The 43,882-nt window shown below is 68.0% G+C and carries 34 protein-coding genes and 3 tRNA genes (1 of these 37 cut by a window edge); 21 read left to right on the top strand and 16 right to left on the bottom strand.

From position 1 onward, the window contains the following. Nucleotides 1-87: 87 nt before the first annotated feature. Both AU185_RS02650 and AU185_RS02645 read right to left on the bottom strand, forming a co-directional pair. Nucleotides 88-160, bottom strand: a tRNA-Arg gene (locus AU185_RS02650). Nucleotides 161-201: 41 nt separating this feature from the next. Continuing rightward, nucleotides 202-290, bottom strand: a tRNA-Ser gene (locus AU185_RS02645). A gap of 84 nt (nucleotides 291-374) precedes the next feature. On the opposite strand from AU185_RS02645, the gene hisC reads away from it, so the two are divergent. Together hisC and AU185_RS02635 are read left to right on the top strand one after the other, a co-directional pair. Further along, complete coding sequence (gene hisC, locus AU185_RS02640; RefSeq protein WP_059100740.1) at nucleotides 375-1,430, top strand: histidinol-phosphate transaminase; 1,056 nt, start codon at nucleotides 375-377, stop codon at nucleotides 1,428-1,430. Next, a complete protein-coding gene (locus AU185_RS02635) occupies nucleotides 1,427-1,897 on the top strand; it encodes a DUF4334 domain-containing protein (RefSeq protein WP_059100739.1) in 471 nt (156 codons plus the stop codon). The genes hisC and AU185_RS02635 overlap by 4 nt, the downstream gene beginning before the upstream one ends. A 74-nt stretch (nucleotides 1,898-1,971) precedes the next feature. Here the strand turns inward: AU185_RS02635 and AU185_RS02630 are convergent, their stop codons facing one another. Continuing rightward, on the bottom strand, nucleotides 1,972-2,550 hold the full coding sequence (locus AU185_RS02630; RefSeq protein ID WP_059100738.1) for a TIGR03086 family metal-binding protein: 579 nt from the start codon (nucleotides 2,548-2,550) through the stop codon (nucleotides 1,972-1,974). A gap of 40 nt (nucleotides 2,551-2,590) precedes the next feature. On the opposite strand from AU185_RS02630, the gene AU185_RS02625 reads away from it, so the two are divergent. Together AU185_RS02625 and AU185_RS02620 are read left to right on the top strand one after the other, a co-directional pair. Further along, the gene (locus AU185_RS02625; RefSeq protein WP_059100737.1) at nucleotides 2,591-3,025 is read left to right on the top strand and encodes a hypothetical protein; all 435 of its coding nucleotides are present in this window, start codon (nucleotides 2,591-2,593) and stop codon (nucleotides 3,023-3,025) included. Between the two features lie 50 nt (nucleotides 3,026-3,075). After that, entirely contained in the window at nucleotides 3,076-3,909 is an 834-nt protein-coding gene (locus AU185_RS02620) for a crotonase/enoyl-CoA hydratase family protein (protein WP_059100736.1), read from the top strand. Here AU185_RS02620 and AU185_RS02615 read toward each other — a convergent pair whose 3' ends face one another. Together AU185_RS02615 and AU185_RS02610 are read right to left on the bottom strand one after the other, a co-directional pair. Continuing rightward, on the bottom strand, nucleotides 3,910-4,821 hold the full coding sequence (locus AU185_RS02615; protein ID WP_059100735.1) for an NAD-dependent epimerase/dehydratase family protein: 912 nt from the start codon (nucleotides 4,819-4,821) through the stop codon (nucleotides 3,910-3,912). Continuing rightward, nucleotides 4,821-5,192: a hypothetical protein gene (locus AU185_RS02610; protein ID WP_231740373.1), complete on the bottom strand. Its 372-nt coding sequence runs from the start codon at nucleotides 5,190-5,192 to the stop codon at nucleotides 4,821-4,823. Before AU185_RS02610 ends, AU185_RS02615 begins: the two co-directional genes overlap by 1 nt. Before the next feature lie 88 nt (nucleotides 5,193-5,280). Between AU185_RS02610 and pdxR (AU185_RS02605) the strand changes: the two genes are divergently transcribed. Next, nucleotides 5,281-6,687, top strand: coding sequence for a MocR-like pyridoxine biosynthesis transcription factor PdxR (pdxR, locus tag AU185_RS02605; protein WP_059100802.1), 1,407 nt, complete (start codon nucleotides 5,281-5,283; stop codon nucleotides 6,685-6,687). Here the strand turns inward: pdxR (AU185_RS02605) and AU185_RS02600 are convergent. Together AU185_RS02600 and AU185_RS02595 are read right to left on the bottom strand one after the other, a co-directional pair. Continuing rightward, a tRNA-Ser gene (locus AU185_RS02600) sits at nucleotides 6,669-6,755 on the bottom strand. The two genes, pdxR (AU185_RS02605) and AU185_RS02600, sit on opposite strands and share 19 nt — an antisense overlap. 48 nt (nucleotides 6,756-6,803) lie before the next feature. After that, nucleotides 6,804-7,316, bottom strand: coding sequence for a MarR family winged helix-turn-helix transcriptional regulator (locus AU185_RS02595; protein ID WP_059100733.1), 513 nt, complete (start codon nucleotides 7,314-7,316; stop codon nucleotides 6,804-6,806). A 77-nt stretch (nucleotides 7,317-7,393) separates the two neighbouring features. Between AU185_RS02595 and AU185_RS02590 the strand changes: the two genes are divergently transcribed. Beyond that, complete coding sequence (locus tag AU185_RS02590) at nucleotides 7,394-8,368, top strand: NAD(P)H-quinone oxidoreductase (protein WP_059100732.1); 975 nt, start codon at nucleotides 7,394-7,396, stop codon at nucleotides 8,366-8,368. A 7-nt stretch (nucleotides 8,369-8,375) separates the two neighbouring features. On the opposite strand, the gene AU185_RS02585 is transcribed toward AU185_RS02590, so the two are convergent. Next, nucleotides 8,376-9,572 (bottom strand): cysteine desulfurase-like protein, encoded by a 1,197-nt coding sequence (locus AU185_RS02585; RefSeq protein ID WP_059100731.1) that lies wholly within the window; start codon nucleotides 9,570-9,572, stop codon nucleotides 8,376-8,378. Nucleotides 9,573-9,865: 293 nt separating this feature from the next. Here AU185_RS02585 and AU185_RS02580 point away from each other — a divergent pair, with 293 nt between their 5' ends. The 5 genes from AU185_RS02580 to AU185_RS02560 are packed head-to-tail and all read left to right on the top strand — an operon-like array spanning nucleotide 9,866 to nucleotide 13,443. Continuing rightward, on the top strand, nucleotides 9,866-10,396 hold the full coding sequence (locus AU185_RS02580; RefSeq protein ID WP_172800121.1) for a bacterial proteasome activator family protein: 531 nt from the start codon (nucleotides 9,866-9,868) through the stop codon (nucleotides 10,394-10,396). 18 nt (nucleotides 10,397-10,414) lie between these two features. After that, nucleotides 10,415-11,209 (top strand): galactan export ABC transporter ATP-binding subunit Wzt/RfbE, encoded by a 795-nt coding sequence (gene wzt / locus AU185_RS02575; RefSeq protein WP_059100729.1) that lies wholly within the window; start codon nucleotides 10,415-10,417, stop codon nucleotides 11,207-11,209. Then, a complete protein-coding gene (glfT1, locus tag AU185_RS02570; protein WP_082683699.1) occupies nucleotides 11,206-12,240 on the top strand; it encodes a galactofuranosyltransferase GlfT1 in 1,035 nt (344 codons plus the stop codon). Before wzt ends, glfT1 begins: the two co-directional genes overlap by 4 nt. Continuing rightward, on the top strand, nucleotides 12,237-13,067 hold the full coding sequence (gene wzm / locus AU185_RS02565; protein ID WP_059100728.1) for a galactan export ABC transporter permease subunit Wzm/RfbD: 831 nt from the start codon (nucleotides 12,237-12,239) through the stop codon (nucleotides 13,065-13,067). Before glfT1 ends, wzm begins: the two co-directional genes overlap by 4 nt. A gap of 58 nt (nucleotides 13,068-13,125) precedes the next feature. After that, on the top strand, nucleotides 13,126-13,443 hold the full coding sequence (locus AU185_RS02560) for a TFIIB-type zinc ribbon-containing protein (RefSeq protein WP_059100727.1): 318 nt from the start codon (nucleotides 13,126-13,128) through the stop codon (nucleotides 13,441-13,443). 5 nt (nucleotides 13,444-13,448) lie between these two features. Here the strand turns inward: AU185_RS02560 and AU185_RS02555 are convergent, their stop codons facing one another. Both AU185_RS02555 and AU185_RS02550 read right to left on the bottom strand, forming a co-directional pair. Beyond that, on the bottom strand, nucleotides 13,449-14,207 hold the full coding sequence (locus AU185_RS02555) for a phosphotransferase family protein (protein ID WP_059100726.1): 759 nt from the start codon (nucleotides 14,205-14,207) through the stop codon (nucleotides 13,449-13,451). 27 nt (nucleotides 14,208-14,234) lie between these two features. Further along, nucleotides 14,235-14,717: a carboxymuconolactone decarboxylase family protein gene (locus AU185_RS02550; protein WP_059100725.1), complete on the bottom strand. Its 483-nt coding sequence runs from the start codon at nucleotides 14,715-14,717 to the stop codon at nucleotides 14,235-14,237. Between the two features lie 49 nt (nucleotides 14,718-14,766). Between AU185_RS02550 and pdxR (AU185_RS02545) the strand changes: the two genes are divergently transcribed. Together pdxR (AU185_RS02545) and AU185_RS02540 are read left to right on the top strand one after the other, a co-directional pair. Next, the gene (gene pdxR / locus AU185_RS02545; protein WP_059100724.1) at nucleotides 14,767-16,188 is read left to right on the top strand and encodes a MocR-like pyridoxine biosynthesis transcription factor PdxR; all 1,422 of its coding nucleotides are present in this window, start codon (nucleotides 14,767-14,769) and stop codon (nucleotides 16,186-16,188) included. Nucleotides 16,189-16,238: 50 nt separating this feature from the next. After that, entirely contained in the window at nucleotides 16,239-16,637 is a 399-nt protein-coding gene (locus tag AU185_RS02540; protein ID WP_059100800.1) for a GtrA family protein, read from the top strand. A gap of 9 nt (nucleotides 16,638-16,646) precedes the next feature. Here AU185_RS02540 and AU185_RS02535 read toward each other — a convergent pair whose 3' ends face one another. From AU185_RS02535 to AU185_RS02525, 3 genes are read right to left on the bottom strand one after another with little or no spacing between them, the layout of a single operon-like run. Continuing rightward, nucleotides 16,647-16,958, bottom strand: a complete 312-nt coding sequence (locus AU185_RS02535; RefSeq protein ID WP_059100723.1) for an ESX-1 secretion-associated protein — start codon at nucleotides 16,956-16,958, stop codon at nucleotides 16,647-16,649. Then, nucleotides 16,955-17,524 carry an LppA family lipoprotein gene (locus AU185_RS02530; protein ID WP_059100722.1) on the bottom strand — a complete coding sequence of 190 codons (570 nt, stop codon included), beginning with the start codon at nucleotides 17,522-17,524 and terminating at the stop codon, nucleotides 16,955-16,957. The genes AU185_RS02535 and AU185_RS02530 overlap by 4 nt, the downstream gene beginning before the upstream one ends. Beyond that, nucleotides 17,521-19,350 (bottom strand): alpha/beta hydrolase, encoded by a 1,830-nt coding sequence (locus AU185_RS02525; RefSeq protein ID WP_059100721.1) that lies wholly within the window; start codon nucleotides 19,348-19,350, stop codon nucleotides 17,521-17,523. The genes AU185_RS02530 and AU185_RS02525 overlap by 4 nt, the downstream gene beginning before the upstream one ends. A gap of 112 nt (nucleotides 19,351-19,462) precedes the next feature. Here AU185_RS02525 and dprE1 point away from each other — a divergent pair, with 112 nt between their 5' ends. From dprE1 to AU185_RS02485, 8 genes are all read left to right on the top strand, one after another. Further along, nucleotides 19,463-20,863 (top strand): decaprenylphosphoryl-beta-D-ribose oxidase, encoded by a 1,401-nt coding sequence (gene dprE1 / locus AU185_RS02520; protein WP_059100720.1) that lies wholly within the window; start codon nucleotides 19,463-19,465, stop codon nucleotides 20,861-20,863. Beyond that, nucleotides 20,863-21,645, top strand: coding sequence for a decaprenylphospho-beta-D-erythro-pentofuranosid-2-ulose 2-reductase (gene dprE2, locus AU185_RS02515; protein ID WP_059100719.1), 783 nt, complete (start codon nucleotides 20,863-20,865; stop codon nucleotides 21,643-21,645). The genes dprE1 and dprE2 overlap by 1 nt, the downstream gene beginning before the upstream one ends. Further along, nucleotides 21,645-23,555 (top strand): galactan 5-O-arabinofuranosyltransferase, encoded by a 1,911-nt coding sequence (locus tag AU185_RS02510; RefSeq protein WP_059100718.1) that lies wholly within the window; start codon nucleotides 21,645-21,647, stop codon nucleotides 23,553-23,555. The genes dprE2 and AU185_RS02510 overlap by 1 nt, the downstream gene beginning before the upstream one ends. 11 nt (nucleotides 23,556-23,566) lie before the next feature. After that, nucleotides 23,567-26,791, top strand: a complete 3,225-nt coding sequence (locus AU185_RS02505; protein WP_059100717.1) for an arabinosyltransferase domain-containing protein — start codon at nucleotides 23,567-23,569, stop codon at nucleotides 26,789-26,791. Nucleotides 26,792-26,939: 148 nt separating this feature from the next. Further along, nucleotides 26,940-30,245, top strand: coding sequence for an arabinosyltransferase domain-containing protein (locus AU185_RS02500; protein ID WP_059100716.1), 3,306 nt, complete (start codon nucleotides 26,940-26,942; stop codon nucleotides 30,243-30,245). An 86-nt stretch (nucleotides 30,246-30,331) separates the two neighbouring features. Then, nucleotides 30,332-33,526 carry an arabinosyltransferase domain-containing protein gene (locus AU185_RS02495; protein WP_059100799.1) on the top strand — a complete coding sequence of 1,065 codons (3,195 nt, stop codon included), beginning with the start codon at nucleotides 30,332-30,334 and terminating at the stop codon, nucleotides 33,524-33,526. Nucleotides 33,527-33,633: 107 nt separating this feature from the next. Beyond that, nucleotides 33,634-34,542, top strand: a complete 909-nt coding sequence (locus AU185_RS02490; protein WP_059100715.1) for an MBL fold metallo-hydrolase — start codon at nucleotides 33,634-33,636, stop codon at nucleotides 34,540-34,542. Nucleotides 34,543-34,759: 217 nt separating this feature from the next. Continuing rightward, complete coding sequence (locus AU185_RS02485) at nucleotides 34,760-35,785, top strand: transporter substrate-binding domain-containing protein (RefSeq protein ID WP_231740371.1); 1,026 nt, start codon at nucleotides 34,760-34,762, stop codon at nucleotides 35,783-35,785. Nucleotides 35,786-35,878: 93 nt separating this feature from the next. On the opposite strand, the gene AU185_RS02480 is transcribed toward AU185_RS02485, so the two are convergent. The 3 genes from AU185_RS02480 to fadD32 form a co-directional block, all read right to left on the bottom strand. Further along, nucleotides 35,879-37,429, bottom strand: a complete 1,551-nt coding sequence (locus AU185_RS02480; RefSeq protein ID WP_059100713.1) for an acyl-CoA carboxylase subunit beta — start codon at nucleotides 37,427-37,429, stop codon at nucleotides 35,879-35,881. Continuing rightward, the gene (gene pks13, locus AU185_RS02475; protein WP_231740383.1) at nucleotides 37,426-42,765 is read right to left on the bottom strand and encodes a polyketide synthase Pks13; all 5,340 of its coding nucleotides are present in this window, start codon (nucleotides 42,763-42,765) and stop codon (nucleotides 37,426-37,428) included. Before pks13 ends, AU185_RS02480 begins: the two co-directional genes overlap by 4 nt. Nucleotides 42,766-42,899: 134 nt before the next feature. After that, nucleotides 42,900-43,882: the 3' portion of a long-chain-fatty-acid--AMP ligase FadD32 gene (fadD32, locus tag AU185_RS02470; protein ID WP_059100711.1), read on the bottom strand. 907 nt of this gene lie beyond the right edge of the window; the window shows 983 of its 1,890 coding nt (coding positions 908-1,890); its start codon lies off the right edge, out of view — the gene reads right to left on this strand; the stop codon is at nucleotides 42,900-42,902.

Genomic DNA, 43,882 nt, shown 5'->3' with positions numbered 1-43,882 from the left:
TAACTGTCAACCATCAGCCGAAACACTGTCGCCCATCAACCGAAGACGAAATGTCAAGCCTCAACCGCACTAATACACAAGAAAAAGCGCGCCCGAAGGGATTCGAACCCCTAACCTTCTGATCCGTAGTCAGATGCTCTATCCGTTGAGCTACGGGCGCCTGGTCAATCTTGAGTTGTGTGGCTGACGGGTCAGCCGCGGCGGAGGCGAGAGGATTTGAACCTCCGGTCGCCTTTGAGGGCGACAACTCATTAGCAGTGAGCCCCATTCGGCCGCTCTGGCACGCCTCCTCGACGATTACCGCCGATCCGACAGCGTACACATCGGCCACCGCGCGAGGCAAAGCGCATTCGCCCGACCCATAAACTGGTGCGGTGACCGTCCGGCTGCGCCCCGAACTGGCTGATCTGCCTGCGTACACCCCCGGCAGAACCGTTCCCGGCGCGATCAAGATCGCCAGCAACGAGACGGTGCATCCGCCGCTGCCGAGCGTGCGGGCTGCGATCGAGAAGGCCGCCGGCAACATCAACCGCTATCCCGACAACGGTTACGTCGAACTCAAGGAGCGGCTCGCCAAACACGTCAACTTCGCTCCCGAGCACATCGCGGTCGGCTGCGGATCGGTCAGCTTGTGCCAGCAGCTGATCCAGATCACCTCGACCGTCGGCGACGAGGTGTTGTTCGGCTGGCGCAGCTTCGAGATCTATCCGCTGCAGGTGCGCACGGCAGGGGCGACCGCCGTGCCGGTGCCGCTGACCGACCACACGCACGACCTCGACGCGATGCTCGCCGCGATCACCGACCGCACCCGGTTGATCTTCGTGTGCAATCCGAACAACCCGACCTCCACCGTCGTCGAGCCGGCCGCGCTCGCCAGTTTCGTCGCGGCGGTGCCGCCGCACATCCTGATCGCGCTCGACGAGGCCTACGTCGAATACATCCGCGCGCCCATGCTGCCGGACAGCTTCGGCCTGGTCCGCGCACACCCGAACCTTGTTGTCTTACGGACGTTTTCGAAAGCATATGGGCTGGCCGGGCTGCGCATCGGCTACGCGGTCGGCGACCCGGACGTCATCACCGCGCTCGGCAAGGTGTACGTCCCGTTCACCGCGACCAGCATCTCCCAGGCCGCCGCGATCGCGTCCCTGGATGCCGCCGACGAATTGCTCGAGCGCACCGATGCGGTCGTCGCCGAACGGGTCCGCGTCACGGCGGCACTGCGTGAGGCCGGCTACACGGTGCCGGACTCGCAGGCCAACTTCGTGTGGCTGCCGATGCCAGGGCGCGCTCAAGAGTTCGCTGAGGCGTCGGCGGACCACCGCATCATCGTGCGGCCCTACGGCGACGACGGGGTGCGTGTCACCGTCGCCGCGACGCACGAGAACGACGCGTTCATCGAGTTCGCCCGCCAGTGGAAAGGAAACACATGACTTCGACGCGCACTGCCCGCGAGACGTTCACCGACCTCACGAAGCGCAGCGGCCAGATCTCGGACGCCGAACTCGACGAGTTCTGGGCCACGCTGCAGCCGGCCACCATCGACTTCATGATCGGCGAGTGGAAAGGCGGCGAGTTTCACACCGGCCACAAGGCCAACGGCTTCATGGAGCGACTCAACTGGTTCGGCAAGACGTTCGTGTCGGCCACCGACGCCAAGCCGCTGGTGTGCCTCGACGACGACGGCAACAAGTTCTCCAACACCGAAGCCATGAAGGGCGAGGCGAGCTTGTGGATGGAGGAGTTTCGCGGCGAGGTGGTCGCGTCGATGGTCTACGACGGCGCTCCGGTGCATGACCACTTCAAGGTCGTCGACGAGAACGCCGTCGTCGGAATCATGAACGGCAAGGGCGCCCTCGATGAGGGCAGGCACCTGTACTTCTACCTCGAGCGGGTGTAATCGTCGCGATGCTAGGGACGAGATTGCGCTGAGGGCTGTTGGTTGTGACCACAGCCCTGCTTGCAATCTCGACGCTAGGCGCGGCGGCCGGTGTACGCGAGCAAGCGCGTCAGCGCATCGGCCTCGTCGGCGACTTCGAGCGGGTCGTCGAAGCCGACGTTGACGCGACCCTCCGGCGTGATGATCTTGCGCGCCAACCCCAGCACGTAGTCGGACAACGACTCCGGAGCGTCGACCTCACGCCCGACCGCCTCGGCGTAATCCCAAGCGTGCACGAGGAACTCGAGCGACAGCACACCGACCATCACCTTGGCGGGAGCCTCGTTTCCGCCGAACTCAACCGTGCCGTCCAGGCCGCGGCGCTGCCAGGCGTCGAGCGCGGGCCGCGCCGCCAACACCACCTGCTGCTCGACGGACGCGTCGCGGTCGCGCTCACCGAATTCGGCGCCGGCCATCCCGCCGATGATGGTGATCGAGTTGAGCAGGTGGTCGGTCAGCGCGGCGACGTCGAACTCCCGGCACGGCGTCTGCTTGTGCAGATCGTCGGCGGCGATGCCGTGCAGGACGTGCTGCAACACGGCGAACGACTTCTCCGCGCTGCGCAGTTCGTCGGTTGGTGGCGAATCGGGTCCTGGGCGCAAGTCCTCGGGCATGCCGCCACGCTACGTCGCCGTTGGGCATATCGTTGCCGGGATGAGGACGCGCGTGCGAGTTGCGGCGGCGATGCTGGTGTTCGTCGGCGTCACGACGGCATGCCAGCGCACGACGGAGGGTTCCGTCGCGATGACCACCGAACCGGGGCCGCCGTTGACCTCTCCGGCGCCGACGGCGATGCCGTCGATTCCCGGTCTGCCCGACTTCGAGATTCCCGGCCTACCGCTGCCGACCCGTGACACCGACGTCCCGGTCGTCCCGCCTCCCCCGAACGCCGTGTCGATGACGTGCGAGGAGTTCAACGGGCTCGACGAGGCGACCCGGCTTGCCGTGATCCGCGCGATCCTCGAGCAGGAGAACAACCCGTTGGGGCCCAACGGGGAGGGCATCGGCCAGATGCTCGCCGAGGCCGCCTGCCAGTTCCTGCCCAGCGCCACGGTGAGCGAGATCCTGCTGGGCAAGCCGCCGCCGTAGACCGGGTCTTCGCGCAAGCGCCCATTCGTGACGAACTAGCGTGTTGCCCCATGGGTCTTGAAACCGGTGCTTACGAATCGCTCACCGTCGACATCTCCGATCACGTCGCGCGGGTGACGTTGACCGGTCCCGGCAAGGGCAATGCCATGGGGCCCGCGTTCTGGGCCGAGATGCCCGAGGTGTTCGCCGAACTCGACGCCGACCGCGAGGTGCGCGCGATCGTACTGACCGGCTCGGGCAAGCACTTCAGCTACGGGCTCGACCTGCCCGCGATGGGCGGAACGCTCTCAGGCGTGCTGTCCGGGGGTGCGAGCGCCCGGCCGCGCGCCGAATTCCACGCGACGGTCCTACGCATGCAGGGCGCGATCAGCGCGGTCGCCGACTGCCGAACGCCGACGATCGCCTCGGTGCACGGCTGGTGCATCGGCGGCGGGGTCGATCTGATCTCGGCGGTCGACATCAGATACGCCAGCGCCGACGCCAAGTTCTCAGTGCGCGAGATCAAGCTCGCGATGGTGGCCGACGTCGGCAGCCTGGCCAGGTTGCCGCTGATCCTCAACGACGGGCACTTGCGCGAACTCGCGTTGACGGGCAAGGACATCGACGCGGCGCGTGCGGAGAAGATCGGGTTGGTCAACGACGTATACGACGATGCCGAGGCGTCCCTGGCCGCCGCGCACCGGACCGCCGCCGAGATCGCCGCCAACCCTCCGCTGACCGTCGCCGGCGTGAAGGACGTGCTCGACCAGCAGCGCATCGCCCGCGTTTCGGAGAGCCTGCGTTACGTCGCCGCGTGGAACTCCGCGTTCCTCCCGTCGCAGGACCTGACCGAGGGGATCAGCGCGACGTTCGAGAAGCGGCCGCCGAACTTCACCGGGGATTAGTCAGACCCGGGGAATGGGCGTCCAACCCAGTTCGTCCTTGGCCTTGGCGTTCGACAGCGGCAACCACGTATCGCCGAATGCGGTCACCCCGTACGGTGCGACGAGCTTGACCACACTGCGCGGAATGCGCAGTTGCCGAGGCCGCCCCAACTTGGCGGCCAGTTCCCGGGTGTAGTCGTTGAACGACTGCGGGCGGTCGTCGACGATGTTGTAGATCTGCCCGCCGCGGCCGCGGTCGAGCGCGTCCGCGGTGGCCTTGGCGACGTCGTCGATGTGCACCCAGGACACGATCCCCGAGCCGCCCATGTCCAACCCCACGCGCCACTTCGCCATCCGCGCGAAGGTCTCGTCGTGCGGTACGGCCGGCCCGTAGAAGGCGCCGTAGCGCAACACGATTCCCTCCGTATCGCTGTGTTCGCCGGAGGCCAGGACCTTCTGCTCCATCCCGCGTAGCGCCGCCAGCATCGCAGCACCGCCGGGTGGAGGCGGGCCGGGATACGGATCGCTCTCGTCCATGAGTGCGGGCCCGGTGGTCGGGTAGCCGTAGGCGAAGATCACGGACTCGGCGACGACGCGCCGCACACCGGCACGCTGCGCCGCCGCCAGGAGGTTGGGCGCGCCGGTTCCCCACAGCTTTCGCGCGGGCTCGAAGTCCCTGAGGCGCATCGGCCCCCGCTTGGGCAGTGTGGTCAGCAGCGACACCACCACTTCGGGACCGATGTCTGCCACCACCTTGTCGACGGCGTCGGCATCGAAAACGTCGGCCACCACCGGTTTGGCGCCCGTCGCTGCGATCTGTGAAGTCTTCGACTGCGACCGGGTCAGCCCGGCGACCTCGTGGCCGCGGAAGTTCAACTCCCGCAACAGCGGAAGCCCCGGTACGCTCGTCGCGCCGGCAACCAGTACACGCATCAGCGCCCTCCTTTTTCAGCAACTATGTTGACGCGCAATGCGATTGCCAGGATCACGGTGGTCGCCACCAGGCCACCGGCCTCCAGCCAGCCGATCCAGTCGCCCGCGCCGTGGTGTGGGTCGATGAGGTGGCTGAGCGCGTGCAGCGCCCAGTGCAGTGTCGCGAATGCCAGCGCGGGCGTGCGCCAGGTCGGCCACCGCACCGCGGCGAGCAGCATGAGCCCCTGCGGCACCTCGAAGGTGGCGTTGTCGAAGATGTAGTGATCGTTGCGCGAGCCGAAGTTGCCGAGCGTATCGAAGAAGACGCCCGGCGCGAACATCATGAACAGCCCCAGCGCCAGGGCGTACAGCCCGAAGACGATGAGAGTCACCTCAACGAACCCGGCCCTTGTGCGCGTCGGTGTCGTTGTCATACCGTCACGCTAGTTCGTTACTGGCCTCAAGATAGGCACCACTTCCATGGCGAAATCGGGTACCACTTCCGGACCCGAGCTGTTGCTGGAACTGGACCGCACCGCCAGCGATCCGCTGCACCGCCAACTCACCGACGGGCTGCGGGCGGCCATCCGGACGGGCCGCCTTGCACCGGGGACACGGCTGCCCTCGAGTCGGGTGCTGGCCGTCGACCTCGGCGTCTCCCGTCGACTGGTGGTCGACGCCTACAGCCAACTCGTCGCCGAGGGCTTTCTGCTCGGCAGGCACGGGTCGGGCACCGTGGTCGCCACGGTCGACACCGTGAACATGCCCATCGGTGATGCGCGGGGGCCGACGACGCGCTACGACGTCGACTTCCTGCCGGGATCGCCGGATCTGCGGAGTTTCCCGCGGGAAGCCTGGCTGCGGGCCCTGCGGCAGGGCCTCGCTGAGATCGGCTCGGACGCATTCGGCTACGTGGCGCCGCAGGGGCTGTTCGCGGCGAGGGTTGCTGTCGCCGACTACCTACGTCGCGTCCGAGCCGTACACGCCGACCCGCACCACATCGTGCTGTGCTCAGGGGCCACCCAGGCCGTGGCACTGCTGGCCCAGTCGCTGCCGGCGACCTCGCTGGCGATGGAGGACCCTGGCTTCTGGTTGCATCGAATGGTGCTGCGCAACAACGGGATCGAGCCGATACCCGTTCCCGTAGACGACGATGGGCTCGACGTCGGCGCCCTGGCCGACAGCGGCGCCGACGCCGTGCTCGCCACCCCGGCGCACCAGTCCCCGACCGGAGTCGTGCTCTCGGCCGCGCGACGGACCGAGCTGATGGACTGGGCGCGCGCCGGCCACCTGATCGTCGAGGACGACTACGACGCCGAGTACCGCTACGACCGCGCGCCCGTCGGCGCGCTACAGGGAATCGCGCCCGACCGCGTCGTCTATGTCGGCTCGACCAGCAAAACCCTGGCCCCAGGCCTTCGCATCGGCTGGATGGTCCTTCCCGCACACCTCGTCGGACCCGTGACAATGGCGAAAGGCCTTGCCGACACCGGAAGTTCGGTGATGGACCAGTTGGCGTTCGCGCAACTGCTGACCTCGGGCGGATACGACCGGCACCTACGCCAGATGCGGCGTCGCTACCTGATGCGCCGCAACGCGCTGCTGGGGGCGGTGCGCCGATACCTGCCGCGGGCGAGGGTGCTCGGTGCGGCGGCCGGTGTCCACCTGACCGTGCACTTTCCCGACGGTTTCCCGGTCGAACAGTTGGTGCAGCGGGCCGCGGCTCAACGTGTGCGCGTCGAACCCCTCGCGCCGTGCTACGCCGATCCGGCGTCGGCACCACCGGGACTGCTCCTCGGCTATGCCAACCTCACTGAGACACAGATTGATTCGGGCGTGCAGACGTTGGCGCGATGCAGCCGCATGGGCGGTGGCGGAGGGATTTGAACCCCCGGACGGTGTTAGCCGTCTCTCGCTTTCAAGGCGAGTGCATTAGGCCGCTCTGCCACGCCACCGCCGACAAGAGTACGGGGGTCCCGGCTCGGGAGCGACGGGGAGACCGCTCAGACCCGGCCGAGCTTGGCGTTCGAAGTCCCGCTCTTGAGCCCAACGCTGATCCGCCTGCAGTTCTCGCCCATCGCCGCGACCTGGGGCCGCGACAGCCGGTCGAGAAAATGTGCGCGGACGCCCTCGCCGTAAGTGGTCATGGCCTGTCGCACTGCGGCCTGGCCGTCCTCGGTGATGCTGGCCAGTACGCCACGGCCGTCGTCGGGACTCGCGCCACGGCGCACCAGCCCCTGCAGTTCCAGCCGGCGAATCTGCCGGGTGACCCGGCTCGGTAGCGACATCAACCCGTCCGCGAGGTCCCCCATGCGGGCCGACCCGGTCGCGGACTTGTCCAGCATGTCCAGCAACCGCACGTCGTTCAGCGTGAGGTGGTGCGTGTCCACGAGCGAGCGGTTCAGCGTCGCATACAGACGCAACGCCGAGTCCAAAAAGTTTTGCCAGGACCGTTGCTCAGCGATGTCCAGGCCCGGCATATCCCCCGCGGTACGTCCCGCGATAATCCCCTCCATGCGGCCATAGTAAATCCCGAGGGCATTGCTGGTCGGGGATTTGTCAGACTGTTTCGGCAGGCTATAGCGTTAGCTGGATGCACGCGATCGTGGCCGAGGCGGAAGGCCGACTGACCTGGCAGGAAGTTCCCGATATCGGGCCCACCGGCGACGAGCTACTCATCAAGGTGGCCAGCGCCGGGATCAACCGGGCGGACCTGTTGCAAGCCGCTGGGAAGTATCCGCCGCCGCCAGGCGCGAGTGAGATCCTCGGGCTCGAGGTCTCCGGAACCGTCGTCGCGACCGGCGACAGCACCGCCGGATGGTCGGTCGGACAACAGGTCTGCGCACTGCTGGCCGGCGGCGGATACGCCGAGTACGTGGCGGTCCCCGCCGGACAGGTGATGCCGCTGCCCGCGTCGGTGAGCCTGCACGAGGCCGCCGGCCTGCCCGAAGCGGCCTGCACGGTCTGGTCGAATCTGGTGATGACCGCGGGCCTGTCTGCCGGGCAGCTGCTGCTGATCCACGGCGGCGCAAGCGGCATCGGTACTCACGCCATCCAGGTGGGCCGTGCCATCGGCAGCCGGGTGGCCGTGACCGCAGGTTCGGCGCAGAAGCTCGAGCTGTGCGCCGAGTTGGGGGCCGAGGTGACGATCAACTACCGCGACGAGGACTTCGTCGAGCGGATCGGCGCCGAGGGTGGCGCCGACGTCATCCTCGACATCATGGGGGCGGCCTACCTCGACCGCAACATCGACGCGCTCGGGCCTGACGGCCGGTTGGTGGTCATCGGGATGCAGGGCGGGGTCAAGGCCGAACTCAACATCGGCAAGCTGCTCGGCAAGCGTGCCGGGGTCATCGCCACTGCGCTGCGCTCCCGTCCGGTCGACGGACGCGGGAGTAAGAGCGACGTCGTCGCCGAGGTGGTGGCGAACGTCTGGCCGATGGTCGAGAGCGGTCAGGTGCGGCCGATCATCGGGGCCGAGTACCCGGTTCACGAGGCCGGCGCGGCGCACGAACTTCTGCAGTCCGGTGAGGTTTCGGGCAAAGTCCTTCTGCGCGTGGCCGATTAACCGACGGTCAGCCCAGCGAGGCGAGCGCGCGAACCAGCTGGTCGACCTCCGCGGTGGTGGTGTAGTGCGCCAATCCCACCGTCACGGCACCGCCGACGTCATTGACGCCGATCACGTCCAGCACCCGCGAGTTCGCGTTCGATATGGCCAGAATCCCGTTGTCGGCCAGGCGCTGCACCACCCGTTCGGCGGGTACATCGCTGACCGCGAAGCTGAGCACCGGAATTCTGGATTCGGGCTGGCCGATGACCATGACGGTGGACAGCGACCGCAGCGAGATCAGCAGGTAGTCGAACAACCGGTTCATGTACAGGCTCGCCGATTGCATCGAGACCGCGAGCCGTTCGCGACGCGTGCCGTGGGCGTTCTCGTCCAGCAAGGCCAAGTACTCGATGCTCGCCACCACCCCGGCGAGCAAGCCGAATTGATGCGCGCCGACCTCCAGCCGCGAGGCCCCGATCGCATACGGATTCAACGAAACCGAGCTGAACGTGTCGATGAGGGACGGGTCGCGGAACACCAGCGCGCCGATCGGCGGCCCGCCCCATGCCAACGCGTTGACCGCCACCACGTCGGCGTCGATCTCGTCGATGTCGATCAGCTGGTAGGGCGCGGCCGCGGAATGGTCGACGACGACCAGTGCGCCCTGGTCGTGCGCCAACTTCGTCACCGCGCGCAGGTCGGTGACCGTGCCCAAAGTCGAAGAGGCAGAAGTGATTGCGACCAACCGGGTGTTGCGGGTGACCAGGCTTTCCCACTGCCAGCTTGGCAGTTCGCCGGTTTCGATGTCGACCTCGGCCCACTTCACCTTCGCCCCATAGCGATTGGCGGCCCGCAGCCACGGCGCGATGTTGGCCTCGTCGTCGAGCCGGGTGACCACCACTTCATAGCCGAGGCCGACCCGCGACGACGACGCGTCCGCCAGCGAGGTCAGCAGGATCGCGCGGTCGGCGCCCAGCACTACCCCGCGCGGATCGGCGTTGACCAGGTCGGCCACCGCCGAGCGGGCGGCTTCCAGGACGGCGGCGCTGCGTTGCGCGGACGGGTGCGGACCCACGGGCGTCGGCATCGAACCGCGGAAGGCGGTCGACACCGCACGGCCGACGCTGTCGGGCAGCAGCATGCCGTGCTGGGCATCGAAACGCACCCACCCATCGCCCAGGGACGGGTGCAAACCGCGCACCCGGGCGACGTCGTATGCCATGCCAGTCCACCTTCGAGCGTCCGTGATTTTCACAAACCGACACGATTCTGGCCGAAGCTCGGCCCGACCCGCCATGCCGGACTGGGTCTGTTGCGCAGCCATACTAGTCCAGTGAGCTTCGTCACCGGTGTGCTAATCGCGTTGTCGTTGCTGGTCAGCCCCGCAGCAACGCTCGACTGGCGCTACGGAACGGTCTGGACACCAGTGGTGAGAGGGCTCGCCGTGACCCTGGGACTAGTGTCGCTAGGTGGTTCGCGGTCGGGGGGACCGCGCCTACGAATGACGTGGATTAGATGGAACCCAGAGGGAACACCGAGGTTATGACCGACGACGACAACATCGAGATCATCAGCGGCGCGACCGGCGAGGCCGACGCCGACGAGGACAGCGACGGCAAGTCGCTGACCGACCTCGTCGAGCAACCGGCGAAGGTCATGCGGATCGGCACCATGATCAAGCAACTCCTCGAGGAGGTCCGCGCCGCCCCGCTCGACGAGGCCAGCCGCAACCGGCTCCGCGAGATCCACCGCACCAGCATCACCGAACTCGAAGACGGGCTCGCCCCTGAGCTGCGCGACGAGCTCGAACGGCTCACGCTGCCGTTCACCGACGACGGCGTGCCCTCCGACGCCGAGCTGCGCATCGCGCAGGCGCAGCTGGTCGGCTGGTTGGAGGGGTTGTTCCACGGCATCCAGACCGCGCTGTTCGCCCAGCAGATGGCCGCCCGCCAACAGCTCGAGCAGATGCGCGGTCAGGGCGCGCTGCCCCCCGGCGTGGCGGTCCGCGGTGGCCCGTCGCATCCGGGGACCGGACAGTACCTCTGATTTTCGGGTAGGAGCCGGTTGGTGGTCCCGCACATCGAGACACGCAACGCGTGGGTGGAGTTTCCGATCTTCGACGCGAAGTCGCGCTCGCTGAAGAAGGCGTTCCTCGGTAAGGCCGGCGGCGCGATCGGACGCAACGACTCCAACGTCGTGGTCATCGAGGCCCTGCGGGACATCACCATGTCGCTGGAACTCGGCGATCGGGTGGGCCTGGTGGGTCACAACGGCGCGGGCAAGTCGACGCTGCTGCGACTGCTGTCGGGCATCTACGAGCCGACCCGCGGCGTGGCGACGGTAACCGGCCGGGTGGCGCCGGTGTTCGACCTGGGCGTCGGGATGGACCCGGAGATCTCGGGGTTCGAGAACATCATCATCCGCGGGCTGTTCCTCGGACAGACCCGCAAGCAGATGCTGGCAAAGGTCGACGAGATCGCGGAGTTCACCGAACTCGGCGATTACCTGTCGATGCCGTTGCGCACGTATTCCACCGGTATGCGGGTGCGTCTCGCGATGGGTGTGGTGACGAGCATCGACCCGGAGATTCTGCTGCTCGACGAGGGTATCGGCGCGGTGGACGCCGAGTTCTTGAAGAAGGCGCAGACCCGGTTGGCCGAGCTCGTCGAGCGCTCCGGAATCCTGGTGTTCGCCAGCCACTCCAACGAATTCCTGGCCCGGCTCTGCAACACCGCGATGTGGATCGACCACGGCACGGTCAAGATGACCGGCGGGATCGAGGACGTCGTCCGCGCGTATGAGGGCGACGACGCCGCCCGGCATGTCCGGGAAGTGCTCGAAGAGACGCGCCAAGGATGACCGCCGACGAGGGCTTGCCCGAGGAGCCAACCAGCCCCGACGAGGGCTTGCCCGAGGAGCCAACCAGCCCCGTCGTGTGCGCGGTGGTGGTCACCCACCGGCGGCCCGACGACCTGGCCAAATCGCTGGAGGCGGTGTCGGCCCAGACCCGCGCGCCGGACCATCTGATCGTCGTCGACAACGACTTCTCAGACGGGGGCGACCAGCGGGTGGCCGAGCTGGTGGCCGGGCAGCCGGTACCGACCACGTATCTGGGATCACAGCGAAACCTCGGGGGCGCAGGCGGTTTCGCGTTGGGCATGCTGCACGCGCTGGCTCTGGGCGCCGATTGGGTCTGGCTGGCCGACGACGACGGCCGCCCCGCCGACTCCGAGGTGCTCGGCACGCTGCTCGAGTGCGCCTCGCGCCACGGCCTTGCCGAGGTGTCGCCGATGGTGTGCGATATGACCGACCCTGGGCGGCTGGCGTTTCCGCTGCGTCGCGGCATCGTGTGGCGCCGCCGGGTCGAGGAGTTGCGCACCGACGCCGGGGTGGATCTGCTGCCGGGCATCGCATCGCTGTTCAACGGGGCGTTGTTCGCCGCCGGAACGCTGGACGCGGTTGGTGTGCCGGATCTGCGGCTGTTCGTGCGCGGCGACGAAACCGAACTGCACCGCAGGCTGGTTCGCTCCGGGTTGCCGTTCGGCACCTGCTTGACCGCGGTGTACCTGCACCCACAGGGCGGCGACGAGTTCAAGCCCATCCTCGGTGGGCGGATGCACACCCAGTATCCGGAAAACGCTGTTAAACGTTTCTATACCTACCGCAACCGCGGTTATCTGCTGTCCCAACCCGGGCTGCGTCGGCTGCAGTTTCAGGAATGGGCCCGTTTCGGCTGGTTCTTCCTGGTGTCACGCCGCGACCCCGCCGGCCTGATGGAGTGGATTCGGTTGCGGCGCTTGGGCCGTAAGGAGAGATTCGGCAAGCCATCACACCTGGGCGAGCGATGGGGCCACGCCCGTAGGGCAGGGGACGACGGGAAAAAGAGATGACGTTCACCGACGCCGCCGCGCAGTCGAGGACGATGGGCCGGGCGTGGGGCGACCTGGTCGCCGGCTTCGGCAAGCGCGAACTGTGGCTGCACCTCGGCTGGCAGGACATCAAACAACGCTACCGCCGCTCGGTGCTCGGCCCGTTCTGGATCACGATCGCCACCGGCGCGACGGCCGTCGCGATGGGCCTGCTGTACTCGAAGCTGTTCAAACTCGAACTGGCCGAACACCTTCCGTACGTCACCCTCGGGCTGATCGTGTGGAACCTGATCAATGCGGCGATCTTGGAGGGCGCCGACGTGTTCGTCGCCAACGAGGGGCTGATCAAGCAGCTGCCGACCCCGCTGTCGGTGCACGTGTATCGGCTGGTGTGGCGGCAGATGATCCTGTTCGCGCACAACATGATCATCTTCGTGATCATCGCGATGATCTACCCCAAGCCGTGGAAGTGGACCGATCTGGCGGTCATTCCGGCGCTGGGGCTGATCGTGCTCAACTGCATCTGGGTGTCGCTGTGCTTCGGCATCCTGGCGACCCGCTACCGCGACATCAGCCCCCTGCTGAACAGCCTGGTGCAACTGCTGTTCTTCATGACGCCGATCATCTGGAACGAGTCCACCCTGCAGCAGCAGGGCGCGGCTCAGTACGCGAAGGTCGTCGAACTCAACCCGCTGCTGCACTATCTCGACATCGTGCGTGCGCCGCTGCTCGGCGCCGACCAGGAATTACGGCACTGGGTGGTGGTGCTCGTGCTGACGGTGATCGGCTGGATACTCGCGGCGTTTGCGATGCGCCAGTACCGGGCCCGCGTCCCGTACTGGGTTTGATTCTCCTGCGCGAGGCACCCTGCGGAACCTAGGGCGCCGCCGCGTCCGTTATGGACATATGAGCATCCCGCCATATCAACCACCGTCGTCCACACCGCAGAGCGCCGGCGGCACGTTGACGTGCCCGAAGTGTGCGGGCTCGATGCGCACATACGAACGCAACGGCATCCACCTCGAGCAGTGCGACACCTGCCGGGGCATCTTCCTCGACTTCGGCGAACTCGAGTCGCTCACCCAGATGGAGAACCGGTTCGTGCAGTCCCCGCCGCCCCCGCCGCCCGTTCAGCCGGGCTACGGCTACGGGCCCGGTTGGGGTCACCGCGGCAACAAGTACTACCGCAAGCAGGGGTTCGGCCGGCTGTTCTTCTCCAGCTAGCCCGGCTACCCCATCCGCGCGCAGGCGGCCAGCAGCAGGTCGTCGTCGGGATGATGGGCGGCGGCCTGCACGACGGCGGCGCGCGCGAACGGTTCGAGCACCGGCCACGGGTCATCGTGGGGCAGTGCGGGACCGCCCGCGCCACGGTAGGCGTCGACGAAGCGGGTCCAGTCGTCGTCGGGAATCAGGCCCGCCGCCCAGAACCCGGCCGGCCGGGCGAGGTCCCATGCCGGGTCACCCGAGCCGAGGTCGTCGATGTCGATGAGCATCCACGGGGCGTCCGCGCGCTGACGACCGAGCTGGCCCAGATGGAAGTCGCCGTGCACCAGCGTCACCGGACGGTTCGGCGACCCGGCGCGCCAGACCGCGTCTGGCAGGCCGGCCGCCGCCCGGCGCACCGTCGGGTCGCCGTCCTTGCGCAACGTTTCAACCGCCCGCCGCATCCGCTGCGGCCAACCGTGCGGCGGCACCCGCGGCGGGCGCGATTCCGAGTGCAACCGGGCCAGCAGCTGCCCGGCCTCGGCCCACGGTAAGCAATCGGGTTGCTGGGCAACGGTTTCCACCCACGGCCACCGGGTCCTCCATCGGTCGCCCACCGGCTCGGGGACCGGCTGCAGCGGTGAGAGCAGACAGTCCGAACGGGCGGCGATCCGCAACCGGGCTGTCAGCGCGCGGGGGTCGGTACCCGGCCGGTGCAGCTTGTAGACGACGGCATCGGAACCGACGCCATCGACGACGATCTGCGCACCGGACGGGGTCTGCACGCCTGAAACGGTATTAGGGATTGACCGTCATCTGCGCCGTGGCGGTTGCTGAACGATGGCGGCGTTGATGCGGTTCCACGCGTTGATGGTGACCGCCATCGCGACGACCTGTCCCAGTTCGCGCTCGGAGAACACCTCGGCGGCTTGTGCGTACACGTCATCAGGCACGGGGCCGTCCCGCAGGTCGGTGACCGCCTCGGTCAGTGCCAGGGCCGCGCGCTCACGCTCGGAGAACAGCCCGCCGGCCTCTCGCCATGCGGCCAGCAGATCGATCTTCTGCTCGTCGACGCCGTGCTTGCGCGCATCGCGGGTGTGCATGTCGAGGCAGAACGCGCAGTGGTTCATCTGCGACGCGCGAATCTTGATCAGCTCGCCGAGTTCGACATCGAGATCCTTGGCGGCGGCGTTGCTCAGCGTCATCATCGCGTCGAGCAACTCGGGAGATGTCTTGTAGATCTTGAGCCGGTCGGTGCTGTTGGTGGCTTCGCGGGATTCGAGTGTCTGTGTCATGGCTCCGACGCTAGTACGAAATGTCCCAGCGACATGGTTCAATTCAGGCATGACTTCGTGGGCCAATCCGGGGACGCGCGATCTCCATCTGGATCTGCGCCACCGCATCGTGCCCGGCACCCGCGGCGCACGTGACCTGCTGATCGGCGCCCTGCGCGATGCGGTGCGCTCGGGGCGGCTCGCCCCCGGCGCCGTGTTGCCGCCTTCGCGCAGTCTGGCCGGCGACCTCGGGCTGGCCCGCAACACGGTCGCCGAAGCTTATGCCGAGCTGGTCGCGGAAGGATGGCTCGCCTCGCGGCAGGGCGCAGGCACGTGGGTCCTCAACGCCGCCGGCGCAGCAGCCCCGGCGCGCCCCCGCCGCGGGATACGCACCGCACCGCGGCACAACTTCATGCCCGGATCACCAGACGTTTCGGAATTCCCCCGCGCCGAGTGGGTCGCGTCCACCCGCCGGGCGCTGGCCAACGCGCCCACCGAGGCGCTACGCATGGGTGATCCACGCGGGCGCCTGGAACTGCGCGAGGCGATCGCCGGCTACCTCGCGCGTGTGCGCGGGGTGCGCACCACCCCGGAGTCGATTGTCATCTGCGCGGGCACCCGGCACGGCGTCGAGATGCTGACGCGGGTGTTCGGCACCAGCCGGCCCATCGCTGTGGAAGCGTACGGGCTCTTCATCTTTCGCGATGCGATCGCCGCACTCGGCGGGCACACGGTGCCGATCGGCGTCGACGATCACGGCGCGGTGGTGGCCGATCTGGATGCCCTCGACGTACCCGCTGCGCTTCTGACCCCGGCCCATCACAGCCCGCTCGGTATGTCGCTTCACCCGGAGCGGCGCGCCGCGGTGGTCGAGTGGGCCCGACGCGCGAACGGTTACGTGATCGACGACGACTACGACGGCGAGTTCCGCTATGACCGCCAACCCGTTGGCGCCCTGCAGGCGCTGTGCCCGGACCGCGTCGCCTACCTCGGTTCGGCCAGCAAGAGCCTGTCGCCCGTGCTGCGACTGGGCTGGATGGTGCTGCCGGGCCAACTCGTCGAGTCGGTGCTGGCGGCCAGTGGCGGAGATCAGTTCTACGTCAACGGAATTGCGCAGCTGACGATGGCCGATTTCATTGCCGGCGGCGCCTACGACAAGCACATCCGACGCATGCGGATGCGGTACCGGCGCCGCCGGGACACCCTCGTCGAGGCGTTGGGAAGCTTCCACATCGGGATCGGCGGCCTCAACGCGGGGCTCAATCTGCTGCTGACGCTGCCCGACGGCGCCGAACCCGAGGTGCTGCAACGGGCCGGTGAGGCCGGCGTTGCGCTGCAGGGGCTTTCGATCATGCGGCATCCGCAGGCAAGTGCCGACGTGCCCGATCCCGACGGCATCATCATCGGCTTCGGCACACCGGCCAGGAATGCTTTCGCCGCGGCCGTCGACGCATTGTGTGATGTGCTCGAGTCGAGCGGGCTGGCCCGCTGACCGCATCGCCGCCGATCGCACCGTAAGCTGCCCGGGTGGCCGAGCCGCCGATGCAGCCGAACCTCAGCCTGGGCACCCAGATGGGGCGGTTCATCGTCACCGGCGGGGTGTCGGCGGTCGTCGACTTCGGGTTGTATGTCGCGTTGCTCGCCGCCGGGCTGCACGTCAATGTCGCCAAGACGGTCAGCTTCATCGCGGGCACCACGACCGCGTATCTCATCAACCGCCGGTGGACCTTTCAGGCGCCGCCGAGCGCTGCGCGGTTCATCGCCGTCTGCGTCCTCTACGCCGTCACCTATGCCGTTCAGGTCGGCATCAACTACGTGTTCTATGTGGCGTGGGACGAGAAGCCGTGGCGGGTCCCGGTCGCGTTCGTCATCGCCCAGGGCACGGCGACCGTAATCAATTTCGTGGTCCAGCGCGCGGTGATCTTCCGCCTTCAGACGTGACGGACGGCTTCACTCGCGACGGACAGCACCGTCGAGCGCTGCGCCGGCTTCGTGGTCCTGCCGGTCGTAGACATCGGCAGCGGCGCGCAACTTGTCACTGAGGTCGGTCAGGTCGGTGCGCAGACGCTGCGCCTGCGTCTCGAGGATGTCGATGAACTTCCCGAATCCGGGCGTGCCCGCCTGCTTCCACGCCGCACCTTGGGTCGAGATGCTGTCGGCCACCGCGGCGCGACTCGACGCCGCCTCGTTGGCCACCACCTGCATCTGGTCGGCGGACCGCCGAACCTCGGCGGTCACTACATTGAGATTGCCGTAGGTCATGGCGTTTTGTCTCCAGGCGAGAGTCGGCACGCGATCGTTCCGGTGATCAGCGACGCTTCGATCGAGCCGAACATCAACTCGCGCCCGTCGTCACTGGTGAACCGCACATCGTGGGCTCCCGCCGAGTTCTGCATCGCGGTGTCGGAGGTCAAGCCGGCCTCGGCGGCCAGCCGCTGCACCGCGGGCAGGGCGAGGTTCCACTCCTGGTCGGTGAACGAGTGCGGAGAAGTCAGCTTGGCGAAGTACAGCGCCACGCCCTGCCGGCCGTTCCGCTCGCAGCCGGCGCGCGACTCCTCTCTGCGCCACTCCCACGGTGCACTGGCCGGCACCAGCCGGCTGACCTCACCGCGTACGCGCTCGATCAGGTCGATCATCTGGGCTCGCGTGGCCTCGATATCGGGCAGGTCTGCGATGTCCATTGCCGGTACGTCCTCGTTCGTGATCGGGGATTCGGGTTTGTCCTGGCCGGCGCCCGAGGCGCCGTCCGCACCGCCACCGCCATTGCATCCCGCGATGACCAGCGCCGCGGTCGCCAACAAGGCCGCCAACGCGCGCGTCGTCGTCATCGAATCAACCTTTCGTCGCCGTTATCCAAAGGTACTTCCGCCAGCCCACCGGTGATGATCGCCAAGTTGTAGCCGGTGGTGCGCAGCACACCGCCGTCGTCGGATCGGGGGTAGTCGGCGTGGCTCTCCGCGCCCGCGCGCGACACATTGTCAGTGGGGCTTCTCGCCGCCTCCGAGGACAGTTGCTCCAGCGGCAGCGTCGTCGGGTTCGGCCCGAACTGCCCGAGATCACCAGCCGACGGCATCGGGATCGGCCCGAGCTTGGGGTCTCCGGAGATCCAGTCGCCCGGCGCGCTCATGACGTATGCGTGGCCGTCCTGCAAGAACATGTCGGATTCGTCGCCGATGGGACGCATCAACTCCAGCGGGACGCCATGGACGCCGGTGACCGACCCGACTTCGTCGGTGTGCCCCAGGCCCGGCGAACCGTAGAACGCCGCGTCGTCGACCACCCCGGTCTGGCCGAGCTCGTAGAGCGCCTGCGCGGTGGTGAGCGAACCGTAGGAATGCCCGAGCGCCGACAAGTGCACATCCGATCCGTGTTCGTTGGTGGCGTTGATGCCGCGGTAGAAGTCGGCGAGATCCGGCGCGGCGTCGTTGGCCCGGTTCTCGAAACCGGCCTCCAGCACCGAGATGTCCTTGCCCGGTGGTTCATAGCCGAGCCATGCGATCGTCGACACCTCCTCCCCGGGGCGCTTGGCGAGCTCGAGCTGGTTGACGGTCTCGTTGCGCAGCGCGGTGGCCTCGTTGACCATGCCCGGCAGGCTGGTCGGTCGGGTGTCGACGCCCGGCGTCGTCACGCTGACGTGTTCGGCGGTGTCGGGATTGCCGACCGCGATGGCGGCCCGGGCTTCCCTGTCTTCCGGGAACTCCAACAGCATCAGGTACTTGTTCGGGTCGTACGCGCTCTCGGTCTTGCCGTCCACCGACATCGCGGCCCTCATGGCCCTCGCATCGTTCAACCGATCCTGCCGTTCGGCCACCATCCGGTTGTACTCCGACCGCTTGATGGCCGATCCGGGGCCGGCCCCGGCGCCACCCAGGTACTCCTCGAGCGTCGGCAACTCGTCGACGGCCCGCTGCGCGTCGGCCAGTTCGCGGTCCAGCGCCGCCTTGTTGAGCTCACTGCGCACCGGGGTCGGCACCCCGTCGCGGTTCGCGATCCAGTCGGGATGTTCGGCCTTGACCTTGTCCTGCTCCTCCTGCGACAGCGCGTTCCACCACGCGTTGACGTCTTCGGGTGTGGCGCCCTCGCCCTCGGGCGGATACGGCGCAGACAGCCCCGACTGGTCACGCCCCATCTGCTGGGCGCCGGCGAAGTCGGTGGCGCCCTTCGAGGTGATGTCGCCGTCCTCGAGGTGACCGAAGACTTCGGCACAGTCGGCGTCGACGTCCTCGGCTTGGCGGATGAGCGCCTTGGCCCGCGCCTCGATGTTGTCGGCGATCGGGCGCAACTCGTCACGCATGTCCGGCGGCGCGTTGATGGTGACGTCTCCGTTGTCGGACAGGGTGAGCAGGCCGCCCTGCGCGGCGATGTCGGCGCGGATGGCGTCGAGTTCGATCTGCAGCTTCTCGACCGCCGCGGCGGTCTCCGACGCGAGTTGCTGTACGGCGCCGATCACCGCGACGTCGTCGAGCACCCGGCCGGTCGTCTCGTCGATCTTGCCGCGCGCGGCGTCCGCGGCAGGCGATTCCCACCCCGGCAGCCGGGAGATGAGCTCGAGGTCGGAGGTGACCCCCTCGATGGTCGTCAGCTCGCCGCCGAGCTCGAACGCGATGGACCGCAACGCACCCACATTCCAGGTGTCGATGTCGCTGAGCAGCATCGGCGGTGACCCCTAACAGTCGCCTGACCACGCTAACTCACCGCCACACCTGGTCCGCGCACCAATTTCCGGCTCTCCGGGACGCGACGCGCCGCACGGTACCCTCGTCACGATGTCCGAGAACCTGCCGACGACTTCGCGTGCCCTGACCGGCTTCGGGCGCACTGCACCGTCGGTCGCCCAGGTGCTGCGCACCCCCGACGTCGAGGTGATCGCCCGCGCCGTGCGCGAAGCCGCCGACCCCGCCGCGACGAGTCCGTCGTTCCTGCGTCGTGGTGTGCTCGCCCGTGGGCTCGGCCGGTCTTATGGCGACCAGGCGTGCAACGGCGGTGGGCTCGTCGTCGACATGACCGCGCTGAACAAGATCCACTCGATGAGCGCCGACACCGCCGTCGCCGACGTGGACGCGGGCGTCAGCCTGGATCAGCTGATGAAGGCCGCGCTGCCGTTCGGGTTGTGGGTTCCGGTGCTGCCGGGCACCCGCCAGGTCACCGTCGGCGGAGCCATCGCCTCCGACATCCACGGTAAGAACCACCACAGCGCGGGCAGCTTCGGCAACCACGTGTTGTCGATGGACCTGCTGATGGCCGACGGCGAGGTGCGCGCCGTGACGCCCGACGGGCCGGACAGCGAGCTGTTCTGGGCCACCGTCGGCGGCAACGGCCTCACCGGCATCGTGGTGCGCGCCCGTATCGCGATGACCCGCACCGAGACCGCATACTTCATCGCCGACGGGGTGGCCACCAAGGACCTCGACGAGACCATCGCCGTGCACCTGGACGGCAGCGAAGACCGCTACACCTACTCCAGCGCCTGGTTCGATCTCATCAGCCCGCCGCCGAAGCTCGGCCGCGCGTCGATCAGCCGCGGCAGCCTCGCGACGCTGGACCAGCTGCCACCGAAACTGGCCAAGAACCCGCTGAAATTCGATGCGCCGCAACTGCTGACGGTGCCCGACGTGTTTCCGGTCAGCGCGATGAACAAGCTGTCGTTCATGGCGATCGGCGAGGTGTACTACCGGCTCGGCGGTACCTACAGCGGCAAGATCATGAATCTGTCGCAGTTCTACCACATGCTCGACCTGGTCAGCGGGTGGAACAACGCTTACGGCCCAGCGGGTTTCGCACAGCACCAGTTCCTGGTGCCGCCCGACGCGCTCGAGGAGTTCAAGGCCATCATCCGCTGGATCCAGACCCGCGGCCACTACTCTGCACTGAACGTGTTCAAGCTGTTCGGTCCCGGGAACCGCGCGCCACTGAGCTTTCCGATGGCCGGCTGGAACGTCGCGATGGACTTCCCGAACAAGGCCGGCGTCAACGAATTCCTCAACGAACTCGACGAACGGGTCATGGAGTTCGGTGGCCGGGTGTACACGGCGAAGGATTCCCGCGTCAGCGCCGAACGGTTCCACAAGATGTATCCCCGTATCGATGAGTGGATCGCCGTGCGCCGCAAGGCCGACCCGAACGGCGTCTTCGCATCCGATATGGCCCGACGCTTGGAGCTCTTGTAATGGTTCTTGATGCCGTTGGTAACCCCCAAACGATCCTGCTGCTCGGCGGTACGTCCGAGATCGGGCTGGCGATCTGCGAGCGCTACTTGCGCAACGCCCACGCCCGGATCGTCTTGGCGGACCTGCCCGACCACCCGCGCAAGGACAACGCCATCGCGGCGATGAAGGCGGCAGGCGCGAAATCGGTCGAGTGGATCGACTTCGACGGCACCGACACCGCCGGCCACCCGGCCGTTATCGATGCGGCGTTCGCCGACGGTGATGTCGATGTGGCGATCGTGGCGTTCGGCCTGCTCGGCAATGCCGAGGAGTTGTGGCAGGACCAGCGCAAGGCCGTGCAGATCGCCGAGATCAATTACACCGCAGCGGTTTCGGTCGGCGTGCTGCTCGGCGAGAAGATGCGCGACCAGGGCTTCGGCCAGATCATCGCGATGAGCTCGGCGGCCGGTGAGCGGGTGCGGCGGTCCAACTTCGTGTACGGCTCCACCAAGGCCGGCCTGGACGGCTTCTACCTCGGGCTGGGAGAAGCGTTGCGGGAGCACGGCGTTCGAGTGCTGGTCATCAGGCCCGGGCAGGTCCGCACCACGACCACCGTCGAGCACTGGAAGGCGACCGGCACGAAGGAGGCGCCGTTCACCGTCGACAAGGAGGACGTCGCCGAGCTGGCGGTCACGGCAGCAGCCAAGGGCAAGGAACTGGTATGGGCGCCGGGAGCGTTCAGGTACGTGATGATGGTGTTGCGACACATCCCACGGCCGATCTTCCGCAAGCTTCCCATCTGATGCGCGGCACGCTGGCCGTCCTGGGCCAGATGGCGGCGGCGGCTGCGGTTGCGGTCGTCGTGGCGGTGGTCTCCCTTGCCGCGATCGCGCGGGTGGAGTGGCCCGCCTACAACTCGTCGAATCAGCTGCACGCGCTGACAACCGTCGGCCAATTCGCCTGCCTGGCTGGGCTGTTGGCGTGCGGCTGGGGGTGGCGGCGCGGGCGTCGCCTGCTCGCCAAGGGCGCCGCGACGCTGTTCCTGTCCGCGTTCTCCGTTGTGACGCTGGCGATGCCGCTGGGAGCCACCCGGCTCTATCTGCACGGCATCTCCGTCGACCAGGCGTTCCGCACCGAGTATCTGACCCGGCTGACCGACACCGCCGCGCTGCGCGATATGACCTACATCGGGCTGCCGCCGTTCTATCCGCCGGGCTGGTTCTGGATCGGCGGGCGCCTCGCCGCGCTGACCGGAACGCCCGCATGGGAGATGTTCAAACCGTGGGCGATCATCTCGATCACCGTCGCGGTCGTGGCGGCGTTCGTGTTGTGGGCGGCCATGATCCGGTTCGAGTACGCACTCGTCGTCACGACCGCCACCGCCGCCGCCACGCTCGCGTACTCGCCGGCCGAGCCGTACGCCGCGATCATCACCGTGCTGTTGCCGCCGGTGTTCGTGCTGGCCTGGTCGGGACTGCGCGGAGGCGGGCCGCACGGGGTGGCGGGCGGGAGGACGCGAGCCGGATGGGCCGCGGTCATCGGCACCGGATTGTTCCTCGGCGCGGCGGCACTGTCGTACACGCTGCTGTTCGCCTATGCCGCGTTCACGTTGGCGATCATGGCAGTGGTGGTGACCGTCGCTCGCTGGAGCCGCGCCGGCGGCGACATCAGGGTGAGGCGCGTCGACCCGCTGCTGCGGCTGGCGGTCATCGCGGTCATCTCCGGTGCCATGTGGCTGATCGGCCTGGGCCCGTGGCTGCTGGCCGCGATCACCGGTGAGCCCGCCGATTCCGGCACCGCACAGCACTACCTGCCGACCGACGGTGCGCAACTCGAGTTTCCGATGCTGCACTTCACGCTGCTCGGGGCGCTGTGCATGCTCGGCACGCTGTGGTTGGTGTGGCGCGCCCGGTCATCGACGCGGGCCGGCGCGCTCGCGATCGCGGTGCTGGCCGTCTACGCCTGGTCACTGCTGTCGATGCTGACCACGCTGGCGGGCACGACGTTGTTGTCGTTCCGGCTGAACCCGACGCTGACCGTGCTGCTGACCGCGGCCGGCGCGTTCGGCTTCATCGATGTCACGCGCGCGGTCGCGGCGCGGGTGCGGCGAGAGAACGCGAAGCGGGTCATCGCGGTGGCGGCCACGCTGGGCGCACTCGGCGCGGTCACGTTCAGCCAGGACATCCCCGACGTGCTGCGCTCCGACATCATCGTCGCCTACACCGACACCGACGGCTACGGTCAGCGCGCCGACCGGCGACCGCCCGGCGCCGAGCGCTACTACCGCGAGATCGACGCCAAGATCGCCGAGGTGACCGGCCGGCCGCGCGACGAGACCGTCGTGCTGACCGCGGACTACAGCTTTCTGTCGTACTACCCCTACTACGGCTTCCAGGGGCTGACGTCGCACTACGCGAACCCGCTGGCGCAGTTCGAAAAGCGGGCCGAAGCCATCGAGGGCTGGGCGACGCTGACCGACGCCGACCAGTTCATCGAGGCGCTCGACACGCTGCCGTGGCAGCCGCCGACGGTGTTTCTGATGCGCCGCGGCGCCGACGACACCTACACGCTGCGGCTGGCGTCGGACGTCTATCCCAACCAGCCGAACGTGCGCCGCTATCACGTCGCACTCGACGAGGCCCTGTTCGACGACCCGCGCTTCGAGGTGTCCACCATCGGCCCGTTCGTGCTGGCGATTCGGCAGCCCAATTAGGATCGAACCCCGTGGTCGGTGAAGCCGGGGTCGGGTCCAACCATCGGACCGTGCGGCTGATTGCCATCGTCGCCGGGTTGCTCGGCGCCCTGCTCGCGATCGCGACCCCGTTGTTGCCGGTCACACAGACGACCGCTGAGCTGAACTGGCCGCAGAACGGCGTGCTGCAGAGTGTGAACGCCCCGCTCATCGGCTACGTCGCGACCGACCTGCAGATCAGCGTGCCGTGCCGCGCGGCGGCTCCTCTGGCCCGGCCGGAGAACCGCGGTCGCACGGTGCTGCTGTCGACGGTGCCCAAACAGGCGCCCAAGGCCGTCGACCGCGGACTGCTCATCGAGCGGGTCAACAACGACCTGCTGGTGATCGTGCGCAACACCCCGGTGGTCAGCGCCCCGCTGGATCAGGTGCTCAGCCCGCAGTGCGAGCGGCTGACCTTCACTGCGCATGCCGACAAGGTGACCGGCGAGTTCGTCGGCCTCGTACAAGGTGCCGACGATCGGGATCCCGGGGAACCGCTGCGCGGCGAGCGCGGCGGCTACGACTTCCGGCCGCAGATCGTCGGGGTCTTCACCGACCTGAGTGGTCCGGCGCCGCCGGGACTGGAGTTCTCCGCGACCCTCGACTCCCGGTACAGCACATCACCCACCCTGCTCAAAACGCTCGCGATGGTCGTAGGGGTGGCGATGACCGTAATTGCGTTGGCCGCGCTGCACATGCTGGACACCGCAGACGGCCGTCGGGCCAAGCGGTTCCTGCCGCCCCGATGGTGGACACTGCGGCCACTGGACGGGCTCGTCGCCGCGGTGCTGGTGTGGTGGCACTTCGTCGGCGCGAACACCGCCGACGACGGCTACATCCTGACCATGGCCCGGGTGTCCGAGCAGGCCGGCTACATGGCCAACTACTACCGCTGGTTCGGCACTCCCGAAGCGCCGTTCGGGTGGTACTACGACCTGCTGGCGCTGTGGGCGCACGTCAGCACGCACAGCGTGTGGATGCGGCTGCCGACTCTGGTGATGGCGCTGGCGTGCTGGTGGGTGATCAGCCGCGAGGTGATCCCGCGCCTGGGGCACGCGGTCAAGTCCACCCCCGCGGCGGCGTGGACGGCGGCGGGCCTGTTCCTGGCGTTCTGGCTGCCGCTGAACAACGGCCTGCGCCCCGAACCGATCATCGCGCTCGGCATCCTGCTCACCTGGTGCTCGGTCGAGCGCGGAGTCGCCACGAGCCGGCTGCTGCCGGTCGCGATCGCGGTCATCATCGGCGCGCTCACGCTGTTCTCCGGCCCCACCGGCATCGCGGCGGTCGGCGCGCTGCTGGTAGCCGTCGGACCGCTGAAAACCATTGTCGCGGCGCATGTCTCGCGATTCGGATATCTCGCCCTGCTGGCGCCGATTCTCGCCGCGGCCACCGTCACGATCATCTTGATCTTCCGGGACCAGACGCTGGCCGCCGAACTGCAGGCCAGCACGTTCAAGTCCGCGGTCGGGCCGAGCTTGAGCTGGTTCGACGAGCACATCCGCTACGAGCGGCTGTTCACGCTGAGCCCGGACGGTTCGGTCGCGCGACGGTTCGCGGTGCTCATGCTGCTGCTGGCGCTGGCGGTATCAGTGGCGATGTCGTTGCGCAAGTTCAGGATTCCCGGTACTGCGCTGGGACCGAGCCGCCGCATCATTGGCATCACGGTGATCTCGTTCCTGGCGATGATGTTCACCCCCACCAAGTGGACGCATCACTTCGGCGTGTTCGCCGGGCTGGCCGGTTCACTGGGCGCGTTGGCCGCGGTCGCCGTCACCGTGACCGCGATGCGCTCGCGGCGCAACCGATCGGTGTTCGCCGCGGCGGTGCTGTTCGCGATGGCGCTGTCGTTCGCCACCGTCAACGGCTGGTGGTACGTCTCCAATTTCGGGGTGCCGTGGTCGAACCAGATGCCGGAGTGGAAGTTCGGCTTCAGCACCATCCTGCTCGGGCTGTCCGTGCTGGCGCTGCTGGCCGCGGCGTGGTTCCACTTCTCCGGGCGAGACGTGTCGCCGCCGGGACCACCGCGTCGATGGCAGCGGATCGTGCGCTCGCCCCTGGCCGTTGCCACCTGGCTGGTGGTGGTGTTCGAGGTGGTCTCGCTGACGTTGGCGATGGTCGACCAGTACCCGGCATGGAGCGTCGGGCGCTCCAACCTCGAAGCCCTCACCGGTAAGACGTGCGGGATGGCCGAGGACGTGCTCGTCGAGGAGAACCCGAACGCCGGCATGCTGAACCCCGTCGGCACACCGGTCGGCGAGGCGCTCGGAGCCGTGACTGCACAGGGCTTCGGCCCCAACGGAATTCCCACCGACGTCTCCGCCGACGAAGCGATGAGCGGAGAAGGCACCTCCACCAACTTCGCCGACACCGACGCCGACGAGGACCAGGCCGGCAACGGCGGCACCGAAGGCGGCACCACCGCCGCGGCGGGCGTCAACGGCTCGCGGGCCCGGCTGCCCTACGACCTCGACCCCGCCCGCACACCGGTGATGGGCAGCTGGCGGCCGGGCACACAGCAGCCGGCGCAGTTGCGCTCGGCGTGGTACCGCCTGCCGTCGCGGGACGAGGCCGGGCCGCTGCTGGTCGTCGCGGCGGCGGGCCGCTTCGACCCGGGCGAGGTCGTCGTGCAGTGGGCCACCGACGCCCAGGCCCGCGACGATGAGCCCGGTGGCGCGCTCGGGTTCGCCGACGTCGGCGCCGCACCCGCGTGGCGCAACCTGCGGGCGCCGATGGCCGCGATTCCGCAGCAGGCCACCCAGATCCGGCTGGTGGCCACCGACGACGACCTCGACCCGCAGCACTGGATCGCGTTGACGCCGCCGCGGATCCCGACGCTGCGCACGCTGCAGGACGTCGTCGGGTCCGAGGACCCCGTGCTGCTCGACTGGCTGGTCGGTTTGGCCTTCCCCTGCCAGCGGCCGTTCGGGCATGAGAACGGCGTCATCGAGGTGCCCAAGTGGCGGATCCTGCCCGACCGGTTCGGCGCCGAGGCCAACTCCCCGGTGATGGACTATCTCGGCGGCGGGCCGCTCGGCATCACCGAGCTACTCGTGCGCGCCACGACGGTGCCGACCTACCTCGAGGACGACTGGTTCCGGGACTGGGGCTCGCTGCAGCAGCTCACCCCGTGGTACCCGGACGCCGAACCGGCCCGGCTGGACCTGGGCACCGCGACGCGCAGCGGGCTGTGGAGCCCGGCCCCGCTGCGTCTTTCCTGAGGTCTTTGGCACTGACGGGTTGATTGCATGCCCCTGGTGCGTGGGATCAACCGATTAAGGCGCAAGGAGGCTGGGCGGCCGCCGCGATTTCATAGTGTCGGCCCCGCGTCACCGGCGCACACATCGTCGTCGCCTACCATCGACCCTCGTGCCAAGCGACGAAGATCAGCGGACCCACCGGTTCGCGCGACTGATCGCCGTCGTCGCAGGCATCGCCGGTGTGTTGCTGTGCGGGCTGGTCCCACTGCTGCCGGTGAAGCAAACCACCGCGACGATCCTGTGGCCACAAGCGCCCGGTCCCGACGGTTTCGTCACCGACATCACCGCGCCGCTGGTCTCCGGCGCGCCGCAGGCCCTCGACATCTCGATCCCCTGCCAGACCGTCGCCACCCTGCCCGAGGCCGGCGGCCTGGTGTTGTCGACCGTCCCGCCGGCAGGTATCGACGCCAGCCGCAACGGGTTGTTCGTGCGTGCCACCTCCGACGTCGTGGTGGTGGCCTTCCGTGACTCCGTCGCCGCGGTCGCGCCGCGGCCTGCGGTCGAATCCGGGGCGTGCAGCACGCTGCACATCTGGGCGAATCCGGGGCAGGTCGGCGCCGACTTCGTCGGGCTGCCAGGCGCCGCCGGAACGCTGCCTCCCGAGGAGAAGCCGCAGGTCGCCGGCGTCTTCACGGATCTGAAGGTGGCGGCGCAGGATGGGCTGTCGGCGCGCATCGACGTCGACACCCGGTTCATCAGCTCGCCGACCGCGCTCAAGCTCGCGGCGATGGTGCTCGGGGTGGCGAGCGTCATCACGTCGATCGTGGCGTTGGCGGTGCTCGACCGTCGGCATCGCGGCCGCGTGCGGGGGGCCTGGCGGCGGTTCTGGCGGGTCGGCCTCGGGCACTGGCTGGCCGACGCCGGCGTCGTCGGCACGCTGCTGCTGTGGCACGTCATCGGCGCCTTGTCCTCCGACGACGGCTACAACCTGACAATTGCGCGCGTCTCCGCCGAGGCCGGTTACACCGCGAACTACTACCGCTTCTTCGGCGCCACCGAGGCGCCGTTCGACTGGTACCAGTCGGTGCTCGCAGCCTTCGCGACGATCAGCACCGCGAGCGTGTGGATGCGGCTGCCCGCGACGCTGGCCGCGATCGGCGCCTGGCTGATCGTCAGCCGGTGCGTGCTGCCCCGACTCGGCCGCCGGCTGGCGGTGAACAAGGTCGCCGTGTGGACTGCGGGGGCGGTGTTCCTCGCGGCCTGGTTGCCGTTCAACAACGGCCTGCGGCCCGAACCGCTGATCGCGTTCGGCACCGTCGCGGTGTGGGTGCTGGTCGAGAACGCGGTCGCGTCCCGGCGGACGTGGCCCGCCGCGCTGGCGATCGTGGTCGCCGTGTTCAGCGTGACGCTGGCCCCGCAGGGGTTGATCGCGATCGCGCCGCTGGTCGTCGGGGCCCGCGCGATCGTGCGCACCGTTCGCGCCCGGCGCCCGGTCGACGGCGTATCCCCCGCAAGCGGGCGGTACCCCCAGGCGCCCGCATGGGCCGCGCTGCTGGCGGCGCTTGCCCTGATCTTCGTGGTGGTGTTCCGGGACCAGACCCTGGCGACGGTCGCCGAGTCGGCGCGCATCAAATATGTGGTCGGCCCGACCATCGCCTGGTACCAGGAGTTCCTGCGCTACTACTTCCTCACCGTCGAGGACAGCGTCGACTCGTCGCTGACCCGGCGCTTCGCGGTGCTGGTGCTGATGCTCTGCCTGTTCGGGATGCTGGCGGTGTTGCTGCGGCGCGGTGGCGTCCCGGGCATGGCCCGCGGCCCGGTCTGGCGGTTGATCGGGTCGACGGCGATCGGCCTGCTCCTGTTGACGTTCACGCCGACGAAGTGGGCCGTGCAGTTCGGCGTGTTCGCCGGGCTGGCGGGTGCGCTCGGCGCGGTGACCGCGTTCGCGTTCGCCCGGGTCGGTCTGCACAGCCGACGTAACCTCGCGCTGTACGTCACCGCGCTGCTGTTCGTATTGGCTTGGGCCACATCGGGTATCAACGGTTGGTTCTACGTCGGCAACTACGGTGTGCCGTGGTTCGACAAGCAGCCGGTGATCGCCGGTGTCCCGGTGACCGGCATCTTCCTCGCGCTGGCGATCCTGACGGGCCTGCTCGCAGGATGGCTGCACTTCCGGATGGACTACGCGGGGCACACGCAGGTCGCCGACACCCGGCGTAACCGGGTACTCGCGTCGACGCCGCTGCTGGTGGTGGCGACCATCATGGTGGTGCTCGAAGTGGGTTCGATGGCCAAGGGCGCCGTACAGCGCTATCCCGTCTACACCACCGCCAAGGCGAATCTCTCCGCCCTGAAGTCGGGGCTCTCGGACACCAGCTGCGCGATGGCCGACGACGTACTCGTCGAGGCGGACACGAACGCCGGTATGCTGCAACCGGTTCCGGGACAGCGCTTCGGCGAGTACGGTCCGCTCGGCGGTGAGGACCCGGTCGGTTTCACGCCCAACGGCGTCAGTGACACGCTGGACCCGCCCGAGCCGATCACCGCGAACCCCGGCACGGTGAACTCCGACGGCTCGCCGAACGAGCCGAACATCGGCATCGGTTTCGCGGCAGGGACCGGCGGCGGCTACGGCCCGGTGGGGGTGAACGGTTCGAACGTCTTCCTGCCATTCGGTCTCGACCCCGAACGCACGCCGGTGATGGGCAGTTACGACGAGAATAACGTTGCGGCCAAAGTCACTTCGGCCTGGTACCAACTGCCACCCCGAACCCCCGATCGGCCGTTGGTCACCGTCGCGGCCGCGGGCGCCATCTGGTTCTACGAGGAGGACGGCTCGTTCAATTACGGGCAGTCCCTGAAGTTGCAGTGGGGTGTGCACCGCCCCGACGGCAGCTACCTCCCGCTGGCCGAGGTGCAGCCGATCGACATCGGGCCCGGTCCCCAGAAGGCTTGGCGCAACCTGCGATTCCCGCTTGCCTGGGCGCCGCCGGAGGCCAACGTCGCGCGCATCGTGGCCGACGACCCGAACCTGTCCACCGATCAGTGGTTCGCGTTCACCCCGCCGCGGGTACCGGTGTTGCAGACCGCTCAGCAGTTCCTCGGTGCGCAGACCCCCGTGCTGATGGACATCGCCACGGCGGCGAATTTCCCGTGCCAGCGCCCGTTCTCCGAACATCTCGGCATCGCCGAACTGCCGGAGTACCGGATCCTTCCGAACCTCAAGCAGGTGGTCGTGTCCTCGAATCAGTGGCAGTCCGCCGAGGACGGCGGTCCGTTCCTGTTCATCCAAGCGCTGCTGCGCACGTCGACCGTGCCCACGTACCTGCGTGACGACTGGTACCGGGACTGGGGCTCGATCGAGCGCTACGACCGTGTGGTGCCCGAGTCGCAGGCGCCGGACGCGGTTGTCCAACAGGGCACGACGCGAGTGTTCGGCTGGAGCCGCAACGGACCGATCAGGGCGCTGCCATGACGCGACGCGAGACGAAGGCGAGTGAGGATCGCAGCGAGGGACGAGGGCCCACGCCCGCAGGGCAGGGGACGAGGACCGGAGCGAGCCTGAGTCGAGACATAAGCGATGTGAGGATCGCCCGCTGGGTCGCGGCCATTGCCGGGCTGATCGGGTTCGTGCTGTCGGTGGCCACGCCCCTGCTGCCGGTCGAGCAGACCACCGCCACCCTGAACTGGCCGCAGCAGGGTCAGCTGAACAGCGTCACCGCGCCGTTGATCACGCAGACCCCGGTCAGGATGTCGGTGACGGTGCCGTGCGAGGTGATCCGGGATATGCCCGCCCGCGGCGGGGTGGTGTTGGGCACCGCGCCCAAGGACGGCAAGCAGGCCGCCCTGCAGAGCCTGTTCGTCACGGTCAACACCCAGCGCGTCGACATCACCGACCGAAACGTCGTGGTGGCCAGCGTGCCTCGGGCACGCGTCGTCGGACCCGAGTGCCAGCGGATCGAGATCACGTCCTCCGAGGAGGGCACGTTCGCGACATTCGTCGGGCTGACGAAACGGGATGGCTCGCCGCAGTACAGCGGTTTCCCGGATCCGAATCTGCGGCCCGCGATCGTCGGGGTGTTCACCGATCTGACGGGCCCGGCGCCACCGGGATTGAGCCTGTCGGCGGAGATCGACACCCGATTCACCACCACGCCGACGCCGTTGAAGTTGACGGCGATGGTGCTGGCCATCGCGTCGACCGCGATCGCGCTACTGGCGCTGTGGCGACTGGACCGCATGGACGGCCGTCGGATGCGGCGGCTGGTCCCCCAGCGCTGGCGCACGTTCACCGCCACCGACGTCGTGGTGGTCGGCGGCTTCATGGTCTGGCACGTGATCGGGGCCAACTCCTCCGACGACGGTTACATCCTCGGCATGGCACGAGTGGCCGGGCACGCCGGCTACATGTCGAACTACTTCCGTTGGTTCGGCAGCCCGGAGGATCCGTTCGGCTGGTACTACAACCTCCTGGCGATGATGACCAGCGTCAGCGACGCGAGCATCTGGATGCGGCTGCCCGACCTGGTCTGCGGAATCGTGTGCTGGCTCTTGCTGTCCCGCGAAGTACTGCCTCGGTTGGGGCCGGCCGTGGCGGCGAGCAAGCCCGCGCTGTGGGCGGCGGGCCTGGTGCTGCTGGCGGCGTGGATGCCGTTCAACAACGGGTTGCGCCCGGAAGGACAGATCGCCACCGGCGCCCTGATCACCTACGTGCTGATCGAGCGGGCCATCAGCTCGGGCCGGCTCACTCCGGCCGCGTTCGCGATCGTCACGGCCTCGTTCACGCTGGGCATCCAGCCGACGGGCCTGATCGCGGTGGCCGCGCTGCTCGCCGGCGGCCGCCCGCTGCTGCGGATTCTGGTGCGGCGGCGCCGCATCGTGGGAACCTGGCCGCTGGTGCTGCCGCTGCTCGCGGCCGGCACGGTGATCCTGACGGTGGTCTTCTTCGACCAGACGTTCGCGACGGTGTTGGAAGCCACCAGGATTCGCACCGCGATCGGCCCGAACCAGGAGTGGTACACCGAGAACCTGCGCTACTACTATCTCTTCCTGCCGACCGTCGATGGGTCGCTGTCGCGGCGCTTCGGATTCTTCATCACCGCTTTGTCGCTGTTCGCGTCGATGTTCATCGTGTTGCGGCGCAAACGGATTCCCGGGGTGGCGCGCGGTCCGGCGTGGCGGCTGATGGGCATCATCCTCGGCACGATGTTCTTCCTGATGTTCACCCCGACCAAGTGGGTGCACCACTTCGGCCTGTTCGCCGCCGTGGGCGCGGCGATGGCGGCCCTGGCCACCGTGCTGGCATCGCCTGCTGTGCTGAAATGGTCGCGCAACCGGATGGCGTTCCTGGCCGCGGTGTTGTTCGTGCTGGCGCTGTGTTTCGCGACCACCAATGGCTGGTGGTACGTCTCCAGTTACGGCGTTCCGTTCAACAACGACATGCCCGCGCTCGGCGGACTCACCGTCAGCACGGTGTTTTTCGCGTTGTTCGCGATCGCGGCCCTATGGGCGGCCTGGCTGCACTTCTCGTCGCGGACCCGCGGTGAAGGCCGGATCGCGCGGGCGCTGACCGCTGCACCCATTCCGGTCACCGCGGGGTTCATGGTGGTGGTGTTCGTCGGGTCGATGCTCATCGGCGTGGTCCGCCAATATCCGACGTACTCGAACGGGTGGGCCAACCTGCGAGCCTTCGTCGGCGGCTGCGGCCTGGCCGACGACGTGCTCGTCGAACCCGACACCAACGACGGGTTCCTCGAGCCGTTGCCGGGCGATTACGGGCCGCTGGGACCGCTCGGCGGCGTCGGGCCGGTCGGGTTCACGGCCAGCGGTGTGCCGGAAAAGATTGTCGCCGAGGCGATCCGGGTCAACCTGCCGATGCCGGGCACCGATTACGATTGGGACCAGCCGACCAAGCTCAAGACCCCCGGCGTCAACGGGTCCACGGTCCCGCTGCCGTACGGACTCGATCCGAAGCGGGTGCCGCTGGCGGGCAGCTACGTCGAGGGGCCGCAACAGCAGAGCACGCTGACGTCGGCGTGGTATGAACTGCCGCCGCCCGACGACGCGCATCCGCTCGTGGTCATCACCGCGGCGGGCACCATCACCGGCGACAGCGTGTTCAACGGGCGCACCGAGGGTGAGACCGTCGAACTGGAGTACGCGCGCCGCGGTCCGAATGGCGCGCCGCTACCCGCCGGCCGGCTGGTGCCGTACGACCTCGGTCCTATCCCGTCGTGGCGGAACTTGCGGTTCCCGCGGGCCGACATTCCGTCCGATGCGGTCGCGGTTCGTGTTGTCGCCGAGGACCGTTCGTTGACGCGGGGCGACTGGCTGGCCGTCACGCCGCCGCGGGTGCCCGAAGTGCGTTCGGTGCAGGAGTACGTCGGGTCGGAGCAACCGGTGCTGTTGGACTGGGCGGTCGGCCTGGCGTTCCCGTGCCAGCAGCCGATGCTGCACGCCAACGGCGTCACGGAGATTCCGAAGTTCCGCATCACACCGGACTACAACGCCAAGCGCAAAGACACCGACACCTGGCAGGACGGTCTCAACGGCGGGCTGCTCGGCATCACGGACCTGTTGCTGCGCGCACACGTGATGGCGACGTATCTTTCCAAGGACTGGGGCCGCGACTGGGGCTCGCTGCGCAGGTTCGTCATGACTCCGGAAGCGCAAGGGGCGACGCCGGCGACGCTGGACTTCGGCACGGCCACGCACAACGGGTTGTACAGCCCGGGCCACATCCGCATCAAGCCGTAGACGTCCACTCTCCCTGCGTGACTGACCGTGTTTGCACACGACACGCCGCGGGTCTGCGAGCATTCTGGGGTCACTCGCGCAGCGTCACAGTCCTCTAACCTTGACGCGTGGACCGGATTCGGCTCGGCGCTGCGACGCTCACCCGCGTCATCGAGTGGCAGGTCGACGACCTACCGAAAGCGGTGTTCCCGCACACCCCCGCCGAAGCATGGTCCACGTACGCCGACGAGTTCTCGCCGACATACTGGACCGATGCCGGATGGCGTATCGCGCTGCAGATCTGGGTGATCGAGGTCGACGGGCTGACCGTGCTGGTCGACACCGGCGCGGGCAACGACAAGCCCCGGCCGCGGATGGCGGTGCTGTCGGGGTTGCAGACAGAATTCCTGGCTTCGTTCCGCGCCGCGGGATTCGACCCGGCCGAGGTGGACGTCGTCGTCAACACACACCTGCACTTCGACCATGTCGGCTGGAACACGCTGTGGCTCAACGACTCCTGGGTTCCGACGTTCCCCAACGCCCGCTATCTGGTACCCGAGGCCGACTACCGGCACTTCGGTCCCGACGGACCCGCGCAGTCGTCGACGCCGCGGACCGAGGAAGAGGAATCGGTGCAACGGCATGTGCGAACGGTCTTCGCCGACAGTGTCACGCCCGTCGAGCCCCAGACCGAGTTGTGGTCCGGCGACCATCGGCTCAGCCAGTCGCTGTGGCTTCGCCCCGCGCCGGGCCATACCCCCGGGTCGTCGGTGGTGTGGCTTGACGCCGGTGAACCCGCGGTATTCGTCGGCGACCTGACGCACTGCCCGATCCAGATTGTCAGACCGGACGATCCGTGCGGCTGGGACGAAGACTTCGAAGCGGCGGCGGCAACGCGTAAACGCGTACTGACCGAGGCGTCGCGGCAGCGGGCCGCGGTGGTGCCGGCGCACTATCCGGGCCATGGCGGCGCGACCGTCGTCGCTCGCGGGGACACGTTCATGGTCGACGACTGGCTCGCCCTTCCACCGATCTAGGACCCGTTGCGGTGGCCCGCGGCCGCGGATCAGGCGACTTGTATGGTGCATAGAGCCGCCAAGGTGGAAAGAGGTCGACCGTCTCATGGGTTTGCGGTGGTATGCGCTGGCCGTGACCGTTCTCTGGGTGTGTCTGTTCGCAGCAGTACCGGGCGCAGCCCCGCGGGCTTCCGCCGAACCTGACCCCGCACCCGCACCCGCACCGGGAACGCGGACGGTGACCGCCGCGGTTCACACGCTGGAGCCATTCGTCATGCCGACCGGCAGCGGCGCGCTGACAGGGTTCAGCGTCGAGTTGTGGGAGGAGATCACCAAACGCCTCGACTGGTCCACCCAATACATCGAAACCGGTGATGTGCGGGGTCAATTGGCTGCGGTCGCCGACGGACGGGCCAAGGTGGCCGTCGGAGGCATTTCGTTGACGGCGGAGCGGGAGCAGTCGTTCGACTTCACCCACCCGACGCTCGATGCCGGCTTGCAGATCATCGTGCCCGTCCACGACACCCGCCCGTCGGTGCCCGGCTTGGGCGGCTACCTCGACCTACTGCTGTCCAGGACGATGCTGATCTGGCTGAGTGCTGCCGTGGTCGTCAGCGTGCTTCCCGCACACGTCTTTTGGCTCATCGAACGCCGTAGCGACAAGCCAGTCGTTTCGCGCGCCTACTTTCCCGGGATCGTCCAATCGTTCGCGTGGGGCATCGGTTCATTGGTGGGCAAGAACAGCGCCTCCGCGACGAAGACGGTCACCAAAGCATTGGCGATCCTGTGGGGTTTCGCGGGCATCGTCTTCATCGCCTACTACTCGGCCAACCTCAGTGCCACGTTGACCGTCGCTAAACTGGACGCCAAGATCACCGGACCGGCAGACCTGTACGACAAATCGGTTGCCACCGTCGCGGGCACCACCGCCGCGACGTTTCTTCGGGGTATGGGCATTGAGGCCACCGAAACCTCCACAGTCGAGGACTCCTACCACCTATTGCGTGAAGAGGGCTACGACGCGGTCGTTTTCGACGCCCCTGTCCTGCGGTACTACGTGGCCCACCGTGGCGAGGGCGTGGCGGTGATGGCGGGACCGGTTTTCCATGAAGAGGACCAAGGCTTCGTCACCGAGATCGGCAGTCCGCTGCGCAGACCGATCAATCAAACGCTGTTCCGGATGCGTGAAGACGGCACTTACAACCTCATCAAAGAGAAGTGGTTCGGCGACGACATCGCGACCACGGCTGGAGACATGAACTAGGCGACGCACCGTTGTGCGCACCCGCACGACGAGCGAGCGCAACGCGGCGGAAGTCTGCGGCGTGTCGTGCGCAAACACCCGCGCTCGCCGAAATTAAATCGGGGTGAGGCCGTGTTTGCGTTGCACGCGGTCGATCTGCTTGTCGCGCAACAAGTTCAGCGACTTTCGCAGCAGCAGGCGGGTCTCGTGCGGCTGGATCACCGCGTCGATGAACCCGCGCTCGGCGGCGATCCACGGCGTGGCCATGTTGAGGTTGTAGCCCTCGATGAAGTCGGCACGAATTTTCTGCACTTCCGGCGCGGTCGGGTCGGGGAACCGCTTCACCAGCAGCTGTGCCGCACCCTCGGCGCCGATCACCGCGATCCGAGCGGTCGGCCACGCGAAGTTCAAATCGGCGGAGAGCTGCTTGGAACCCATCACCGCATACGCGCCGCCGTAGGACTTACGGATCGTGATCGTCACCTTCGGTACGTCGGCCTCGACGACGGCGTTGAGGAACCGGCCGCCGCGCTTGATGATGCCGCCCTTCTCCTGCTCGACGCCCGGCATGAACCCGGGCGTATCGACCACGAAAACCAGTGGCAGGTTGTAGGAGTCGCAGAACCTGATGAAGCGCGCCGCCTTGTCGGAAGCCTCGTTGTCGATCGCGCCGGACAAGTGCATCGGCTGGTTCGCGACCACCCCGACCGGGCGGCCGTCGACGCGGGCGAACGCCGTGATGATCGCAGGGCCCTGCTGCTCGGCCACGTCGAAAACGTCGCCGTCGTCGAAGATCCGCAGCAGGATCTCGTGCATGTCGTAGGCCATGTTGTCGCTGTCCGGCACGATCGTGTCGAGTTCGTAGTCGTGCGGCGTGATCTCGGGTTCCAGGCCCGGGTTGACGATCGGCGGGTCGTCGAAGGTGTTGGGGGGCAGGAACTCCAGGTAGTCGCGAACGTACTGGAACGCGGCGGCCTCGCTCTCCACCACCTGGTGGATGTTGCCGTAGCGGGCCTGCGCGTCGGCGCCGCCGAGTTCGTCGAGCGTGACGTCCTCGCCGGTGACGTCCTTGATCACGTCGGGACCGGTGACGAACATGTAGCCCTGATCGCGCACCGCGACGACGAGATCGGTCTGGATCGGCGAATACACCGCTCCGCCGGCGCATTTGCCGAGGATGATGGAGATCTCGGGCACCAACCCGCGTAGCAACTCATGGCGGCGGCCGAGCTCGGCGTACCACGCCAGCGACGTCACGGCGTCCTGGATCCGGGCGCCCGCCGAGTCGTTGATGCCGATGATCGGGCAGCCGACCATCGCGACCCACTCCATCAGCTTGGCTACCTTGCGGCCGAACATCTCGCCGACAGAGCCCTGGAACACCGTCTGGTCGTGGCTGAACACGCCGACCGGCCTGCCGTTGATCGTCGCGTGGCCGGTCACGACCCCATCGCCGAACAACGCGTTGGGATCGCCGGGCGTCTTCGCCAACGCGCCGATCTCAAGGAAGCTGCCCGGGTCGACCAGCGCGTGAATTCGGGCGCGGGCGCTCGGGATCCCCTTCTTCTCCCGTTTGGCCACCGCCTTCTCGCCACCGGGTTCCTTGGCCAGCTCCAGCTTCTCGCGGAGTTCGGCCAGCAGTTCTGCGGTCGTCTTGGTGGTCACTCGTTCTCGCTCTCGATCCGGCTGATCGCCTCGCTCATATGCGCACCGACCTTCGCAATGTACGGCTCGTCGATCACCTGGATGTGCTCACCCCCGACCGGGACGACCTCGAGCTCGGAGACGAACTCGCCCCAGCCGCCGTCGGGCTTGCGGGTGGCGTAGCGCGGCTCGAAGTAGATCGCGTCGTCGTGGTAGCGGTCGGCCATGTACAGCGTGACCTTGCCGTCGTACGGCTTGATCTCGGCGGTGTCGATGGCCCGCTGGTCCAGGTACGACGTGCGCTGGTGTTCGATGATGCCGCCCGGGATCTGTACCCCGCTCTGGCTGACCACGTCGAGGACGAACTTCACCTGACCCTCGTCGTCGAGCTTTTCGAGTTCCTCGTAAGGGATCTCGGGCACCTCGACGTTGAACGTGCGCTCGGCGAACCGGGCGTAGCGATCCCAGCGGGCGCGGGTCTCCTCCCGCGTCTGCGGTATCTCCTCTCCCGGACGCACCGCGTCGATGAGACCGACGAACCGCACGTCGGCGCCGGCCTGCTTCAGCCCGATCGCGCATGCGTAGGCCAGCACACCGCCGAGCGACCAGCCCGTCAGGATGAACGGGCGATCGCCGTTGAGCTCCAACAGCTTCGGCACGTACTCGCGGGCGCGTTCCTCGATCGAGCCCTCCACCCGTTCGATGCCGTACATCGGGGTGTCGGCCGGCAGCCGTTTGAGCAGCGGCTCGTAGACCACCGTGGACCCACCCGCGGCGTGGAAGACAAACACCGGAATGCGGTTCGAGCCCTCCTGCGGGGCGCGCAACGTCCGCACGAAGCCGTCGACCTTGCCGCCCTCGAGGTACTCGCGGACCGTGGTGGCCAGCTCCTCGATGGTCCGCGCACCGGTGACGTCGTCGGCCGTGATCGTGCCCTCGTCGACGCGTTCGGTCAGCCGCTCGGCGATCTTGGTCGCGGTCGCCTCGTCGAGTGCGGGCAGTTCGTTGAAGATTCCGCCCGGCGACTTGCCGGTGACGATCGCCCACGTCGCGAACGTGACGCGTTCGGCGGCGTCACGCGGCGGCACGTCGGCGCCCAGCGCCTCGGTGACCGCGTCCTGGCTGAGCACTTTGGCGGCCGCCGCGACGGTCGACTCCGACGGACCTGTCGACTCCGACGGACCGGTGGGTCCGCTCGGGTCGGTCGGTGGTGGCGGGATGTCGGGACCGCTCGGGTTCGTGGGCGGCGGCGGGATGTCGGTGGCGGTCGCCGTACCGGCACTCGTGAGCGGCGATTCCCCGCCGCGTTCGGCGAGCTTCTGCTCGAGTTCTGCGACGGTCGTCGCGCCGCCCATCAGCTCGGCCTGCTCGGCAGCGATCTCCTCGGCGGTCTTCGACTTCTGGTGCTCGGCGAGCTGGTCGACCTCGTCGCGGTGCTCGATCGCGTACTCGATCAGCTTCTCGACGGCGTACAGGTTGGCGTCGCGTACGGCGGTCAGCTGAATCGGTGGCAGGTCGAAGTCGTATTCGACGCGGTTCTTGATCCGCACGGCCATCAGCGAATCGAGGCCGAGCTCGATCAGCGGCACCTCCCACGGCAGGTCCTCGGGCTCGTAGCCCATTGCGCCGCCGACGATCGCGCCCAACCGGTCGTGGATGGTCTCCCCGGAGTCCGGTGACCACTTGGCGAAGCCCGCCGCCAGACCAGCGCCCGCGGTGAGGTTGTCCTGCAGGATTTCGGCATCATCCTCAGGCTCGTCATCGACGGGCGCCGTCGAAAGCTGCTGAGCCACACCAGTGCCGGCACCCACGGCGACCGGTAGCGCACCGACGGCGCCGTCCCGGCTCACCACCGCGTCGTACACCAGCGTGAACGACTCGTCGATGCGCGCGTGCACCTGCACGCTGGCGCCGCCGGGATGCCGGGTCAGCGTCGTCACCAGCCGCGCCCCCTCGCCGGGAACCGCGCGCTGCTCGGAGGCGACCAGCTTGGCGTCGGGAAGCACCTGCGCCGCAGCCGCTTTCACCAGCGCGGCGAGATCCGGCTGACCCTTCGGCGCGAACTCCCAGACATGCCGGCCGTCCGGGGTCGCGACGTGGTTGCCCGGCATCATCACCGAGCTGTCCCCGGTGAACCGCGCGTCGAGCCAGTGCGGCTTGCGCCGGAACCGGGTCGGCGGGATGTTCGCGAAGTCCAGTGCTCCGGCCAGCCCCTTGGACCGGCGTGGGAACAGCGTGCGGATGTCCAAGTCGTGGCCGTGGACGAACAGCTGCGCCATCGCCACGGTCATCGAGTCGACCTCGTCCTGCTTGCGCGCCAGCGTCGCGATCAGCTGTGCGTCGTGAAGGCCGGCCGCCGCGGTCGTCAGGCCGACCTGCATGAGCGCAACGGGATTGGGCGCCAACTCCATGTACGTGGTGTGGCCGTTGTCGACCGCATTGCGGATGCCGTGGGTGAAGTAGACGCTGTGGCGCAGGCCCTTCTTCCAGTAGTCGACGTCGTGGATCGTCTCGCCGGGCCGGATGTAGCGGCCCTCGTGCACCGTCGAGAAGTACCCGATCTTCGTGGGATGCGGTTGGATGCCGACGAGTTCAGCGGCCAGCTCGCCCAGCAGCGGGTCCATCTGTGAGGTGTGGCTCGCGCCCTTGGTCTGCATCTTGCGCGCGAATTTGCCCTCTTGCTCGCAACGCTCGATGATCGCGTCGACCTGGTCGGGCGGACCACCGATGACGGTCTGGGTGGGCGCGGCGTACACGCACACCTCGAGGTCCTTGAAATCAGCGAAAACGGTCTCGATCTCCTCGGCCGAGTACTCGACCAGCGCCATCAACCGGATCCATTCACCGAACAGCATCGCTTCGCCCTCACCCATGAGGTGCGCGCGCGAACAGATGGCCCGGGTGGCGTCCTCGAGCGACAGGCCGCCGGCGAAGTAGGCGGCGGCAGCCTCGCCGAGCGACTGGCCCACCACCGCAGCGGGTTTCGCGCCGTGGTGCTTGAGCAGCTCACCGAGTGCGATCTGCAGGGCGAAGATCACCGTCTGGACTACCTCGATGGGGTACTCGCAGGTCTCATTGGTGTAGTCGACCGCGTCATCGAGGATCATCTCGACGATCGAATAGCCCCGCTCATCCTGGATGAGGGCGTCGACCTTGTTGATCCACTCCGCGAAGACCTCGTTGCGCAGGTACAGGTTCTTGCCCATCTTGCGGTGCTGCGCACCGAATCCCGCCAGCACCCACACCGGACCGTTGGTGACCGGGCCGTCCGCGCTGAACACGCTCGGATGCTGTTTGCCCTCGGCGACCGCGCGCATGCCCTTGACCGCCTCGTCGTGGTCGTGCGCCAGCACCACGGCGCGGGAGCGGCCGTGGTTGCGCCGAGACAGCGCGCGGCCGATCGACTCCAGCGACGAAGCGCGCCCCTCCGGACTGTCGATCCAGTCGGCCAGCTCGGCCGCGGTGGCCTTCTTGCGCGATGTCAGAAAGCCCGAAACAACCAGCGGCACAACGGGAGTGGGTTGTTCTGCGGACTCCAGCTCTTCACGCGCGACCTCCAGGAGTCGCAGCGCCTCGTCGGTCAGGCCGGGAAGCTCGGGTTCGTCCTCGACCGCGGCGGCGGGCCGGTCCAGTCCATCCTCTCCTGAGTCGTCGTCATCGTCGATGAACTCGCCGTACTCGTCCATCCGGACGCCGCCGACGTAGGTAGCGGTGGCTGCGGAAGATCCAGCTGGGCTCTCCTCTTCCACCGGCTCTTCGGGTTCGGGCTCGACGAGATCGGACGGCAGCACCTCGCGCAGCACGAGGTGGGCGTTGGCACCGCCGAAACCGAACCCGGACACCCCGGTGATCGCGTGCCCGCTGTAGCGCGGCCAGTCGGTGACGGTGTCGGCGACCTTCAGGTGCACACCGTCGAAGTCGATGTAGGGGTTGGGGCCGGTGTAGTTGATCGAGGGCGGGATCTTGTCGTTGCGCAGCGCCAGCGTCATCTTCGCCAGGCTCGCCGCGCCGGCTGCCGACTCCAGGTGTCCCACATTGGATTTGATGGCGCCCAGCAGCGCGGGCTTGTCGGGCGCGCGGCCCCTGCCGACGACCCGGCCGAGCGCGTCGGCCTCGATCGGGTCACCGAGGATGGTGCCGGTGCCGTGCGCCTCGATGTAGTCGACGAGGCGCGGGTTGATCCCGGCGTCCTTGTAGGCCTTGCGCAGCACCTCGGCCTGAGCATCCGGATTCGGCGCCAGCAGGCCGTTGGACCGGCCGTCGTGGTTGACCGCGCTTCCGGCGATGACGGCGAGGATCTCGTCGCCGTCGCGCCGGGCGTCGGCCACCCGCTTGAGCACCAGCATGCCGCCGCCCTCGGAGCGGGCGTAGCCGTCGGCGTCCTGCGAGAACGACTTGATCCGGCCGTCGGGCGCGAGCACGCCGCCGACCTCGTCGAAGCCGACCGTCACCAGCGGGGTGATCAACGCGTTGACGCCGCCGACGACCGCCACGTCGGCCTCCCCGGACCGCAGCGCCTGCACCCCCTGGTGCGCGGCGACCAACGAGGACGAGCACGCGGTGTCGACGGCCACCGACGGGCCGCGGAAGTCGTAGAAGTACGACACCCGGTTGGCGATGATCGAGCTCGCCGTGCCGGTGATCGCGTACGGATGCGCGATCGAGGGATCCGACATCGCCAGGAAGCTGTAGTCGTTCAACGAGCTGCCGATGTAGACGCCGACGTTGCTGCCGCGCAGGCTCGACGCCGGGATGCGGGCGTTCTCCAGCGCCTCCCAGGTCAGCTCGAGCGCCATCCGCTGCTGCGGATCGATGTTGTCGGCCTCCATCTTCGAGAGCGCGAAGAACTCGGCGTCGAAGCCCTTGATGTCGGACAGGTAGCCGCCGCGGGTGCGGGCCTTGGCGACCCGCTCGGAGATGCGCGGCTCGCCGAGGAACTCCTCCCAGCGGCCCTCCGGCAGGTCGCTGATCGCGTCGCGGCCCTCGAGCAGCGCCTGCCACGTCTCGTCGGGTGTGTTCATGTCGCCGGGGAAGCGGGTGGCCAGACCGACGATGGCGATGTCCCGGGAGGCCGTGTCCTCGCGGGTCCAGTCCTCGTCGTCGTCGCCCTGCTCGAGTTCGGGCTCGCCCTCGATGATCACCGTCGCCAGCGACTCGATCGTGGGATGGCGGAAGGCCACGGTGGCGGTCAGCGTGACACCGGTGAGGTCCTCGATGTCGCTGGCCATCGCGACGGCGTCGCGCGACGAGAGGCCGAGTTCGACCATCGGCGCGGACTCGCTGATCGAGTCGGGCGCCTGGCCGGTGGCGTTGCCGATCCAGTTGCGCAGCCACTCACGCATCTCGTTGACCGACATATCGGTCCTGGGGGCGGTCTTCGGAGCCGTTTCGGCGGCGACATCAGGCTCCGGCTTCTCGGGTGCCAGCTGGATCTCGTCGCCGGCGGGTTGCTGCGAATCGTCTTGTGTATCAGCCATTTTCGAGTGAGTTCTCAGTCTGTCTCGTCAGGGAACGCGTTGGCGATCTTCCCGCTCCGCAGACTGCCGTCCAGGTATGCCGAGCGGCACGCCCGCCGGCCGATCTTGCCGCTCGAGGTGCGGGGGATCGCGCCAGCGGGGGTGAGTAGCACGTCGCGCACGGTGACGCCGTGGCGCACCGCGATCGCAGCGCGGATGTCGTCGGCGATGGGCCCCATGTCGAGCTTGTGTGCGCCCGGTGCGCGCTCGCCGACGATCACCAGCTGCTCGGAGGTGTCGTCGGGGTCACGCTTCAGACCGGAGTGCGCGTTCTCGAACACCTCGTCCGGCAGCTGGTTGGCGGGCACCGAGAACGCCGCGACGAACCCGGTGCGCAGCGCCTTGGTGGCCTCCTGCGCGGAGTACTCGAGGTCCTGCGGGTAGTGGTTGCGGCCGTCGATGATCACCAGGTCCTTGACGCGACCGGTGATGTAGAGCTCACCGTCGTGGTAGGTGCCGAGGTCGCCGGTGCGCACCCAGGTGGCGTCGTCGGCGGCCCCTTCGGCGTGCGACGGGTTGGTCCGTGACTTGAGGATGTTCTGGAAGGTGGCCACGGTCTCTTCGGGCTTGCCCCAGTAGCCGGTGCCCATGTTCTGGCCGCTGATCCAGATCTCACCGATCTGCCCGTCGGGCAACTCGGTGGCGGTGTCGTTGTCGACGATGACCGCCCATTCGGCCAAGCCAATCTTGCCGGCGCCGGCCTGCGCGACGGCCTTCGGCGAGTCGTCGGGCACCGGGACGAAACGTCCGGTGTTCAACTCGTCGCGGTCCACCGAGATGATCACCGGCTCGGCGTCCATCGGCGTGGTGGACACGAACAGCGTCGCCTCGGCCAGGCCGTAGGACGGCTTGATGGCCTGCGGCTTGAATCCGAACGGCCCGAACGCCTCGTTGAACCGGCGCACGGTGGCCGCCGAGATCGGCTCACTGCCGTTGAGGATGCACTTGACGTTGGACA

It is taken from the genome of Mycobacterium sp. GA-0227b (assembly GCF_001499855.1).
Classification (GTDB): Bacteria; Actinomycetota; Actinomycetes; order Mycobacteriales; family Mycobacteriaceae; genus Mycobacterium.
Note: the sequence above shows the minus strand (reverse complement) of the source record. Positions and strands in the feature narration are given on the sequence as shown.

Excerpts from the sequence above, each read along its gene's own strand:
- AU185_RS02550 (WP_059100725.1), bottom strand. The coding sequence starts at position 14,717 with ATGACACAGACACTCGAATCCCGCGAAGCCACCAACAGCACCGACCGG.
- AU185_RS02635 (WP_059100739.1), top strand. The coding sequence starts at position 1,427 with ATGACTTCGACGCGCACTGCCCGCGAGACGTTCACCGACCTCACGAAG.
- AU185_RS02630 (WP_059100738.1), bottom strand. The coding sequence starts at position 2,550 with ATGCCCGAGGACTTGCGCCCAGGACCCGATTCGCCACCAACCGACGAA.
- AU185_RS02580 (WP_172800121.1), top strand. The coding sequence starts at position 9,866 with ATGGAACCCAGAGGGAACACCGAGGTTATGACCGACGACGACAACATC.
- pdxR (WP_059100724.1), top strand. The coding sequence starts at position 14,767 with ATGACTTCGTGGGCCAATCCGGGGACGCGCGATCTCCATCTGGATCTG.
- pks13 (WP_231740383.1), bottom strand. The coding sequence starts at position 42,765 with ATGTCGGTCAACGAGATGCGTGAGTGGCTGCGCAACTGGATCGGCAAC.
- wzm (WP_059100728.1), top strand. The coding sequence starts at position 12,237 with ATGACGTTCACCGACGCCGCCGCGCAGTCGAGGACGATGGGCCGGGCG.
- AU185_RS02625 (WP_059100737.1), top strand. The coding sequence starts at position 2,591 with ATGAGGACGCGCGTGCGAGTTGCGGCGGCGATGCTGGTGTTCGTCGGC.
- AU185_RS02525 (WP_059100721.1), bottom strand. The coding sequence starts at position 19,350 with ATGCTGCTCAGCGACATCGACACCTGGAATGTGGGTGCGTTGCGGTCC.
- AU185_RS02595 (WP_059100733.1), bottom strand. The coding sequence starts at position 7,316 with ATGGAGGGGATTATCGCGGGACGTACCGCGGGGGATATGCCGGGCCTG.
- AU185_RS02585 (WP_059100731.1), bottom strand. The coding sequence starts at position 9,572 with ATGGCATACGACGTCGCCCGGGTGCGCGGTTTGCACCCGTCCCTGGGC.
- dprE2 (WP_059100719.1), top strand. The coding sequence starts at position 20,863 with ATGGTTCTTGATGCCGTTGGTAACCCCCAAACGATCCTGCTGCTCGGC.
- AU185_RS02535 (WP_059100723.1), bottom strand. The coding sequence starts at position 16,958 with ATGACCTACGGCAATCTCAATGTAGTGACCGCCGAGGTTCGGCGGTCC.
- pdxR (WP_059100802.1), top strand. The coding sequence starts at position 5,281 with ATGGCGAAATCGGGTACCACTTCCGGACCCGAGCTGTTGCTGGAACTG.
- AU185_RS02615 (WP_059100735.1), bottom strand. The coding sequence starts at position 4,821 with ATGCGTGTACTGGTTGCCGGCGCGACGAGCGTACCGGGGCTTCCGCTG.
- AU185_RS02540 (WP_059100800.1), top strand. The coding sequence starts at position 16,239 with ATGCAGCCGAACCTCAGCCTGGGCACCCAGATGGGGCGGTTCATCGTC.
- AU185_RS02560 (WP_059100727.1), top strand. The coding sequence starts at position 13,126 with ATGAGCATCCCGCCATATCAACCACCGTCGTCCACACCGCAGAGCGCC.
- AU185_RS02620 (WP_059100736.1), top strand. The coding sequence starts at position 3,076 with ATGGGTCTTGAAACCGGTGCTTACGAATCGCTCACCGTCGACATCTCC.
- AU185_RS02510 (WP_059100718.1), top strand. The coding sequence starts at position 21,645 with ATGCGCGGCACGCTGGCCGTCCTGGGCCAGATGGCGGCGGCGGCTGCG.
- AU185_RS02590 (WP_059100732.1), top strand. The coding sequence starts at position 7,394 with ATGCACGCGATCGTGGCCGAGGCGGAAGGCCGACTGACCTGGCAGGAA.
- dprE1 (WP_059100720.1), top strand. The coding sequence starts at position 19,463 with ATGTCCGAGAACCTGCCGACGACTTCGCGTGCCCTGACCGGCTTCGGG.
- AU185_RS02530 (WP_059100722.1), bottom strand. The coding sequence starts at position 17,524 with ATGACGACGACGCGCGCGTTGGCGGCCTTGTTGGCGACCGCGGCGCTG.
- glfT1 (WP_082683699.1), top strand. The coding sequence starts at position 11,206 with ATGACCGCCGACGAGGGCTTGCCCGAGGAGCCAACCAGCCCCGACGAG.